Origin of the sequence: Pseudomonas sp. GM18 (genome assembly GCF_000282195.1) — a bacterium.
GTDB lineage: Bacteria > Pseudomonadota > Gammaproteobacteria > Pseudomonadales > Pseudomonadaceae > Aquipseudomonas.
In genome coordinates this window covers 1-55,738 of the sequence record NZ_AKJT01000007.1, presented here as the reverse complement: position 1 = coordinate 55,738, position 55,738 = coordinate 1, and the positions used below count along the sequence as shown (strand labels likewise).

Here is a 55,738-nt window from a genome sequence, read left to right as displayed (position 1 = left end):
ATACTCGGCGCCGCGCAACATGCCGATCAGCCCCCACACCCGATGGTCATGGATCGGCGTGCTTTGCCCCGGCCCCCAGACAAAACTGACGACACTGAAACGCTGTCGTGAGTCGGCATGCAGCAGGTATTGCTGATAGCGCTCCGGGTCTGGCCGGGCAAAGTCTTCGGGCAACCAGTCGTCATGGCTGACCAGTTGGGCGAGCAGCTTGCCGCCACGGTGCAGTAAATCGCCTTCGCGGGGGTTGCTGTCGATCAGTTCCGCCAAGGCACCTATGAATGCTCTGAGTCTTTCCGGATGTCGGGTCTGGGTCATGGCGATTCCATCGTCCGTGTTGAAAAGTGATGCCATGATTTAAGCATAATGATTTTGCTTAATATGCTATTTTTTAATGATTAGGTTATAGCTGAAAGGAATTTAGAACCCTTGTGCATAGCGTTAGACGTTATCGATAGGCGTGCCGGGCTATCCAGATATCACTAATGGAACTATGCTTTTCAGACATCTTATTGACTGTTCTCTATGTGCGGGCCAAATGAAAATTGATGATATCGACGCCTTTGTCGAAGTGATTCGTTGCCAGTCCATCAGCCATGCCGCCGAGTCGCTGCAGCTGACTCAACCCGCCATCACGCGGCGTGTGCAGAACTTCGAGCAGGCGTTGGGCGTGGAGTTGTTCGACCGCAACACCAAGCCGCTCAAGCCCACGCTGATTGGCACGCGGGTGTACGAGCAGTGCCGGTTGATCCTGCGGGAAATGGACGCCTTGCGCGAACTGGTCGCCACCGACGCGCCGCCCACCGGGCTGTTGCGCCTGGGCGTTCCGCAAACCATCGGCGATGTGGTGCTGCTCGATGCACTCAAGCACTTGCGAATCGAATACCCCGAATTGCGCGCCCAGGTGGCCACGGGGTGGGGCAGTCAATTGGTCGGCAAAATCGAACGCGGTGAACTCGACGCGGCGGCCGCGCTGTTCCCGGCCGGGAAGATTTTCCCCGATAACATTGTCGGCGAGTCGATCGGCAAGATGGAACTGGTGGTGGTGTGCGCCCAGGCGCAGTTGCCCAAGCGTCCGTGCAAACTCGCCGACGTTTACCAGAGCGGCTGGATTCTCAACCCCGATGGTTGCGGCTTCCGCGCCGGGCTGCAACGAACCCTGTCGGACCAGGGCCTGGCCCTGCGGGTGAACCTGGAAACCTTCGGTACCGAGTTGCAGTTGGGCCTGGTCGCCGATGGCCTGGGCCTAGGGCTGGTGCCGCGTCCGTTGCTGGAGCGCAGCACCCACCGCGATCAGTTGGCGGTGATGCCGCTCAAGGATTTCAAACCGGTGATGGACCTGTGGCTGATCTACCCACATTTTCTCGGCAACCTGCAAGGGCCGGTCGACGCCTTTGGAAAACTGGTCGCCGGATCGCTGCAGAAGATCAAGAGCGCGGCGTGAGAGGGGGTATTTATAATAAAAAAAAATAATAATTAGCTTAGATTAAAATGTGCTTTTTATTATTTTTTGCCTTCCCCTAGGCTTGCTGGAGATCCTTAAGGCCATCCAGGAAGTTTTGCCATGAGCAGCGTCAGCCCGCTATCCAGCGTCTCGAAAAATGTTCGCCAGCGCGTCAGCCCCGAAGAATGGGAAGTGCGTGTGAAGCTGGCCGCGGCCTATCGGCTGGCGGCTTTGTTCAAGTGGACCGATCACATCTACACGCACTTTTCCGCGCGGGTGCCGGGCCCCGACGAGCATTTCCTGATCAACGCCTTCGGCTTGTTGTTCGATGAAATCACCGCCTCTAATCTGGTCAAGGTCGACATCGACGGCACTATCGTCGACGACCCGACCGGGCTCGGTATCAACTACGCCGGTTATGTGATCCACAGTGCCATTCACGGCGCCCGCCCCGATCTGCAAGCCGTCCTGCACACCCACACCCGCGACGGCATCGCCGTGTCCGCCCAGCGCGACGGCCTGCTGCCGATCTCTCAGCATTCCATTGGTTTTTCCGGGCGGGTGGCTTATCACGGTTACGAAGGCATTGCGCTGGACCTGGACGAGCGCGAGCGGCTGGTGGCAGATTTGGGCGACAAGAGCGTGTTGATCCTGCGCAATCATGGGTTGTTGACGGCGGGCATCAGCGTCGAGCATGCGTTCCAGCAACTGCACGTACTGGAGCGCGCCTGCACTATTCAGATCGCGGCACAGGCGGGTAGCAATGCCGAACTGATCTTCCCGCCAGCCGAAGTGGTGGCCAAGGTCGAGAAGCAGGCCGAGGTGTTCAAGAGTGGTGACGGGCCGGGTGTTGCCCGCCACTGGAATGCGCTGATTCGGCAGTTGGAGCGTAGCGATACGGCTTATAAAGAGTGATACGAATCCGATTCAAAAGAGAGGGGCCTACCGCAAGGTAAGCCCCTTTTTTTGATTCGCAGAATCGCGGGTGGTCACGCCACTTTTTCCGCCGCTTGCCGTTCACGCTCGGCCACCAATTGGCGGGTCAGCGGGATCAGTCGCTTGCCGTAGTCGATGGCATCGTCGAGCGGGTCGAAGCCGCGAATCAGGAAGGTGGTGATGCCCAGGTCGTAATAGTCGAGCAGGGCTTCGGCGACCTGTTCCGCAGTGCCGACCAGCGACGTCGAGTTACCTTGCGCGCCGAGCAGGCCGGCGATGCCAGTCCACAAGCGCTTGTCCAGTCGCGAGCCCTGGGCCGCTGCCGCCAGCAGGCGCCGGGAGCCTTCGTTCGGTGGTTCGCGGCGTACAAAACCGTTCTGCTCGGCGAGGGCAGTCGCCTGTTGCAGGATGCGTTCGGCACGCTCCCAGGCTTGCGCTTCGGTGTCCGCCAGGATCGGTCGCAGCGACAGGCTGAAGCGAATGCTGCGTCCGTGTTTGGCGGCTTCGGCACGCACCTGGTTCACCACTTCGCGCACCTGTTCGTAGGTTTCACCCCACAGCGCATAAACATCCGCATGCTTGCCCGCCACCGCGATGGCCGCCGCCGATGAGCCGCCGAAGTACAGCGGAATGTGCGGTTGCTGCGGCGACTTCACCGCCGAATGCGCGCCCTCGACCTGGTAGTACGAGCCCTGATAATCGAAAGGCTTTTCGCTGGTCCACTCCTGGCGCAACACATCGAGGTATTCATCGGTGCGTGCGTAACGTTCGTCCTTGCCGATGTAACTGCCGTCGGCCCGCAGTTCGCGGTCGTCGCCGCCGGTGATGATGTGCACCGCGGTGCGTCCGCCATTGAGCACGTCGAGGGTGTTGAACTGCCGCGCGGCCAGGGTCGGTGCGGCGAAACCCGGTCGATGGGCGATCAGGAATTTCAGGTTCCTGGTCACGCTGGCGGCATGCGAGGCAATCAGCGTGCTGTCCGGGCTGTTGGAGTGGAAAGCCACGAGGGCGCGGTCGAAACCGGCCTCGTCATGGGCGCGGGCGACTTTCTCCACGTACTCGGGTTGCAGGGTGGGGCCGCTGCGGGGATGGATCTCCGAAGCATGGTGACCGCCTATGTAACCGATGAATTCAATACTCATGGTGAGTTCCTTGTCGTTGGGGTGGGTTGATCAGAAGTCATACGCCAGTTTGCTGTACCAGAAGCCACCGCCGGGATAGAACGGCGGGTTGCCGTAGAGGTTCAGGCCCACGGCCGAGGGCACGGCGTTTTTGTCCGGGCGCACGTCGAAAATATTGGTGCCACCCACGCTCAGGGTGATGTTGTCGAGCAGGGTGTAAGAGATATCCAGGTCGGTGATCCACTTCGCACCGAAGCTGCGGTCACCGCTCTCCAGTTGTTGCAGGGTCTTGACCTTGCCGTAGCGGGTGGTTTGCAGGTTGATCGCCAGGTCAGCGAGCCTCCAGTTGGCACCCAGTATCCATTTGGTTTTCGGCTGCGCATCGGTGAGGTCGCCCTGACGGGCACGGCCGATCCACGTCAGGCTGCCGCCAGGGTTACTGCCCAGTCCTTGCAGCGCGGCGGGTGCGTCCTTGAGGTCGGTGATCACTGTGTCGTTGTAGTTAAAGGCGGCGTTCCAGCGAACTTCGCCCCAGGCTCCGATATCCGTGAAGTGGTCGGCCACCACATCGACGCCGCGGGTACGGGTGTCGAAGGCATTGGCGTAATAGGAAGTCCAGGTCGAGGTGTCGATGCCGAGGGAGGTCAGCGTCGGCGCGAGTGCCGGGCCATAGAGGCTTTCGGTGCGGGCGATGCGGTCGGAGATTTCGATCCAGTAAGCGTCGACGGTCAGGCTGGTGCGAGGGGCCGGTTGCCAGGTCACGCCGAGACCGAAGTTGCGTGATTTTTCCGGGTCCAGGCTGCTCGCCCCCAAGGCCTTTGCCAGCGCCGAGTCGACCGGGGCGATGCGCGTCACGGCCGGAACAATGGTGCCATCGGGGGCGGCGCCTACGCGGTTGTCAGTGATGCTGTAGCCAATCTGCGTCAGGGACGGCGCTCGGAACCCGCTGCCGACGGTGCCGCGCACGGCCACGGTTTCGGTGAGTTCAAAGCGTGAATTGACCTTGGCGCTGACGGTATTACCCGAGTCGTCGTCGAAGTGTTCGGCCCGAGCGGCCACGTCAATGAACAAGCGCTCGATCGGGGTGATGCCCAAATCGATGTAGGCGGCATAGTTGTTGCGCTTGATGCTGGTTTCATCCTGCGGCGCGATGGTGGCGGCAGCCTGTGCGGCAATTGCTGCCAATTGCCCGGCCAGTGGATTGCGCTGGCCGTTGGGCAGTGTCGCCGGGAAGCGATAGCCGCCGACGGTGTAGGCCAGGGCATCACCGGCAAAGGTACTGAAACGTTCCCAGCGATGTTCCAGACCGGCCGACACTTGCAGGGGAAAACCGAAAACCCCGTCAAAGGCGCGGGTGATGTCCAGGTTGTTGACCCACTGATCGAAGCGGTAGGTGGCGAGGTCGTCGAAGGAGGTCGGCGAGACCGGTCCCAACGACGGGTTGATAGTCAGGTCGCTGTATTGATGGTTAGTGTTGCGCCCGTAAGTAGTGCTCAGGTCCCAATCCCAGCCCGCTGCGAGCCCCTTGCCACCGAACAGGAACTGGTAGTCCTTGTCGTCCAGGTTGTTCAGCGGGTAGTAGCCGTCGGGAAACAGTTCCGGGATGTTGGCGTTGCCATTGGGGTAGCGGAAGTAGTTGTTGATGATCGCCTTGCGCTCGCCGTAGGTGGCATAGGAGTAGAGTCTGGTTTGTTCATTCAGTGGCAGTTCGGCGTTATAGCCGAGGTTGAACGCCTTGATCTGCGGGTCGCCATTTTTCACCCCGACCTTGTTCCAGGTCGCTTCCCGAGGGTCGCCGGGAAAATAGGCAGTGTTGGTGGCTCGTTCGTTCCAGCTGGCGTCGCCGCGCTTGCGTGCATCACCAGACAGGTGCAAGAAGCCGCCGTCGCCCAGGGCAAACCCGGTATCGCCCTCGAACTTGGTGACCTCGCCTTCGCCGCTGTAAAGCTTGCCGTGGGTCAGGCCCAGATGGCCGCCTCGGGCACTGGACTTGAGGATCACATTGATCACCCCGGCTATCGCATCCGAACCATATTGCGCGGCGGCGCTGTCCTTGAGCACCTCGATGCGCTCCACGGCGCTGATCGGGATCATGTCGATATCGACCGAGTTGGCACCGCTGCTGTCGGTCGAGCCGTTGGCGGGCAGGGCGCTGTTATGCCGGCGCTTGCCGTTGACCAGCACCAGCGTATAGGCCGGCGCCAGGCTGCGATTGGACAGGGGGCGAATGGTCGAGTTGTAGCCGGCGATGTTGGTGCCGTAATTGAACGAGGGCAGCAGCTTGGAGATGGCTTCGGTCAGGTCGGCGCGACCGGTTTTCAGCAGTTGTTCGCCGGTGACAATGTCGATAGGCGCCGGGCTCTCGGCCACTGTTCGTTGCGTGCCGCGTACCCCGGTGGAGATGACCGTGACCTTTTCCAGGCGGGTATCCTTGTCTTCGCTGCGCTCGACTTCTTCGGCCTTCAAGGCCGAACTGCCGAAGACCATGCCGCAGGCGGCCAGGCTGACGATGAAGGGCGAGCGGTGACGGGCGGATTTGGCAGAGCCAGACAGGACAGGCAGTGTTGCGGACATGGATACGACTCTCGTTTCAGGCAATGGATAGGCGTGATTCAAGCCTCCACCTGGTATCGGGGTCGGTCTGTGGTGTCGAAAGTAGGCGCAGCGGGACAGGGCTGTGAAATGCCGTTTTGTTCTAAGTTAATTATTAAATTAATTAATCATGTGTAATTTCATTTATCAGAAATGCGCATTTTATCCCGAGGCAGGAGCACACCCTGCAAAAGACCCGGGCTGAGCCGATCTACTATGCAAATAATTTATCTGACTGATCGTATATCTGATTTTTAATCATATTAGGTTATTCCCAAAAAGAATTTCACTGCGGTTTTTTATGCGAATAGCATGAATCCGAAGCTGACGCATGGCGCCTCCGGCCATGTTCTTTATGAGGAAGGAAGCCTGATGACCGAAAAGACTTTCGATACGCCGAGCGCCAGTAGCTCGTTTTCCGTCGATAAGGCCGTTCGCCTCACCGGCGATAGCCAGGGCGCGGCAAGGTTGCTCCCCGACTGGCTGCGTCACTGGCGTACACCTGAGGCGTTGCTGCGATTGATCAGTCCGATTGCGCTGTTGCTGTTGTGGGAACTGGCGTCGCAGTGGGGGCTGATTCCGCAACGGGTGATCGCTGCGCCGTCGCAGATTGGCGGCACGCTCTGGGCCATGATCACTTCCGGGGAGCTGGGCAAGCATCTGTTGGTATCCCTGCAACGGGCGCTCGTGGGGTTGAGCATCGGCGTGAGCGTCGGTGTCGTTGCGGCGCTGATTACCGGCCTGTCGAAACGCGGCGAGGTGATCCTCGATTCGCCGATGCAGATGCTGCGCACCATTCCTTCGCTGGCCCTGGTGCCGCTGTTCATTCTCTGGTTCGGCATCGGCGAGTTCACCAAAATCGCCCTGATCGTGACCGGCACCACCTTTCCGGTATACCTGAACCTGTTCGCCGGGATTCGCAACATCGATCCCAAACTGATCGAGGCCGCCAACACCCTGGGTCTCAATCGTCGCGAGTTGATCTGGCATGTGATCCTGCCGGGCTCCTTGCCCTCATTCTTCGTCGGCCTGCGTTACTCCCTGGGGATTTCCTGGCTGGCCCTGGTGTTTGTCGAGCAAATCAACACCACCGCCGGCATCGGCTATCTGGCCAGTGATGCGCGGGACTTCATGCGCACCGATGTGATCGTCATCTGCCTGCTGATTTACAGCGTTCTCGGCCTGTTGATCGACGGACTTATTCGCACGCTGGAGCGTTTTGCCCTGGCCTGGCGCCCATCATTTGTGAGGAACTGATATGTCGAGCATCGATCTTTTGGACGCGTCTAAAACCGTACATTCAGCCGCGCCCGTACAACTGCGCAATGTGGTGCGCCAGTTTGGTCAACAGCGGGTCATCGACGGCCTGGACCTGGACATCGCACCCGGCGAATTCGTCGCGCTGCTGGGGGCCAGCGGTTCGGGCAAGACCACTTTGTTGCGCAGCCTGGCCGGACTCGACAGCATCGACAGCGGCCAGCTGCGGGTGCCCAAAGCGCGGGCGGCGGTGTTTCAGGAGCCCCGGCTGATGCCCTGGAAGCGCGCCTGGAAGAACGTGATTCTCGGCCTGCACACCCCCAATGCCAAGGCGCGTGCGGTGCAGGCGCTGACCGAAGTGGGCCTGGCCCATCGTCTGGAAGCCTACCCGGCGACGCTCTCCGGTGGCGAAGCGCAGCGGGTGGCGCTGGCTCGTGGCCTGGTGCGCGAGCCCAAGCTGTTGCTGCTCGATGAACCGTTCGCCGCGCTCGATGCCCTGACCCGGATTCGCATGCATCGGCTGATCATCGAGTTATGGCGCAAACACACGCCGGCGGTGCTGCTGGTGACCCACGACGTGGATGAAGCGATCCTGCTGGCCGATCGGGTCATCGTGCTGGCCAACGGCAAGATCGCCGAGCAATTGACGATCGACTTGCCACGAGCCCGGGACACCGGTCAGGAAGGCTTTCAGCAAATCCGCGCGCGTCTGCTCAGCCTGTTGGGGGTTGAAGCGAACGAGCCAGCGGTTCAAGCGGCCGGCGCTGTACCAGCAGTGTCGACTGGCAACGTCCGGCGTTTTGCTCATGGCTGATTTTTTGATAAGGGAATTTTTTGCCATGCCAGGACGCATCTGGAAATCCACGGCCGTGCTGTTGTCTGGCGCCGCGCTGTTGCTCGGCGGTTGCGGTGAGACCGTCGAGACAAAGTCCCCATCGGCGGCCCAGTCAGATTTGTCCGGCGTGACGCTGGTGCTGGGCGATCAAGCCAAGGGCTTGCGCACGGTGGTCGAGGCGGCGAATGCGCTGGAAGGTATCGACTACAAGGTGCAATGGGCGAACTTCCAGGGTGCCGCGCCGTTGTTCGAAGCGCTGCGCGCCGGTGCTGTCGATCTGGGGCCGGCCGGTGATACGCCGGTACTCGCGGCGGCGACTGGCGGCACGCCGTTGCGGATTGTCGCGGTACGGCGCAGTCAGTCGAGGGGGATCGCGATTCTGGTTCCGCCGGATTCAACGATTCGCAGCGTCGCGGATTTGAAAGGTCGCAACGTGGTGGTGTCGTCGGCCCGAGGCAGCATTTCCCAGTACTTGCTGATTCGCGCACTGGCCAATGCCGGGGTCGATGAGAAAGACGTCAACGTCGGCTTCGTCTTGCCGACCGACGCCTTGCCGGCGTTCAACGCCGGGAAAATCGAAGCCTGGGCTACGTTCGGTGTGTACCAGGCATTCGCCGAGCAGAAGGGCGCTCGGGTGCTGATCAGTGGCGAGGGCATCAACACCGGGCTGACGTTTATCACCGCCTCCGATGAAGTGCTGACCGACCCGCTCAAGCGCAAAGCGCTGAGCGATGTATTGCAGCGCTTCGCCAAGGCGTTCGAATGGGCGCAGCGCAATCCCGACGAGTACGCTCGGGTGTTCGCCAAGGTCAACGACATTCCCCTTGAAGTCTCGCAGACGCTGCGCAGCTGGGGTGATGAGTCGCTGTTGCCGGTTGAACCGCGGGATGTGCAGGCCTTGCAGCAAGTCGATGACTTGTTCGTGGAAAAGAAGATCTTTCCCCATCGCGTTGATGTGCAAAAGCTGACTGATGCTCAAGTGTTTTTCCGGGTGCCTTTGACATTGACGCAATCGGAACCGGCACGTTAGTACGGGTCCAGGCGCGTGTTTAATTTGAATGTTTACAGGAGTCAATGAATGGGCAATGTCCAGAACGCCGCCAGTGCCCTAGAGGTGTTCCGGCACCCACTGCCCGGCGGTGAACTGCTCGATCTTGGCCGGGTTTTCCGGGAACCCCTGGCGCTGTCGCGGCAGCTCAGCACGCCCAAACGTGTCTTGAGTCGTCGCGAAGCGGTCTTGCTGGGGGTGTTCGCGCTGGTGCTGCATGGCGCGGTGATTGTCTGGGTCAACCAGACACCGCCGCCGGCACTGCCAGTGGTGCCGCCGCAGATCCCGCCGATGACCATCGAGTTCTCGCAGCCGGCGCCACCGGTGGTGGTGCCTCCACCGCCCGAGCCGATTCCACAGCCAGTGGCCGAGCCGCCGCCTCCTGTGGAGGATGAACTGGCGATCAAGCCACCGCCTCCCAAACCGATTCCCAAGCCCAAACCTGTGGTTAAACCGGTGCCCAAACCCGTGGCCAAACCGGTGGAGCAGCCGCCTGCGCCACCCGCGCCGCCACAACCGGTCGCCTCGCCAGCCCCTGCGGCACCGCCGGCACCGAAACCGGTGACCCCGGCGTCGGCCAGCGCCGGTTACTTGAAGAACCCGGCACCGGAATACCCGTCGCTGGCGATGCGTCGCGGCTGGGAAGGCACGGTGTTGTTGCGGGTGCATGTTTTGGCCAGCGGCAAACCCGGCGAAATCCAGATCCAGAAAAGCAGTGGCCGCGATCAACTCGACGACGCGGCACTGGCCGCGGTCAAGCGCTGGAGTTTCGTCCCGGCCAAGCAGGGCGACGTCGCCCAGGACGGTTGGGTCAGCGTGCCCATCGACTTCAAAATCAAGTAGCCATACCTATTAAAAGCACACCTATCGAAAGACAACGCGGGCCACCTGACAAAAGGCGCATCGCTACAACCGATTTAATGCCTTGTTGGAGAGCCTGACCATGAACCTGATCGCATCCCCTTTCGAATCCATCGAACACGCCGTCATCTGGTTGTTGATCCTATTTTCCGTCGCCACCTGGGGCCTGGCCTTGCTCAAGGGCGTGCAGTTCACCCGTCTCAAGACCCAGGATCGCAAATTCCATAAACACTTCTGGGCCGCTTCCAGTCTCGATTCCGCCGCTGAATTAGCCCATGGTCAACCGGGCGCTGCGGCTCGCGTGGCACTGGCCGGTTACGCCGCGATCCAGGTGCCAGAGGGCGCACAAGCCGCCGACTTGAGCCAGGCGATCAACCATCAGGACCGTCTCGAACGTGCTTTGCGCCAGCAGATCGTGCGGGAACGGCGTTCGCTTGAAAGCGGCCTGGCGATCCTCGCCAGTATCGGCAGCACCTCGCCCTTCATCGGCCTGTTCGGCACGGTATGGGGCATCATGTCGGCCTTGAAAGGCATCAGTGCGGCGGGCTCGGCGAGCCTGGAAACCGTGGCCGGGCCGATCGGTGCCGCCTTGGTTGCCACCGGCGTCGGCATCGCTGTCGCGGTGCCGGCGGTGCTGGTCTACAACTACTACCTGCGTCGCCTGAAACTGACCGCCGCCGATCTCGACGACTTCGCCCACGACTTCTACAGCCTGGCGCAGAAAAACGCGTTCCGCGTGCTGCTGCACCCGGTGCTGAGCAAGTCCGGCGCGACCGTCGCCGGACAGCAAGTCAAGGAGGCGTCCTGAGATGGCCTTCTCCACACAAGACAGCGATGAAGTGCTCAGCGAGATCAACGTTACGCCACTGGTGGACGTGATGCTGGTGCTGCTGGTGGTGTTTATCGTCACCGCGCCACTGCTGACCAACGCGATCCCGATCAACCTGCCGAAGACCGAAGCGGTGGCGCCGGTGGAACAGAAAGATCCGCTGGTGGTGAGCATCGACGACAAGGGCAAGGTGTTCATCAACAAGGACGAGATCCAGGCGGATCTGCTCGAGTTCAACCTACAAGCGGCTAAAGCGAAAAATCCCGACGTGCGCGTGCAACTGCAGGCGGACAACGGGGTGAATTATGGCGAGGTCGCCCGGGCCATGGCGTCTATCGAGCGAGCGGGGATCAGCAAATTGTCGGTGATTACGGCGAAATAAGTTTCGGGTTTATTGCATTGGATGTGGGGCGGTGAATTATGGGGGGACGCCGCGTTTGGAGAGCAATCTCCGCTAGCTGTCAGTAAGCGGGCAGTGAATCCATCTTGCTTTTTTATCGTCGTGAGTTCGAAGCTCCAGAGGTGTCGATAGGGCCAAATCCTTTTGGCTGACCGCATTGTGCTTGGTGGGTGTGACCAAGGCATGACAGGGCGGATACGAAAGCGCGGGCAAAAGCCCGCGTAAGGCGGGCCTCTCCATGAGGATTGATTGGTTATCGGTTAAACCGCTCAACCAATGAATACTGCGTGGACGCGGTCTTGGTCAGTTCCTTATTCAGGTCTGCCGATTGGTGCGCCTGTTCCGAGGTTTGATCGGCCAAGTGGGCGATCGTGGTGATGTTTCGGCTGATTTCCTCGGCGACGGCAGTTTGCTCTTCAGTGGCCGCGGCAATTTGGGTGGTCATGTCGGTGATGTGGGAGACCGCTTCGCTGATGCCCACCAATGCCTTGTCTGCCTCAAGCACCCAGGTCACACCTTCTTGGGCCTGACGATGACCGCTCTCCATGGTCTGCACGGCATTGTTGGACGACGTCTGGAGCTTAGTGATCAGGTCATGGATCTGGGTGGTGGATTGCGAGGTGCGTTGGGCCAGTTGGCGAACCTCGTCGGCCACGACAGCGAAACCCCTGCCCATGTCGCCGGCGCGCGCTGCTTCGATGGCGGCATTCAGTGCCAGCAGATTGGTCTGATCAGCGATTCCTTTGATCACGTCAACGACTGTCCCTATTTCGTTGCTGTCCCTGGCCAGTTGTGCAACTGTCAGACTTGTCTCGCCGACAACGGCGGAGAGGCGCTCGATAGCCTCTCGGGTGTCTCGGGCCACATCGCGGCCGCGACTGGTCAGCAGGTTAGCTTGTTGGGTGGCATCAGCCGCACGCTGGACGTGGCTGGCGACTTCCTGGGTGGTCGCGGCCATCTGGTTGACCGCGGCAGATACCTGTTCGGTTTCGACGCGCTGGCGATCAAGGCCTTTTGAGCTATCAGTGGCAAGTACGTCGGATTGTCCCGCCAGCTCGTTGAGTTGCTCGGCGGTGTCTTGCAGGCGCGTCAGGCAAGTCTTAAGGCGCGAAGTCTGGCTGACGAAGGCGGTTTCCAGGCGGGCTTGTGGTCCGCGCGCATCGCTGTACATCTGAGCGATTAGTGAGTCGGAGGTAGAGGGCTCAGCCATCTGCAGCAGGCGCAAAATTCCTCGCATCTGCCAGCGTGAAGAGAGCAAGCCGATCGGTACGGCTATGCCTGCGGCCACGGCAATCGCCACGGGCGCGGTGAAGAACAAGCCGCCCATAGTACCCGCCAGTCCCATGGCAATGTACGGCACGCAATCTAGCAGGGCAGGTTGCCAAGCGTCTTGGCGGGGGATGGCCGGTTGTCCCTGGCTGATGCGCTTATACAGGGATTCAGCACGGCGAATCTGATCAGTCGTCGGTTTGACTCTGACCGATTCAAAGCCAACCACCTGGCTGCCTTCAAATATCGGTGTGACGTACGCGTTGACCCAGTAGTGATCGCCATTTCTAGAGCGGTTCTTGACGATACCCATCCACGGGCGGCCTTGCTTGAGAGCACCCCACATATGGGCAAATACGGCAGATGGGACGTCAGGATGGCGGACGATATTTTGGGGGGCGCCAATCAGATCGGCTCTATCAAAACCACTGATCTCTACGAAGGCGTCATTGCAGTACGTAATAACTCCTCGATCATTTGTCGTCGAGATGAGTTTCTGCTGAGGTGCGAGTGAAATCTCACGCTGCGTAACAGGCTGATTATTTCTCATTCCGATTGCTCCTTGGTTCCTTTAAGAGTCCATCGGCTAGTACTTGAAAAAAATTAGCGAATTTTTCTAAAAAAGTCTTTTATAACAATGAGTTGCATTGAAGTTTATAAACTATTTTGGATCCGATTTGCTCGTGTGGATATGGTCTTGATTTGATTGAAAAAACTCGTCTGTAGACTCAAAGAGGCAAGCCTTTCTTATCAACAAACAGTCAGCCTGCTATCGCAATTCTTCCACAAAATGAATGACTACCACTGCCACTAATGTAAAAAAGCCCAGCTCTGGTCTGGGCTTCTGCGCAAACGGACCTCTTCACATCTGCGGAGGCCAGTTATGCGATTCACCTTGGCATTCCTTGCACCAGGCATAGAGTGCGTCATACATAATCAGACCGTGCGCGAGCATTTCATGGTCATCGGTAAAACGCTGCGACAGTCCCAACGAGATTGCGTACAACCCCGCTGATTGCGGCGTCAGGTCCAGGCGCGAGGTATCTGCGCCGCGTACGATCTTGGCCAGCTGCTGCAAGGCGGGCTCACTGAGCTGGTACTTCTTCAGAAACGCGTCGAAGCTGCACAGCTCGCCCTCATGCGTCAGCTCGACGCCGGGAATATCGTAGGGCGCTGCGTCTGTCTCGGCTGCAATCCGCAGTACATCTCCGCTGGGCACGTATAAAAACTCGGGCTGGGGATCGATAAAACGAGTGATCAGCCAGGGACAGGCAATGCGGTCAATCTTGGGTCGTTCACGGGTAATCCACCTCATGGAACACCTCCTGCCTAGCTCTGTAGGCTGGGTGATGTGGCGGGCCCGGTGCCCGCCAAAGACTGTTACCTGACTGACTCGTGCTTTTACCGCAACAGATGCACGGCCAAGCCGACGAGGGCGCAGGCCATCAGCACCTGAATGACGCCCCGTTTGAAGCGGAACAAGGCAATCGCCGCTGCAATGGCGATGAGTGCAGAGGGCCAGTCGAGGTTACCGCTGAAGCCCTTTGGCCACAGCACGTGGTAGCCAAAGAAACACGCCAGATTGAGGATCACTCCAACCACCGCCGCTGTAATCGCGGTCAGTGGTGCCGTGAACTTGAGTTCGTTGTGGGTCGACTCCACCAGCGGGCCACCCGCGAGGATGAACAGGAACGAAGGCAGGAAGGTGAACCAGGTCACCAGAGAGGCGGCGACGGCCCCAGCCAGAAATACCTGATCGGCCCCGAACACTTGCGAGACGTAGGCGCCGACAAAACCGACGAAGGCTACCACCATGATCAGCGGTCCCGGGGTGGTTTCCCCCAGAGCCAGCCCGTCGATCATCTGTGTCGGGGTCAGCCAGCCATAGTGACCGACCGCGCCCTGGTAGACATAGGGGAGTACCGCGTAGGCCCCACCAAAGGTCAACAACGCCGCCTTGGTGAAGAACCAGGCCATCTGGGTCAGGGTGCCGTGCCAGCCAAAGAGGGTGGTCAGGATCCCCATCGGCATTGCCCATAGCGCGGCGCCGATGAGTGCCAGCAGCGTCAGTTTCGACCAGCTGAACCGGGCATGCTCGGGGGACGGGGTGTCATCATCGATCAAAGCCGGGCCGAAGGACTTTTTGGCGGCGCTATGGCCCCCGGCTCTGAACTTCTCCGGAGCCAGGCGTCCACCGACATAACCGATCAAGGCGGCACCCAGAACGATCAACGGGAACGGCACGTTGAACGCGAAGATGGCGGTAAATGACGCCGCCGCTATCGCCCACAGCCAATTGTTCTTCAATGCACGTGAGCCGATCCGGTGGGCCGCCTGCACCACAATGGCCGTCACGGCGGGCTTGATGCCATAGAAGAGACCCGCCACCACGGGGACTTCACCGAACGCGATGTAAAGCCAGGACAGTACGATCAGGATGAACAGTGAGGGGAGTACAAACAGCCCCCCGGCAATCACTCCTCCCCAGGTTCGATGCATCAGCCAACCGATGTAGGTCGCCAGCTGCTGAGCCTCTGGCCCAGGCAGCAACATGCAGTAGTTGAGGGCATGCAGGAATCTGCGCTCGGATATCCAGCGCCGCCGCTCTACCAATTCCTGGTGCATGATCGAGATCTGTCCCGCAGGCCCGCCGAAACTGATGAAGCCGAGTTTCAACCAGAACCAGAACGCCTCACGAAGACTGATCGCCTCCGGCCTCGACAGCTCTTTTTCAACCATTGGTGGCAAAACCTTACTCATTGGGGTGTTCCTCTTTCACAAACCCGGCGAGCAGGCCGTCGAAAATAGCGCTCGCAGCAGCCAGCAAATGGTCGTCGTGGGTAATGGTTTCGCGCAGTCCTGCCAGCACACGCTCAACACCGGCAGCCTCAACCGGCTGAATACCTCCAACATCGAGGTAATGCACCAACGCCGCGATACGGTTTAGGCCGGGCTCTTGAAGTTCAAAGCTGGCTTGCAAAGTTTCGAAAGTCACCCGGTTGCCCACGTGACTGAAAGTCGCCTCGTCGAAATCGAAGCCCAGCGCATCAGCGGGACATTCCTGCGGAGTGTCCAGCCAGAGGATCTGAGCGTTGGGGGCAATGAAACGGCGGATCAACCAGGCACAAGCCAAGCGATCAACCCAAGGGCGTTTGCGAGTTGCCCAAACACGACCCTGATAGTCAGCACGATTGAGTGCCGTTATTGGTTGGTTGCAGCTGTGTGGCTCATCCGCAGACAGCGCTCGGCTGACTGCGGTCTCAAGCTCCTGCAATGCTGCGTCAATCTGCTGCTTCGGCTTGCCTGGAAAGTAATCGATGCTGCTCAGTTGCTCGTAGCCTTTGCGCAGCTTGCGAATCTGCTTGGTGGTGGACAGCGCATTTTCGGTCGTGAGTTGTCCCCGGCACTCTTCGATGTCAGCGCGAAGCTTGTTGTAGTCCTCGCTGCGGTCGAACAACCCTATAAACCGTTCACCGTTTGGATCTACCACAGGCAAGACATAGGCGGTTCCATTGATGGCCAGAATGTCCCGCTCAACTGAGGCTAGCGCCTCACGACAGGCACTGGTATCCGGCAGCAGGTAGGCACCATCACGCAAAACCGCAGCCCCGGAAGCTTTTAGGGCACGCCAGGCGCGCATGCGCTCGGTGGCATTCGCTGTGGGTAAGCCAAGAATCAATGCGAGCCAATTTTCCATGTAGAGTTCGCTATTTATTTTGTAGTAAATATAACAATAGCGCTAATTCGGACGGTCGAAAAGCCCCGCTTGATAACGCAATTCTTGGGAGTTAGCTGGAGTCGGGGGGAAGCAGGGGCAGCAGTCGGTGGCGGGTCTCCCCGGAAAACCCGATTCGGTTTAGCCCTGTGTTTGACTGAAGAAACCAGCCGTTTGAGCAAACTCAACGAACTGCTTGTTGGCAACCGACAAGTATTCGTTCGCTCGCCAGCACAAGCTGAAACTCATGGTCTGCGCCGGTTTGAACGGAACACCCAAAATACCAGGCTCGCACTCTTGAACGGAACGCAGCAGTGTCGAAATGCCCATGCCATCCAGCGTTGCCTTGATGACCAGGGAGACGAAATTGCTTTGCAGCGCGATTCGGTAGCGGGTACCGGAAGCCTCGCAGAAGGCGTCGAACAGATGGCGTTGCAGGAATGTTTGATCAAACAGCACCATATGCTCATCCTGCAATTGTCGGGCTTCGATAAAGGCTTTGCCCGCAAGTGGATGGTTTTCGTTCATGCAGAGCACCATCTCGTCCGTCCCTAGCAGCACTGAGCCCCATCCACTTTCGACTCGGCGGGACTCCAGCAGCGCGACGTCGATTTCACGGTTTTCCAGGCGCTGGCTGATGTCATCCGCGCTGCCTTCGATCACCGTCATCTCGATGCCGGGATACTTCTTACCAAAGGCGTTGAGCACCTGCGGAATGTAATTGATCCCGAACATCGGCGGCACACCCAGCCGAATTTCACCGCTGTGCAACTGCGCCATATCCCGTAGTTCCTGACGCGCCATGTCCAGTTCCAGCAAGGCGACTTCCACGCGCGCAAGAAAGACTTGTCCTTCAGCCGTAACGGTGATTTGCCGTGCCGCGCGGTTGAAGAGCGTAACGCCCAGTTCTTCCTCCAGGCGAGTGACGGCCATACTCAACGCTGGCTGGGCGATATGCAGGCTTTGAGCGGCTTTGGTGAAGCTGCCTTGCCGCGCAACTTCTACGCAGCACTTCAGGGCTTTGAGATTCATGCCGGACATACTCGGATCGAAAACCAGAGAATAACAATTTGTGATGAGAATCATCACAACATAATATTTTTCGTGATGGTGATGGCTCGCTAGCATGCGCGCAATTACTTCACTGCCGCCTTCTTGAGAGCGTCATAACCCGCTGGCTATCGCTTTAACGCTGGCGGTGGCGCTTTTCGGCGAAGGATGTTCCAGGCTGATGATTTCATTTCTTTCCAGGATGGATGTTTGCCCAATGCTCAAGTTCAATGCTCATCTCGGTTTTCAATTCAACGAATTGCCTTTTCTGCAACGCATCGAAGCTGCCGCTGCCGCTGGATTTCGGGCGGTGGAGTTTCCGTCGCCCTATGAGTTCGACGCCAGTCTCCTGGCCGACCACTTGGCTCAATACGCGCTTCCTCTGATTCAGTTCGCCGCACCGGCGGGTGTCACCAAAGGCATTGCTGCCCTGCAAGGCAAGGAAGAAGAGTTTCGTGCTGGTTTGGTCCAGGCCGCCCGTTATGCAAAGGTGCTGGCTTGTTCGGATGTCCACATCATGTCTGGAATTACGACGCAGGGTGAGGCTGCACTCAGCTTCGGGAGCAACCTGGAATATGCAGTCAAATACTTCGAAGATCAGGGGTTGCGGCCCCTGATCGAAGTGATCAGTTCGAAGGAAATGCCGGGCTACTACATGTCTGACTTCAGTAAGGCGCAACAGGTGCTGGAGACCTTCCCGAGTATTGGGCTGATTCTCGATCTTTACCATGCCCAGCTTTTGACCGGAGACGCAGCAGGTGTTCTGGCTCGATTTTATAATCGAACCGTCCATGTGCAAATTGCGGACTGCCCGGGCCGTCACGAACCGGGAACGGGCAGCATCAACTTTGCTGCCTTGTTCGCGGCGCTGGAACAGTATGGTTACCCGGGATGGATCGGGTGTGAATACCGTCCTTGCGACACTACCGTTGCGAGCCTGGACTGGCTCAAGCAGCTCAGCGCTTAGCGCTTGGGGGGCTCGCGTTACGTTGATGCACTCCTCAGGTGGGGAAGTTCAAAAGGCGCTTGATGGCCGATAGTTGTCTGTCACGATTTATCGTGCAGGAATGGTTCGAACCTCTTTTCACCTTTACAAACGCATTCCCATCTCGAAGGCACGAGTTTCAAACCCGAACTCTGTGTACATGCGCGCGGCACGCGCATTGAACGGCCAGACAGACAACCTCAAGTCCTGGGCGTCATTTTCGATTGCCCAGTTTTTAACAAGTTGAATAAGCCTGCGTCCAATACCTTTTCCCCAAAATTGCTCGGCTACACATACCGATCCGATACGAACAACATTCAGCGGTTGCATCAGCGGCCCGGAGCTTGCCGACAGGCTGGCGGTAATGAACGCCGCAGCCTGGTGACCGACATTTGCGATAAATACAACATGACCCGGTTTCTCGAAAAGACCTGACCAATGAGGAAGGTCGCGCGAAAAGTCTTGGGTGGCAGCTGCGTAGATATCGGGACGGGCAGCGTGGTGCACCGTGTTAAGCAGTTGTCCCAACTCACACATGCTCAATGCGTCTTCTACCGTTGCGGTTCGGTAAGTAATGGCTTCGTCCATGATGAGAAACTCTCCATGATTTGCGCGTTATTTTGTTGTCTGCATTGAAAAAAGAGGCTTTTGCCTCTTTTTTCGTTCCTGTGCCCCGTCCTGAATAAGGTTCTCAGGAGGGCGTTGATTGCACAGGAGATTCTGCCGGGCTGCGCGCGAAGAGAGGGCCGGCTAGAGGGTCCTTATCGAGGTCCGTATCGCGCGTGCGCATTCGATCACTGCGGGGGCCAGTTTGCGCTCGGCTTCCTCCATGGTCCAGCGACTGGTCGGCACCACTACATGCACCGCGGCGACCGGCAGGCCTTGGCTGCCAATGATAGGGGAGGCGATCGTCATATCGCCGAGAAACAGTTCCTCTTTATTGATGGCGTACCCCTTGCGCCGCGTGGCCTCGATTTGTTCGAGGATGTCGTCTATCGCGGTCAGGGTGTACTGGGTGTGCTGTTTGCGCTCGCTGGCCTCCAGTGCCGCGAGGGGTTCGTTGTCTGGCAGAGCACTGAGATAAGCCCGCCCGGAGCCGGTGCAGTACATCGGTATGCGGCTGCCGATGGGCATGTGGATGGGGATGAATTTTGGTGCTACGAACCGTGCAACATAAACCATGTCCAGCCCATCGGGCTCGGTCAGGTTGGTCGTTTCCCCGGTGGCCTGCGCCAGCTCGGCAAGGAACGGGTTGGCCACGTCAACCAGCGTGTCCGCGGCCAGGTAGTTGTAGCCGATCTCCATGACCTTCGGGGTCAGCTGGAAGCGTTTGGTCTGCGGATGTTTGCGCACATAACCGAGCTCCTCCAGGGTGTGGATCATGCGTTGCGCGGAGCTTTTGTTGATCTCTGCCGCTTGCGCGATATCCGCCAGATTCATCGTGCGCCGGGATGCGTTGAAGGCCCGCAGCACCGCCAGGCCTTTTTCCAATGACTGATTGAACAGGGGATGAGTGTTATCGCTCATGGCAGATCCTTTTGTTTTGCTTCTTACATATCGATATTCGATATTAATAAATCTCTTTACGATTTTTGTAAAGCGTTTATAGTTGTTTTGAGCCCACTGCCATCCACTGGGGCAATCCATACCGGACTTAAGACAATAAAAACGTCCAATGGGAGATACGCCATGCTTACTCGTTTTCGTGCACTCGCGTTCGTTTGTGCCCTCACTACCGGCATTGCTTCAGCCAATGCGACCGCCGAGCCTGCCTACAAGGTCGGCGCAACCGCAACCGGTATTCCCTTCACCTTTCTCGACGTCAAAAGCCAGAGTATCCAGGGCATGATGGTCGATGCCGCTCAGGCGGTGGCCAAGGCGGGCGGCTTCGAGGTGGAGATCCAGCAGACCACCTTCGCTTCGCTGATTCCGTCACTGACCTCGCAGAAGATCGACATTATTTCCGCCGCGATGCTCAGGACTCCGGCGCGGGAAAAGGTGGTGCAGTATTCCGATCCGGTATTCAGTTATGGCGAAGGTCTGATCGTCAGGGTCGACGATCAAACGCCCTACACCCGGATGGAGGACTTTGCCGGCGAAGTGGTAGGCGCCCAGGTTGGCACCGTGTTCATCGATGAGTTGAACAAGCGTGGCGTCTTCAAGGAAGTGCGTGGTTATGACTCGATTCCTGACCTGATGCGTGACCTGGCGCTTGGCCGTATCAAGGCAGGCTTTGCCGATCGCCCGATCGTCGCCTACCAACTGGCTCAGGGCACGCAGAATAAAGTGCATCTGGTACAGAGCTATCAGCCAGTGGTGATGGGTGACGTTTGCCTGATCGTGCGCAAGGGTGACAGCGCAACACTTGCGCAGGTCAACAAAGGCATTGCTGCGATCAAGGCTGATGGTTCGCTCGAACACATCATCGAGAAGTGGAAACTCAACTGACGGTCTCGGCGCCCGTCCTTCGCGACGGGCCGTTCCACTCCTGGTTTCGTGGGTAGCCTTATGATTCTCCAGAATGCTTTGGACTTCCTCCCCATTCTGCTCAAGGGGGCGGTGGTCACTCTTCAAGTCACGGCGGGCTCGTTCGTGCTCAGCTCGCTGATCGGGCTGCTGTTCGCCCTGATGATGGTCTCGAAAATACGCACGATCGCCTTGTTCGCCATTAGCGTGGTGAACATCATTCGTGGTCTGCCGATTATCGTGCAGCTGTTTTATATCTATTTCGTCCTGCCCGAATTCGGCATCCAGCTGACGGCGATGCAGGCCGGTGTCATTGGCCTGGGGATCGCGTATTCGGCGTATCAGGCAGAGAACTTTCGGGCCGGTATCCAGGCCATTCAGCAAGGGCAGATCGAGGCCGCGGAATCCCTGGGTATGCGCGGTGCGATGGTGATGCGGCGGGTGGTGTTGCCCCAGGCATTCCGCATTGCGTTGCCGCCTTATGGCAATACGCTGGTCATGATGCTCAAGGACTCCTCGCTGGTATCGACCATCACCGTGGCCGAGATGACGCGCGCGGGTCAGCTGATCGCCTCCTCGACCTTCGAGAACATGACGGTCTACACCCTGGTGGCATTGCTCTACCTTGCGATGAGCCTGCCACTGTCCTTTGCGCTGCGTCGTCTGGAAGCACGCTTCAGCACCCGGAGAACGTCATGATCGAGATCAAGGGCATTCACAAGAGTTACGGCAGCGTGGCGGTCCTCGAAGGCATCGACTTGCATGTTCGAAACGGCGAGGTGGTCTGCCTGATCGGCCCCTCGGGGTCCGGGAAGTCGACGTTGCTGCGCTGCATCAACGGCCTGGAAAGTTACGATCAGGGCGACATCCTGGTCAGCAGTGAACGTGTTGATCGCCACAACAGGAGCATTCACGGCATTCGCAGCCGGGTGGCGATGGTCTTTCAGCGCTTCAATCTGTTCCCGCACCGCACAGCCCTGGAAAATGTCATGGAAGGGCCGATCTACGTAAAGAAGGAGAACCCCCAGACCGCTCGCAAGAACGCTGAGGCGCTGATGGAAAAGGTCGGTTTGTCCCATCGGATGAATGCCTACCCGGACGAACTGTCCGGTGGTCAGCAGCAACGTGTCGCCATTGCCAGAGCGTTGGCGATGAACCCTCAGGCGATTCTCTTCGACGAACCAACCTCGGCGCTCGACCCGGAGCTGGTCGGCGAAGTGTTGGCGGTGATGCGCAAACTCGCTGATGAGGGCATGACGATGATCGTGGTGACACACGAGATGGCTTTCGCTCGAGACGTAGCCGACAAGGTATGTTTTCTTCACAGCGGCAAGATCGTCGAGTCAGGCCCGGCCGGGGAGGTGCTCAGTACCCCGACGCATCCGCGCACACAGGACTTTCTCCGCCGACTGCTCAATCACAGCGGGGAGGTGCAGGCATGAATGCACCTTTCGCGCCTCAACTGCCAGCCTCTCTCTGGGCAGCGACGGCAACACCGGCGGTGGAAACGCCGGCACTGGCCGAAGACAAACAAGTGGACGTAGCCATCGTCGGTGCCGGCTACACCGGTCTGGTGACTGCTTTGCGATTGGCCGAAGCGGGTGTCAGCGTCTGTGTGCTGGATGCTGGCGAGCCCGGCTGGGGGGCCTCGGGGCGTAACGGCGGACAGGTGATTCCAGGGCTGAAGTTCGACCCGGAGCAACTGCATGCCAAGTTCGGTCCGGCCCGTGCCGAAGCGATGATCGGCGCTGCCGGTTCAGCCGCTGACGAAGTGTTTTCGTTGATTCGCCAGTACAGCATTGAGTGTGATGCGACCCGAAAAGGCTGGATTCAACCGGCCTGCTCAGCAACCGCGATGAAGGCCATCGAGCAACGTGCCGCGCAATGGCAAGGACGGGGAGTCAATGTGGAGCTGCTGGACCGGGCAGCCGTGAGTCAACGTATTGGTACCGAGAATTACCTGGGTGGCTGGGTCGACCCGCGGGCTGGCAGCTTGCACCCCTTGAGTTATGCCCGTGGCCTGGCGAGGGCTGCAATAGGGCTGGGTGCGATGATTCACGGTCACAGTCGTGTCACGGGGCTGCAGCGGCAACGATCAGGCTGGAATGTGTCCACTGCGCAAGGATTCAAGATCAATGCGCAGCGGGTGTTGTTGGCCACCGATGGTTATACCGACGACCTGTGGCCCGGTTTGCGCCAAACCGTCGTCGCGGCCAATAGCTTCATCATTGCCACCCGTCCGCTGCCGCAGGCGATACGCAAGACCATCCTGCCCGGTGGCGAGGTCTGTTCGGACTCACGACGCTTGCTGCTCTATTTCAAGCAAGATGCACAAGGCCGTTTGCTTCTGGGAGGGCGGGGGCCATTCTCGGAGCCTTCCCGACAGAGTGACTGGGGACACCTGGAACGTTCGCTGAATGCGCTGTTCCCGCAACTGCTGGATGTCCCTGTCGAGTATCGGTGGAGTGGTCGGGTTGCTCTGACTCAGAGCTTTCTTCCGCATGTTCATGAGCCCGCCGCCGGGTTGTCGATCTTGCTCGGCTACAACGGGCGCGGCATTGCGCTGTCGACGGTGTTAGGCCGGCATCTGGCAGCGAAACTGTCGGGGGAAACGGAGGACTTCCCGTTTCCGATCACGCCGCTGCGCAAAATTCCGTTTCATGCTTTGCAGCGGCTCTATCTTGCCGCTGGCATCACCTATTACCGGGTACTGGATGCCTTGTTTTGAGGCTCAGGCCGAAGCGTTGCGTCATTTGGCTGAGCGTTTTGATCGTTGATTTTTTGAGGGAGGGAGATTGGCTGCGACGTAGTCAGACGATAAAAAAAACAGGGAAATATCTGGATGCCTCTCCGGATATTTCCCTGTTGCTCAATGTTTGGAATTGCTTTCGATAAACTTCTCGTAATACATCTGGAACTGCTCGATCTTCTGATCGTTGAACCAGGTTTTAATCGCGTCGACCATGGGCGGAGGACCGCACAGATAGATGTCGAATGGGTTGGCGTCGAACGACTGACGGTCGAAGTGGTCAGGAATCCATCCGGTTTTACCTTGCCAATCCACGGAGGGTTTCGAAACCACAAGGTGATAGTCGAAGTCGGCGATGCGGTCGCGATAATCAGCCAGGCGTTGAGTTTCGCACAGGTCATTGTCCTGCGTGACGCCATAGAACAGCTGGATCGGGTGCCCGCAGCCACCTTTTTCTGCAATGTTATCAAGCATCCCGAGGAAGGCCGACAGGCCGGTGCCTCCAGCCACCAGTACCAGAGGCTTGGTCACCTGACGTAGATAAAAGCTCCCCAATGGGGCCTCGAGCTCGAGTGTTTGACCAGGGCGGCAATGCTCACGGATGAAGTTGCTCATCACGCCATCAGGCAGGAGCCTGATGAGAAACTGCAATTGGTTGGTGGGATTGGGGCGGTTGGCGAATGAGTAGGAGCGCCACTCACTGGTGCCCGGTACATGCAGTCGAGCGTATTGCCCCGGCAGAAAGTCCAGTTGCTGCTGGTGGGAACTAGCGTCCAGATGGAGGATCGCCGTGGTGGCCGAAACCTGTTCTACACCGGTGATCACCGTTTGCAGTAACCGGGTTGCGCCAGCGTTGCACAAGCTCGAATCGAAGTCGAAATAGAACGAGGCATCCGATTGCACGCGGGTCTGGCAAGAGAGCATTTTGCGTTGCGCCAGATCTTGCTCGGACAATGCCTCTTCATCGACGTAGTCTTGAGTGAATTGGCCTGATTCGCAGCGACCCTGGCAAGTGCCACAGACACCTTCGCGACAGTCCAGCGGGATGTTTACGCCATTGCGTAGCGCGGCGTCGAGCAGCAGTTCGTTTGGTTTGACCTCGAAGAACGAGGTCTTGCCATCTGCGAAGCTGAAAGCGACTTTATGGTTCATGACAGCGTGCCCCACAGTTCACAGGTGATAGAAATCAAGCACTGAGTTGATCGTGTCGTTGAGCAGCACGATGTGCTTGCGGGTGATCTTCCAGCTGTCTGCCACCGCTTTGAGATGGTAGGTCACATGGCCGTAGAACTGCTCGGACAACCCTTGCCGGGTGTAGAGCGTGACCCAGGCGGCCTTGACTTCAAGCAAGCCGTTATCGATCTCCTTGATTCGCACATTGCTGATTTGATGCAAGGTGCGCGGCATCGGGTTTGACGCTGCCGACTTGCCTGTGCGCAGACGAAATACCCGGTCTTCCAGACCGGAGCGGTTCGAGTAGTAAATCAGCGACATGCCGCGCTTGGGATCGGTGGTGTACACATGCTCCGACTCCCATTGCGGCAGGTGGAATTCGCTCTGTTCATCAAACAGGGCGATGTAGGCGTCCCAATCCTGCTGATCACACAGTTCAGCTTTGTGATAGAGAAATTGTTCGACGGAATGTTGTAGTGCGCTCATTTCACACCTCCTTCAACTTCAGGGCTTTTTGTTCCAGACCTTGCAGAAGGAAGCGCTGCCAGGATCCGTGCTGATTGATGTAGAGCCCCTCATGCGTGAACTCGGTGCCGGTCAGTACCGGGCTGATGCCCAGAACCTCGCTGTTCGCGGTGGGGCCTTCGACCCACTTTTCACTGCCGCGCGATACTTCGTTCCAGCGCTCGAGGCGGGCCTGGAATCCGCGCTGTGCTTCGCGAAATTCCACCAGGTCGTCGGGAGTGCCCATGCCTGAAACGTTGAAGAAGTCCTCGAACTGGCGAATCCGGTTTTCCCGATCCGCGTCGGACTCACCCTTGACGCCGATGCACTGGCTGGTGATCTCGGTCTTGTTCCAGGCCACCGGGCGTACGATGCGTAACTGCGAGCTGATCTGATCCATGAAGAACAGGCTTGGGTAGATGTTGAGGTTGCGTAGGCGGTGCATCATCCACTCGGCTTGTTGCTGGCCGTACTCCTTCACCAGACGCGGCATCACGCTGGCATAACCGGCGCGTACAGTCGGGTTGGGCATGTCACTGAACAAGAGGCTGTGGCCATTCTTGAACGAGAACCAGCCGTCGTCGGTTTCGGCATCGCCGGCGCCCAACTTGCTGTAGTCCAGCGTGTCGGAACCGCCGCCCTTGGCCGCATTGACTTGCTGGCGATGCTGCACCGTGGAGACGTAGTTGTAGTGCACGGTGCTGACGTGATAACCATCCAGGCCGTTTTCGTGCTGCAGTTTCCAGTTGCCGTCATAGCTATAGGTCGACTTGCCGGGCAGTACTTCCAGTTCGCCGGTCGGAGACTGCGCGACCATCATGTCGAAGAACACTTTGGCATCGCCGAGGTAGTCTTCCAGCGAGTCGCTGCCATTGACGTCCAGACTGATAAAGACGAAGCCCTTGTAGCTCTCGATCCGGGCCTTCTTCAGGCCGCGTGTTGCCTTGTCGAAACCTTCCGGGTATTCCCCCGGGGCCTTGACCTTGACCAGGCGGCCATCACTTTTGTAACACCAGGCGTGGAACGGACAGGTGAAGGTAGATTGATTACCTTTGCTGACGCGAGTCAGGGTCGCGCCCCGGTGCTGGCAAGCGTTGATCAGCGCGTGGAGCTGATTGCTCCCGTCGCGGGTGATGATCATCGGCTGACGACCCGCACGCATCGTCAGGAAATCATTGGGATTGGCGATTTCACTCTCGTGGCAGGCGTAGATCCAGTTCTTCTCGAAGATCAGTTCCATCTCCAGGTCGAACAGCTCCGGCTCTGTGAACATGTCACGGGCGACGCGGTAAATACCTTCGGCCGGCCGAAAATCCAGGCAACCCTGAATGTAATCTTGCCACTGCGCAATGCTTCTAGTGCTGTTCATCAGGTACACCCTTTTTGTAGTTTTAGGCACAACCCGATTGAAAGCCTTTCCGTGCGGTGCATCTATCCGGATTCGAGGCGATATCTATCCGTTTCTGAGGGGGCGGGGCTCGCTTTTCGTGAGGCCTGTCAGGCGAGGGTGTTTTATGCGTTTTTCATTTCATATCCCTGGCCTGCACCCACAGCACTGCGTCTTGCGACAAGGGTTTGCCCTTATGGGTTTTCGTTGTACCGATGTCGAGCGCTGCGATGCCCCACCAGCCGGCCCGGGGCAGGCCGATGGTCACGATGCCCGCGGAGTCGGTGTACGTGCTCAGGGCTTTGAATGAGGCTTGAGGTGCCGTTACATATTCTTGCTGGCCAAAGGCGTTTTTCTCGATGTCGACGCCATGGTTGAGGTATTCGATTTCGACCTCGGCGAACGGAACGGGCTTGCCGTCGGCCAGCACCACGGCGCGGAACACTCCGCCCGTCCAGTTTGCATAAGGCTTGCTGAATGGCTGGATCTCAACCGGCAACCCCTGCGGCTCGGCCCAGTTGCCGGGCACTCCGCCTACGTTCACGATCAGCTTGGTGAACTGTTGGATGTAGACGCCTTCCTCGGTTTCCAGGTAGGGCTCGGGTTCGAGTACGAAGATATGGTCACCCAGTGAGCGCACCACCTCGCGTGGAATCGACGCACGATAGGCGGTCGCTTGGTTATCGCGACTCTGCCACTGGACAGGGCGCAAGTATTGGCGCAGATCGATTTTTTCCCCGCCGTGCGAACCGATGTGGCTGAAGGCGCGGGGTTCATCCATGGCCATGGTGGGGCCGCCGGAGAAGGGATGTGTGAACACTAGCGCGAACTCCAGTTTATCCGCGCGCGGCAGCGCCGTTTCCTCAAGGTAGAGCATCTGGAAATGGGCCTGTGCTGCGCCGGTCAAACAGCCGAATGTAGCAGCGGCAAGGGTTTGGAGCAGTCGTCGTTGGATCGGCATGGTCGATTTCACCTTGAAATGTCGGAGGACTGAATCGTGGCGTCATGGTTGTCTCCGCCGAGGAACACCACGGAGTAGTTTCCGGCGGGGGGCTGGAACGTGAAGGTGTTGTCCTGGCCGAGACTTCCTTCGAGCAACAGCTTGTTGCTTGTGTCCTGGACATGGATTTTTCTGCCAGCGGCGGAGCTGCCGTCGGTGTAACCCGCCTCGCACTTCACCAGGTCATCGTGCTCGATGTAGCAGTCGAGGACGGGGGCATGGGCGAAGGCTGCCTGGCAGAACAAAAGGGCGCCTGCCATCAGTATCCGAGGTGCTGAACCCAGGGGTTTCATAAGGTCTTCGGTCTCCACGGTCAGTTGATCATTGGAGAGGCGATTTGTGATCGCCGCTCGTATTGGCGCCAGTCGGCGCGAAGGCCGCCAGCAAGGCATCCAGGTTCGAACTCAGGAGTGCGTCGTACCCGCCGGCCGCGTCGGTGAGCATTCCCGGGTTGCCCGCATCCAGTATCAACAACCGTGCGCCGCCGTCCTGAATGGCCTTGGCGATCCTGGCGTCCGGTGCCCACTTGTGGACCACCACGCGGATGTCACGCTCGCGCAGGTATCGGGTCAGTGCGGCGCGGTCGGCGTCGCTCCAGTCGATGTCCTGCCGGACGAACCAGCCGTCGACAAAAATGCCGAACTCGCCGAACAGGTAGATGAACTCATTGGCCAGCGACAGCACGCGCAGATCCGGCACTTCCAGCAGCCGGGCACCGTAGTCGGCCTTGATCCGGCGCAATCTGCCTTCGAGTGTGGCGAGGTTGCGCTCTATCCGAGGCGCATCGGAGGGGGACAGGCGTGCCAGGTCGGCCGCGATCAGCGCCGACATGCGCATGGCGTTGACGGGGCCGAGCCAGGCGTACGGCGACGGGCCTCCATCGACGTCGCGCGCGGCGGCCCAGGGAACGTCGTTCGATGGCACGCGGGTCACGGCCACGCCGGGCTTGATGGTGTCCCATGAACGCGAGGCGTCGATCTCGACGATCCGCAGATTGTGGCGACGTGCCGCCGCATACAGCGGATCCGCGCGCCAGAGACTGCCCAGGGTGACCACGGCGGCGGCCTGCTGGAACACGCTGGCCTCCAGGCGCGACAGCGCGTTGGCCTGGCTTTCCATGGGTGTCGCAGCGTCTGGCGGAAGACGGACGGCCTCGACGGTCGTACCTTCGCTGAGTGCCGAGGTGAGTGCATACACCGCCGGCAGTGCGACAAGCACCTGCTGCCTGCCGGCATCCGCAAAGGCAGAAAGCGGGCTGCCCAGCAGCAGTGCCAGCAGTGCTAGCCAGGGTCGAGGTGACATGCAAAGCCATTTCATACGCTGGCACCTCTGAACCGGGACGCGGTAGCGCGGATGACGGTGGTGGCGATGAACACCAGGGCGGCGACGATCACGATTGCGCCGCCCGTCGGCACGGGTATGTGGAATTGCATGGGGGCCAGGATGCCGACCACGCAGGAAAAGGTTGCAATCAGGATGGCGCGCGCGACCAGCCCCGGGAGTGAACGGCTGATGTTGCGTGCGGCCGCTGCCGGTATGAGTAGAAGCGCTTCGACGAGCACTGCGCCGATGATCTTCAGGCAGGCTACCGTTACCAGGGTAACCAGTACGACAAACAGGTACTCGACGCTTCGCACTCGTACGCCGCGAGCATGCGCCAGGCTCGGATTGAGGCTGGCCAACAGCATGCCGTTGTACAGTGGCAGGCCGAGGAGAGCACACGTTGCCGTTACGACCAGCAGCACGTTCATGTCGGTGTAGTCGACCGCCAGGATGGAACCGAACAGCACGCTTTCCATCACGTGCGTGTTGATCTTCGCCGACACGAACAGCAACAGCGAAGCCCCGACCGCCAGCGAGATGGACAAGAACACGCCGATCAGCGTGTCATTGGCCAGCGTGGTGCGGTGCTGCGTGTACTTCAGCGTCAGTGCGAACAGCAGGCAGAAACCGAACATTGAGAAGTAGGGGGAGGTGTAGGACTCACCGATCAGCACGCCAATGGCAACGCCGGTCATCGCCGCATTGCCGACGGACTGGCTGAAGAACGCCATGCGCTTGATCATCACCATCGAGCCCAGCACACCCAGCAGCGGTCCGATGAGTACTGCGCAGAGCAACGCATTGATCACGAACTCGTACTCGAACGGTTGCGGCAGGAGGCCACTCGCGGCGAGCGCCTGGAGGTGGTTGCGAATCAATTCGTACAGGGCGCTCATTGGGTACATTCCAACGGGTGGGCGACCTTGTCGGGGGGGCCATGAAACAGCACTCGCCGGTTGATAACGGTCATGGATTGCGCGATGCGCCTGACCTGTTCCAGGGCCTGGGCATTGGCCGCCCTGGCGGATCGGCTTGAGCCCAGGAAGGCCGGCCGGCGTTGGCTGAGAAGGGCCATGACATCGTTGACCGTCATCGGCACATTGCGGTCGAAGTCCGGAAATTGCGGGACATACCCCATCGGTGTCGTGACCTTGCCCTCGAACCGGACCGATCCCGAATGCGGCATCTGGCCCAGCAGCGAGCGCACAAGTGAGGTCTTGCCGCCGCCGTTCGGGCCTACCAGGCAGTGCAGTGCACCGGCTTCCACCCGGAAGCTCACCTCGTCGAGCACTTGCGTACCTCCCAGTTGCAGGGAGACGTTATCGAACACTATGGCGGGGCCGCGCATCGCTGGTTCCTCCTTCATCGCTTTCATCGCTGGGTAAACTCAACGGCTTCGGCCAAGGTCTCGAGGTTTTCGCGCATTGCCACCTCGAATTCGTCCGGGCTGTAGGTATTGCCAGTGATGTGAGACAGCGCGAATACCTTCACGCCGGTGGCAGCCTCGATAGGCTTGGCCAGGTCGATGGAGAAGTTCTTCTCGGCGAACAGCACACGTACATTGGCCTTCTTGATCGCGTCGATGGTGTTGGCCAACTGGCGCGCAGTCGGCGCGACGCCGTGACGCGGCTCAATGACGGCACTCACGAACAGGCCGAACTCCTGCATCAGGTAGTCGTAGCCGGCATGCGTTGTCGCGCACCGGAACGAAGACAGATCCAGCTCGGCGAAGCGGGTCATGAAGCGGGCCCGTAGTTCCCGGATCCGCGCGGCATAGGCCAGGGCGTTTTGTCGATACGCCGCAGCGTTGTCCGGGTCCAGCTCACCCAACCGGCGAGTGATTTCGAAGACCTGTTGTATCGCCGCCGTGGTGGAGACGAAGGTATGCGGATTGACCACCTTGGCGCCGCCCTGGTCGCCGCCGATGGGAATGAGGGCAACCGAGGCATTGGCCTGGATAATCGGCAGGGTCGCCCCGCGGCCGGCGGCCTTGATGATCTGGAAGGCCCATTCATCGTGTCCGATGCCGTTGACGACCAGAACATCGATATTCATCGCGCGGCTGATGTCATCGGGCTGCGGCTGGTAGTTGTGCGGATTCGCCTGCGCCGGGATGAGCGCAACGACCTCCGCCCGATCTCCAACGATATTTGCCACGAAGCTGTAGTAGGGGTGCAGTGTGACGCCGATTTTGAGCTTCTTGCCCGAAGAGGGAGCCGGGCTGGCGAGTGCGATGGCGGGTATCAGCAGCAATAGCGCGATGCATCGGCGCCACAGTGCGCGGTGTTTCGTAGAAACGGTCATGGCTGAGTTCCTTTTACGCGTTCGACTTCGCTGGCACCGTTGTAAGGGATGACCTGGCGCCAGCCATCGCCGACCAGCGATTCGGGCTTGACGATGCCAGGGTAGGGCGCGTTCGGGTCGCGGTGGACCCAGATCGTCGCCTGGTTGGCCCACATGACACCGGCATGCGCGTGACCGATGACGAGCAGGTAGGCGCTCTGGCCCGGCGCGCGGCCGGCGGAGCCGTAATAGACCGTAGCGCCCTGGCCCTGGGTGGCTTGCGACACCTTGTTGGCGGTCTGGTCCGGCGGGGTGACAGGCGCGTCGACGTGCTGGTCGCCGGAAGCGGCATGGGGCTGGTGGGTGCCGGGCAGAATCAATTGCCAGTGCACCTCGCCATTGGTCTTCCAGAAGGCGTCACGGTAGAAGGGCGGCAGCAAAATCTTCTGGGCATGCTCCAGCGTGATCCAGCCGCCGGTATCGTTGTTGAACCAGATGATTTCTTCGCCGGCAGGCAGCAGCGCGCTGTGAATGGCCTGATCGACCGCACCCAGGCCATCGAAGGAACGCACCTGCCAGCTCAAGGGTGTCGGTGGGCCGGCTTTCTGCGGTCGCAGCATCATATAACCCGCCACGCTGGCAATGACTGCCAGGGCCGCAAGCAGCAGTGCCAGCGATTCCCATCGGCCAGAGACCGGGCGCACAACCTTGATTGCGCTGTTTGCGTGATGCCAACGTGGCGATAGGCGAGCCATCAGAGAAACGCGATCCAGCGGCCGAGGAATACCACGCCCGCCCACAATGCCAACGAACTGAACCCCGCGACACGCGCCTGGCCGGGAGGCGGTAGCGTCGTGTCCCATTCGGCAATGCGGCGAAAGACGCCCAGGTGGAATATCCCCATGTTGAGCCCCGCCAGCATTAACAGGCCCATCTTGCACAAGAACGCGGTGTTCTCGGCATAGGTCGTGGCATTGGCGGCGAACATGAGCAGGCCGGTGATCACGCAAACCACGAAAGCGACCCAGGTGAACGGCAGCAAATCTTGTATCAGCCGTAGCGCGCTGCGGCGATGGGAGGCAACGCCAAGCAGCCGCAGATCCACGACGGCGATGGTCCCGAACACCAGGGCGATGCCGATCACATGCACCGACTCAAGGGCTGGAAAGGCCGAGCCCGACTCTCGGATGAAGGTGGCGACAGAGGTGTCCTGGAGGGCTTGCAGTGTTGGTTGAATGTCCATGGCGAATACCTCAGAGCTTTCGTTGAAAACGCTTAGATCGCGTAGGCGATCCAGCGACCACAGATGATGACGACGCACCACAAGCCGATCGACAGCCAGGCTAGCGCCTTGACAAGAGGGGGCTTGCCATCACGTTGTGCATCGTCGGCAGGGCGCAGAAGGGGGCGCCGTAAAAGCAAGGTCAGGGTGAACGCACTCACGACCAGGGCCATCTTCAGCCAGAAGGTCGAGTTGACGAGTACGCGATCAGGCTCGGCGATGATCATGATCAACCCCGTGAAGAGCAGGACGAGGAGCGCATTGCGCATCCACGGGTAGTACCGGCGAACGACGCCACGCAAGGGCTCGTCCGTGGCGAGCACACCCGCCAGCCGAAGATCGGAGATCACCGCCGAGCCGAAGAGCACGGTGATGGCCATGATATGAATGCTCTGGACGCTGGGTATGATCCAGAGTATGTCCCTGAAGGTTGTGCTCAACGGTGACGCATAGATCCAGGCAATGACGAGTGATGATGACATCTGCTGTTCTTCCACATTGGGTTAGAAGTCTTGAGGTGCTGCGATCGAACGCAGGCCCGCGGCATCTTCTGGCAGTAGGTACCCTTCCTTGATCGAAAGGGCTTTGGCGTCTTCGAATCTCTGTTCGTAGTTGCTGAAGCTCCCGTAGCGCTGGCCAAGCACGTCCTTGGAGTAAGGCACCTTGGTGTCGTAGATCAGGCCGCAACCGGTCTCCTGATCAGTGAGGTAGGTCGCACTGGGCACCTGGATCCACGGCGGGCGTACGCCCCCTTGCAGGTTGCCGGTAGCGGGGTCGCGCGCGGCGGCTTTGCCCTCGCGGGCGACCCGCGGGGCCTTCGGCATGGGTTTGCCCTCGCGTACCCATTGGTCCATGCGATCCAGGAGCGCCGAGACGACCAGCTCCGCCGGTTCGTCGTACAGCGTCCGGCACCGTGGGTCGTCGCCCTTGCCGATGTCGGCAGCGAGCTGTTCGGTATGCTCCGTACCGAGGTCGGCCAGCCGCAGGTGCGGCATGCCGGTCACTTCGTAGTAGCGAATCTGCGGGCTGTCGGTGTCTGGCGGCAGGTTGATGCCTTCGATCACGTCGTGCATCAGTTCGGACTGGCTGTAGACGGTCACGAACGGCACGCCGTCGGGCGTCTGGCGCGGCAGCCGGATGACGTCGCCGCCCACTTCTCCGTAGGCCATGCGGCCGGTCATGTAGGCATCGATCAGCGGCCTTGCGTCGGGCATGCGCCATTGCTGGTGCCGGCCCTGGTCGAGGTAGTCCATCCAGACTTGCGCGGTCACGGCCCAGCTATTGACGTAGACGCGTTGGACGTCGAGACCTGCCAACGGGCTTTGCGCTGCATTGGTTTTAAGCAGCAACGCCAGTTGCGCCGCGATGCCCTGGGATTGTGGCGCGAACGGATCGGGAGCTTCACCACGTGTGAAGTGTTCCGGGTCGTAATAGGTGCCCAGCGGCGCGTAGCGTGCAAAGTCGAAGCGGCGCATGAACTCGAAGTTCACGATCCGTCCGTACTGAGCGATCTGCTCGGCCTGGGCAGCCGGGGTGTCTGAGATGAACTTGGGATCGACTGGCGGCTTGTTCACATTCAGCGTGTACCCGACGTACGCGTAGCCGCGACGCAGCAAGTAGTCGCGGGTCAGGATCCACCCCGCGCCGCGCTCGCCGAACCAGCTGAACGGCTCGATCACGACCGTGCCATTGAAGCGCGCGGGGTCTGCGGGTTTACGCACCAGAATGCGGGTGGTGTAAGGCGCCTCGAAGAGGTTTTTGCCCGAGGCGGTGATGGCCGGGGCGACGCCTTGCAGGTAAAACTCCTCCTCGACGTAGCCGTACTTGTCCAGGTCGCTGTATTCGGTGCCCGGGCGTTTCGCCGAAGAAAGCGGAGGCTTGCCGGAGGGCGGCACCGCGATGGCCGTGGGCATGCGCGGCACCTCTGCGAACGTGTTTGACGTGAGGATCAGCAACAGCAGGGCGCTTTGCAGCGTCGGCCGCAGGATGCTGATTGTTGTCAGTCGTTCCATCCGGTCACCTCCTGGTGATTATTGATGGGGGCTTCACTCGCGGCTGAGGGATGCCTTGCCCTCGCTGTCGATCACGATCTGGTTGTTCTCGCAGACGTACTCTTGAATGGCGTAGTTGGATCGCTTGTAGTCGAACGTGAAGCGATATGGGGTGTTGAGCACCTGCGGATCCTCGATCACGACCTGGTTCTCCAAGTGATCCGGCCCCCGTAGCCTGATGCGTTCGGTGATCTTCATATCCTTGCCGTGCGGAACGTCGTAGAAGCTCACGTCCGTTCGTACGCGTTGTGTCTCCACGACGAGCGTGTCGCCTTCCCAGTGACCGCGCGAATGGCCTTGATATTTAGGGTCCAGCTTCTCTTTCGCAGGCATCGCTTCGTTCAAGAGAATTCGGCGTACCTGCTGGAGATACTCGCCGAGGACGATCACTTGCTTGTCGTCGTGAATGATCTGGATCGGGAAGAGCGCCGCCATCAATGTTGGCATTCCCTCGGGCAGGCATCTGGAGCTCGTTGTGGCCAACGGTGTTCCGGCCTCGTTCGCCACGGCTTGTCTCTTCTTCAGCGCGGCGTATTCGTCGGCATAGGGCGCCTTCAGGTCCATCGGTCCGCCGGGGTGCACCGGATCGTCCGGGTTCTCACCGAACCAGTCGTCCGGGGTTCTTTCCCAGGTGCCGCTGATGTCGGGGCGTGTGCCCACGCTGTGTTTGTCGTTTTGGGGTTTCGAAGGTGTCGCGTTGCACATCCCGGCGACGAGGACGACGCCCAGGAAGATCACTGCCGTGTTCAAGATTCGTGTCGGTTTCATTGAAACGTCTCCACGCTGCTGGTCTGTTCAGTTCGGTCGTCATGAAGGCGGGGAGGGACGTCTCTCATCCGCCGCCCGAAAGCACGACGTCACCGATCTTGATTTCCACGAGCAGCCCGCCCGGCTCACCGTTTTTCAGCGGCTTGAAGGACACTTCGGCGCTCTCGCCGGCCTTGATCGAGTCAGCGCTCCAGCCAGTGCGCTGCAACGCGTTGACACTGCCCGTCTCGATCTTGAATCGCTGGGCCGGCGGGCCGGGTGTATCGAGGTAAATCGTGATGTGAGGATTGGTCCAGGCAAAGCGCTCGACGACACCCTTGATCGTGATCGTCTGGGTCTGGTCGAAAAGCGCGAACGAATGGTGGGCACTGGCAACAGGCGGCAGGGCACTGCAGGCGATGAGCGTCAGAAGACAAAGCCCCTGACGTAACAGCGGGGAGGGTGACAAAGGGGTCATGACGGGTGCCTCGGTTCTTATGATTCTTATGGGCCCAGCATAGGGGTGTTGCGTTCAGAGGCCGTAGCCCAAAACGGCAACCATTGAAGGCGCTGAGGGTGTTTTGCAGCAGGGGAGGTATCGCGCGAAGGGGGATGGGGCGGTCAGCCCCTTGCAAGTGCTGATTTGGGTTACCGCTCGGGCAACCCAAGCCGGAACACTCGCGGCTCGCCTCATAAATATAAAAACAGGAGAGACGTCATGCGCACCGCCAATTACGCCCCATTACTTTCACTGGTTGCACTCTGCACGTTTGAGCCGCAGGCACACGCCTACCAGCTCTATAACGAAGACGAGGGTGGAACTGTCCTGAACGCCGACCTTTGGGCGGGGTTCGGCTGGTTCGGCAGCGAGAAGAACTACATCGGCGACCCGCAGAGGGAGCCCGGCAGGATGCGGTGGCAAGAAGGCTTCGCCAAGTACGGTCTCAACGGCACGACGGATAAGATCAATGCCGGTTCGATCTATGGCGGGCTCAGCTGGATCAGCACGGGGTCATGGGGCGATGGGGACGCGGGTGGGCTCACTGCCGGGGATGAAAGAAGAACGGCCGTGGAAGACGCCTACCTGGGCTGGAAGTCCGGCGATCTGATTCCTGCACTGGGCAAGGACGGCGTTGATTTCTCTTTTGGCCGCCAGCTCGTTACGGTGGATGGCTTCCTGATCACTGATGACGGGTTCGCCCCCGGGAAGGCCTTTAACCCAATCGAGGGCGTCACGGATGGCCGGTTCAATCGTGGTGGCGCCTTTTACCTTGGCCCGCGGCTGGCGTTCGGGAATACGGCAGTCTTGAAACTGGGTGGTACGCAGGGCCTTCACGGTAGCCTGATATGGCTCAAATCCGATAACCCCGGGCAGTCGAAGACTGAAGTGGCTGCCGCCACCCTCGACTACACGACGCCCGTCGGCTCAATCGGTTCGACGTACGTGCATGGCCTCGATGTTGAAGAGCGATTTGCCTTTGGTGATCGGCTTGAGCGCAAGGGCATGAACATCTACAGCATTCGTGGGCAGGGCAATGCCGGGATCGAGAATGCCGACTTTGCATTCGAGGTGGCACGTCAGGAAAAACGTTCAGGGTCACAACGGGCGATGTTCTTCGACGCGGGCTACACCTTCGCCGACACCCCATGGCAACCGACGGTGAGCTATCGATACTCGCGCTATTCCGAAGGTTATGACTTTCTGTTCCAGGGAGGTTTTCGCAAGCGATACCAGGGTGAAATCGCCGCGAACTACGCAGGTTCAGTGACCTCGAACATGGCGATCAACGACGTGCTCCTCTCCGTCAATCCGACCGAGAAATTGACCCTTAACGCAATGGCCTTCAACTATCACCAGCTCTCCCGTCGGCATGAGCGGGACTTCACCGCACGCGAGGTCGACCTCTTTCTGGACTGGATGGTGACGGATAACGTCACACTCTCGCCGCTGGTCGGCTTCTACAAGCCGGAGAAGTGGCTCGGGGACGGTGGCCTGCAGAGCGGGAGCGCATCAACGAACACTTACTTCCAGTTCATCGTGTGGGTGACTTTCTGAGTCGCCGCTCGCGCCATAACGACAAAGGTTTGTTGCCGGTATCTTGATCAGATGCGCCACCGGCGGTGGCGCATTCCCGATGGGACGTCGCCAGGCAACAGGCGATCGAGGAGGGGCCAGGCTAAGTGGCTTTTTTACCGACGAAGCCCATCTCGATTGGGGTCTTTATGTAAAACACAGAGATTTCCTCAACCTCCAGCCTCTTGAGCAACCTTTCGGATTCGTCCTCGGTGATAGCCATGCGAATCTCCGTAGGCTGATCCGCGAGTTCAAAAAAATGCGAAGAGTGCAGCCGACCGGTGTGTCCAAAACCCTCGATACCTGTAGAGAGAGTCGCACCACGCAGCCCCATCTCCTTGGCCACATCGACAATCCATTCGCCAAGCATTTTTCCCTGATAACGACGGTTCTGTTGAGTAAAAAAAATCACGAGAAAACCTTTCATTTTCATCTCCTCATCGCATGCCAATGATTTGATAGGACAAAAGCCCGGCAGCAGTCATCACCAACGAGCCTACGACGTGCAATGAAATTGAGCCGAGCGCCCAGAGCAGTCTGCCTTCCTGGATCAGGGCAACCGTTTCGGCCGAAAACGTAGAAAAGGTGGTAAGCCCGCCACAGAAACCCGTGATGATCAGCAGGCGCCACTCGGGACTCAGGGTGGGGGATGCGGCCAAAAACGCGATAGCCAGGCCAATGATGTAGCCCCCGACCATGTTCGCGACCACAGTGCCCGGGGGAATCGTGGGGAACAGGGCGTTTAGCTTCATGCCCAGGAGCCAGCGCAACCAGGCACCAAGTGACGCGCCAACGGCGATAACTACGAGTGATTTCAGCATGGCGGGCTCACCTCGTCAGACCTGGGCCGAACAGGTAGCAGGTAAGCACAACAGAGCTGAAGACTTCAAGAACCACGTACGCAAGTGACTGGGCCCCCTCTGGTCAGAGCCAGGAAGGCGTGGACGTCTTGCGTCCACGCCTCATCAAGTCACAGCATGCGGCGCAGGACGTCGTTTTGAGGGTCCCGGTCGTAAAACCGGTGTTTCAGGGCGCCCGCGACATGCAACACGATCAGGCCGAGCAGGGTGTAGGCGAGCACTTTGTGCAGCCATTGGAAGACGACGAACCAATTGTCATTTTTCGGCAGGAGCTCCGGCAGGTTGACCCCAAAAAAGAACACCCCGTCGCTCATCGTGTAGGTGCTCGACATTGAGTACCCCATCAACGGCACGATCACGACAAGCGCATACATGACACGCTGCGTAAGCCTTGACAGGAACCTTTCATACCTCGCCAGCGTTTCCAGCGGCTGCGGAAGCCCGGGGGTCCGAAAACGCAGGGCGACCTGAGTCAGGACCACCAGAAACACCAACACCCCAAAGGATTTGTGCCACGGGTAATAGAGCTCGTACTTGCTCGCCACTTCGTCATTCAGACCGGTCATATGCCAGCCTGCCCAGAGGAGGCCTGCAATGAGCGCGGCGCGCACCCAGTGCAAAATTCGCAGGGACATCGGGTACCGATCGATTGTCTCTTGATTTATCGGGTTCATTGCGGTCTCTCCATTGATCATCAAAGGCATCAAGGCCGCACTTTTAAACTGTCACCCTCTACGGCACAAGGCTTCGAGGGTGGTTCAGTCAGTGCAGGGATTGTTTTCAGGCAGGCAGCAGCACGGTGATGACCTTCTCCTCGGTGTAGGCCAACGCGCCGCTAATCCCTCCTTCACGTCCAATGCCGCTGGTCTTGACTCCGCCCCAGGGCAGGTTGGCGTCCAGCGGGCTCCAGCAGTTGATGCCCACGGCACCGGCCTTCACCGCAGCGGCTACGCGGTGCGCCCGCACCAGGTCGGTCGTCCAGACCGTGGCCGCCAGACCGTAGGTGGAATCGTTGGCCAGTGCGACAGCTTCCTCTTCGCTGTCGAAGGTGATCACCGTACCGACGGGGCCGAAGATTTCGTCTCGGGCGATCGCCATGTCGTTGCGGGCGTTGGCGAAGATAGTCGGCCGGACAAACCAGCCCTGCCCAGGGTTCGATACACCGCCGGCCAGTAGCGAGGCGCCTTGGTCGATGCCCAGTTGAATGTAACGGTTAACGCGATCGAATTGCGCTTTCTTGGCCACCGGCCCCATCTGTACGCCGGGCTGCCGAGGGTCGCCCACCTTGACTGCTCGAGCGGCATCGGCAAGCGCCGCGGCGAAGCGATCTGCGATGCTGCGTTGTACCAGGATGCGCGAGCCGGCTGCACAGACCTGGCCCTGGTTGGCGAACAGGCCGAGTGCACAGCCGCGCAGCGCGTCCTCGAAAGAGGCATCGTCGAAGACAATTTGTGGGCTCTTGCCGCCCAGCTCCAGTGCCACGCGCTTGAACAGCACACCGGCGGTGCGCTGGATCTCGCGTCCGGCCTCGGGGCTGCCGGTGAAGCTGATCTTGGCGACGTGCGGGTGTTCGCACAAGGCGCGACCCACTTCCTCGCCGTAGCCGGTGACCACGTTGATCACGCCGTCAGGGAAGCCCGCTTCCTGAGCCAGCGCCGCCAGGTGCAGGGCAGACTGCGGCGTCTCTTCCGAAGGCTTGATGACCACGGTGCAGCCTGCTGCCAGCAAAGCGGCGAGCTTCCAGACCGTGATCATCAGCGGTGAGTTCCAGGGAACGATGGCTCCGACCACGCCCACCGGTTCCCGTACCGTGTACGAGAGGGTCTTGGAGCCGAAGTAGCCACCGGTGGGAATGGTGCGACCTTCGAGATGGTTGGCCCAGCCGGCAGCGGCGCGCAGATTGGCGATCGCGTTAGGCAAGTCCATCCGACGCGGTTCGATGGGTGAGCGACCGATGGCGTTGGCGTCCAGATCGGCCAGCAATTCGGTGTCGCGTTCAACCAGGTCTGCAAGTTTCGATAGCAATCGACCGCGCTGGGCCCCGTCGAGCTGGCTCCAGGCGCCACCCTCAAGTTGGCGATGCGCGGCCCCCACGGCGCGGTCCACGTCCTCCGCCGTGCCGCGTGCGGAGCTACCGTAAACCTGTTCTGTCACGGGGTTGACGAGGTTTATGCGACGGCCGTCGGAGGCTTCGAAGGACGCGCCTTCGATGAAGTGATTCAAGTGCTCAGTCATTTTTGGATCCATGAGTGATGTGGAGTGGTCAGGTCATGCCTTGAGGGAAGCCAGGGCATCGCCGAAGATGTCCAGTGCCTTGAAGAACAGGGCGCGCGAGATCGTCAGCGAGGGCATGACACGCATCACGTTGCTGTAGCGACCGCAGGGAATCATCAGCACGCCGTGGTTCAACAGGTAGCCCATGAGCTGGCCGATTTTTTCGGGCGCCAGGGGAGCCTTGCTGACCGGGTCTTCGATCAGCTCGATACCGATCATCAGGCCGCGACCGCGTACTTCACCAACGAACGGGCTGTCGAAACCACGGATATGTTCCTGCGCGTCCAGCCCCAGCGTGTGAGCGCGGTTGAGCAGATCGAGCTCCGGGTCTTGCAGGATGCTGATGTTGGTCAGCGCCACTGCTGCGGACAACGAGTTGGCGGCGAAGGTATTGGGCATTGATCCGTCAGGAATCGCGGCCGCCAGGTCCGAGCGCATGATCAGGCCGGCCATCGGCAGGTCGCTGCCGATGCCTTTGCCGAAAGTGAGCATGTCTGGCTTCACGCCCGAGTGCTCGACCGCCCACATCTTGCCGGTGCGCCCTGCGCCGGACTGCACTTCATCGACGATCAGCAGCGTACCGCTGCGGTCGCATGCCTTGCGCAACAGTTGCAGGAACTCTGGCGAGGGGGGCACGTAGCCGCCTTCGCCCTGCACTGGTTCCACGATCACGGCGGCCACGTCATCGGCGGCGGTGTAGGGAGTGTTTAGCAGGTAGTCCACGTACTCGCCGGCGATCTGCTCGGCGCTTTTGTGAGTGGTGTCGAAGGGAAAACGGTAGGCATAAGGGTAGGGGGCGTGAATGACACCCCCCATCTGCGCACCGTAGCCCTTGCGGTAGGCCGTGCCTGTCGTCAGGGAACCCGAGGCGTTCCATACGCCGTGGTAGCCACCGTGGAAGGCGATGATCTGGTGCCGCCCGGTGATGCGTTTGGCGAACTTGATGGCGGCCTCCAGCGCATCGCTGCCGCTTTGCGTGAAGAAGGTGATGCAGTCGCCACGCAAGCCGTCGGGCGCGATCTCGGAGAGCTTGGCTGCCAGTTCGGTACGCCGGGTGCTGTTGACTTCCAGGGCATGCATCAGCACTTCGGACTGTTCGCGGATGGCCTGCACCACTTTCGGATGGCAGCGGCCTACGCTGCTGACGCCCACGCCAGCGGACAGATCGATGTAGGTGTTGCCATCCGGGTCCTTGAAGGTCGCGCCGAAGGCGCGGTCCATGGCCACAGGCATGCGTCCGCCGCCGCGCGCCATCGACTCGGTCCGCGCCGACAACGCCAGGGCCTCGCTGGTCCTGGGGCCGGGAAGTGTGCTGGATGTAATTCGCGGAGCATCCGCGAAGTGGAGGGATTCTAGTTTGGCTTCACTCATGACGACCTCTGGATGTCGGTTTCTGTGTGCCGATCATCCTCGTTGCGGGTTCCTGGCCGGTATCCCGAATCGGCACATGAGTGGACCACCCCGAACACAAATTCCGGCGAATTGACAATTGCCCAAGGAATTTGCAGGATTTCCACTATGTGCAAATAGCGCATAGGATGGCGGTCTAAAAACAAGAATATTGGCAGAGGCTTCCGTACATCATGAAGAATCAGAGTATTAGCCATTTTCGAGACATCCATGTCCATGCTGCCACCGTCCAGGAGTGGAGCCAGGACTACAGCCAGTTAACCGCCGGTTCGACCGAGAGTTCGCTGATGCAGTTGACGACTGCGCGTTGCCACGTATTTCGCGAGCAGATCAACCAGCGTGTCGTGCAGCACGGCGTGGCACCCCGAGGCAAGATGTGCTTTGCCGTGCCGATCACCGTCCCGGGTTCGATTCGGATGCAGGGGCGGGAGGTGGATGACAGCAGCCTGTTCTTTCTTCACGGTGGCGAGGAGTTCATGTTCCATATGCCGACGGGCATGGAGCTGCTGTCCATTACCTTCGAACGTGAATTGTTCGAGCAGGCGTTGGCGCAAACAGCGTCGGCGAAGGAGGTCAGCCTGTTGCTGCGTCAGCCGGTGATCAGGGTTTCAACGCCGCGATTTGCAGAAGCTCGTCGCCGATTGCTGGCGATGTTCTCCCGGGCCCTGGTGAACGAAGAACTCGACAGCGCGCGCGAGCTTGAGCTGGAGCAGGCCATGCTCGGCGAGTTGCTGCAACTCATGACCGACCCGGCCTGCGACAAGCACCAGCGCACCCCAAGCTCCACGCGCAGCTTCATTGTCGAGAAATGCCACCGCCTGGCGACCGCAGAGATGATGAACGTGCCCAGCGTCGACGAGTTGTGCCAGCGACTCCACGTGAGTCGGCGTACCGTGCAGAACAGCTTCCGCTCGGTTGCCGAGACGACGCCGCTGAACTACTTGCGCTCCGTCAGGCTCAACGGTGTGCGCCGAACCTTGATGTCCACTCGTGCGTCGCATCTCTCGATCGGCGATGCTGCTGCCCAGTGGGGCTTCTATCACCTCAGCCATTTTGCGGCGGAATACCAGGAGCTGTTTGCAGAGTTGCCGTCCCATACCGCCCGCGCTGCCATCACCGATTGCGCTCGTGCCTGAACAGTAGCCCGCAGCACTCAGCGGCGGGGTGACCGTCGACTCCACAAGGATGTAGAAAAAGATGAATAGCCTTCGCCGCCTGCTCATGGTCTTCGACCTGTTCCGTCCGGAACAGCCGGTGATCGATATAGACATCGTTTGCCAGGAGCTCGGCTACACGCCCGCCACCGCCTATCGTTATCTGCGCGAACTCGGTGACGCGGGCTTTTTGAAGCGATTGCCGCGCGGTTACGCGCTCGGCCCGCGAATCGTCACGCTGGAGCATCAGATGGCGAACTACGATCCGTTGTTGGCATGCAGCCGGGACCTGGCCGACAAACTGGTCGCCGACACCGGCCTGGATGCACTGGTCAGCGAGTGGCATGGCGACTCAGTGGTCAACGTGTTGATCCATCGTGGCTCCGATGCCGGACCGGTCGGTGGTGACAAGGGGCGGCCGATCGATCTTTTTCACAGCGCGACCTCCCGGGTCGTATTGGCTTATCTGCTGCCGCGCCAGATCCGACGAATTTACGACGCTCACGCTAACCCATCCCAATTGCTGCATCTGGGGCTGGAGTGGAAGCCGTTCACCAAGAACCTGCTCGCCATTCGCAAGCAGGGCTACTGTATCAGCGAAAACGAGCTGCACCCGGGACGCAGTGGCGTCGCGGCGCCGATCTTCGACGAAAAGCAGCGAGTCCTCGGGAGCATGACCCTGGTTGGGCGCAGTGAGCGGTTCCGTGCGTTTCAGCAGAGCTACCTGTGTGACCTGGTGACCGGCGCGGCATCGGAACTGACGGCGCGTATCGCCTTGCAGTGAGGTGAGGGGGCGGTTGGCTGCACACCCGCAAAAAACCGTAACCTCGCCCATCGGCTCACACCCGGAAATGGCCCACCAGTTGTTGCTGGTGGTTCGCCATGGCATGCAGCGAGTGACTGGCCTGTGAGGCGTCCTGCATGCGGGTGGTCAGTGTTTCGCTGACACTTCGAATATCGCTGACCCGATGGCTGATGTCGTCAACGACTGCACTTTGCTCAAGGGCTGCGCTGGCGATTTGCTGGTTCAGTTGTTCGATCACGTCCACGGCGCTGGCGATACGCTCCAGGGCCGTGCGGGTCTGTTCCACTTGAGCCACGCTGTGACTGGCTTGTTCGCGGCTCAGGTGGGTGCTGTGCACCACGTCCTGGCTCAGGTGTTGCAGCGCTTCGATCACCGTGCGAATTTGCTCGACCGAGCTTTGGGTGTTGCTCGCCAGGTGCCTGACCTCGTCGGCCACCACGGCGAAACCGCGCCCCTGTTCGCCGGCCCTGGCCGCTTCAATGGCGGCATTCAAGGCCAGCAGGTTGGTCTGTTGTGCAATGGCGCAGATGACATCCAGCACTTGGCCAATCTGTTGGCTGTTGTCAGCCAGCGTGTGCACTTGCTTGAGGGTTGTCTCAAGGCGCTGGTCCAGGAGGTCGATGCTGCACACAGCGCTGGCGAATATTTCATGGCCCGACCGGCTCGCGCTTTCGGCGACCGCCGCTGCCTCGGCCGCCAGGTGAGAGTGACGCGCCACTTCCTGGGCGCTGGCGCTCATCTCATGCAGCGCAGTGGCGGCCAGTTCGACCTCCCGGTACTGCCTTTGCATGCCTGCGCTGACTTCCTGGGCAACCAGTGATGATCGATCGGCGGTGTTGCGTGTATCCAGGGAGGCCGACTGAATGTCACGAATGATGGGCTGCAATTTATCGAGAAAGCGATTGAACCCGTTAGCCAATTGACCCAGTTCATCGTGACGGCCACCCGGCAGACGCTGGGTCAGGTCGCCGTTGCCCTCGACAATGGCATTCAGCAGGCCGGCAACTTTGAGCAGTGGGCGCGTTATTCCATAGGCGGCGAGCCAGATCAGCAGCAGGCCCAGGCCGCTTGCCAGCAACCCGAGACACAGATTGAGCCAGTTGGCCTGGCGGCTCTTGTCGTCCAATTGCGTTTGCATTGCTCGAGCAGGGGCCTGTACCAAGGCTTCCGGAACCTTTATCTGGAGTTGCCACGGTGGATTGGCGGCCACGGTTTGCAGTGTTTGCCGTACGTCAATGCTGACCTGCGAGACGGTACCGCTATGGCCGGCCACCCGGCCTGCTGCCGACAGGAGGGTCACTTCGCCTTGGCCCCCATAGAGGTCTTCCCTGAATTGGGTCGCGAGCATCTGCAAGGTTTCGAGGCTGATGTCCATGCCCACGACCCCGATGGTTTTACCCTTGTCGATCAGCGGCACGGAAATACTGCTCATCAGGGTTTTACGGCCTTCCACCTCGACCGCATAGGGTTCTACTACACAGGTGCGTAACTGTGCCTGGGGGCAGAGGTACCAGGCATTCTCCGGTTCGCTGTCGGCTGGGGCGGTGTTGGCGTAGATCTGGGGTTCGCTGAGCACTTCCTGAACCAGCTGTCCCGGCTGGCTCTGCGACCAATACAGGGCAAAACGTCCCTTTTCATTACTGGCCAAGTCGCGCTGTCCTGTGAAGTCGGCATCGCTGCCGGCGAGTGCATCCGGTAGCAACACCACATACAGGCCGAGTACCTTGTCTCGGTTCAACAGGGCCTGGCGCGTAATGCCGATCAGGTCGTGGCGCAGTTGTTCCGCCGTCAAGCGACCGTTGAGCGTTTGTGCGCGCAATAGAAGGACCTGCTGGGCGAACCCCTGGCCATAGAGCGCTGTTTCGTTAAAAAATCGTTCGATTCGTTGGCTGTGGGCAGCGGTCTGGGCTTGCAGGCTTTGCAGGGCAGACTCTCCGAGCAATTGGCTGCTCTGCTGTTTCAACAGCGTGGCACCTTGCTGGTTCTGATACATCGAGGCGCCGATCAACGCGCCCATGACCGTCAGCAGGCACAGCCCGCTCAAGAGTGTGATGCGCGACTGGAGGGTAAGACGAGTGAAGAGCATGGCTTGGATTTCCTGCGCCGAAGTGGATAGATACGGCGATCCCTCCAACGTCAGGGTATGGCGGCCCGCCTCTGGGTCAAGACCTCGCGAGGCTATGTTGCGGGCATGAAAAGCCAGGCGGTTATCCCGAATCGGCACAACCCTGCAGGTTGCCTTGACCTGTTTTGGGGCGGGGTCTGCGATGTTACCGATTTGGGATAGCGAGGCGTTCACGGGGAGGCATAGGATCAAATCCAGCGTGCGACAAGAACAATAAGCTATTCGGTGACAGTGAGCGGTTGACTGCACCGATCCCACAGCGACTGCCTCATACAATAAGGTCAAGAACATGAGCGTATCTATCCCGATCAACAGCTCGACGGAGTTGAAGCGTGGCGCCCTGGGTGTCGGCTTCATTATCTTCTTCGTGGTTTCGGCGGCGAGCCCGTTAAGTGTCATTGCCGGTGGCTTTCCCATTGGCATCATGGTGGGCAATGGCGCGGGCACACCGGCGTTGTTGCTCCTGGCTTTGCTGGTGTTGCTGGCGTTTTCAGTGGGCTATACCACCATGTCCCGGCATGTCACCAACGCCGGTGGTTTCTATGCCTTCACCTCCCGAGGCCTGGGTGGTATGGCAGGAGGAGCGGCGGGGGTGCTGGCGATGTTTGCCTATAACATCCTTCAGGTCGGCCTCTATGGCATGTTCGGGGGCGTGGTCAGCGGCACCATGGCCACCGTCTTCGGCCTGGAGTTACCCTGGTGGTCTTACTCGTTGATGGCGATGGCCAGCATCGCGATTCTGGGTTATCGCAAGATTGATCTCTCGGCCCGGTTGCTCTCGATTGTGGTGATTGCCGAGTATCTGGCCATTCTGACCCTGGATTTCGCCATTCTTAAGACCGGGGGTGACAGTGGCATCAATCTCGACTCGTTTGATCGCAGTCATGTGTTCAGCGGCACACCGTCAATCGGCTTGCTGTTCTGCTTCGCGGCGTTTATCGGTTTCGAGGCCACGACCATTTACGGCGAAGAGGCCAAGAACCCGCAACGCACCATCCCGATTGCCACCTACTGCTCGGTATTGCTGATCGGTGGTTTCTACGCGCTGTCGGTCTGGTCGATGGTGGTGGGCGTAGGGGCGGACAAAATCGTGACCACGCTTCAGGCTTTGCAGGACCCGACGACGTTTATCTATGGCATGTCCGACCACTTTGTCGGCCCGTATCTGACTCAGATTATCCGGGTGCTGTTCATGGTCAGTATCTATGCCGGGCTGCTGGCCTTTCATAACGCAGCGGCACGCTACTTCTACGCGATCGGGCGTGACGGCCTGTTGCCGCACCGGCTGGGCACTACCCATCGCGTCCACCAGAGTCCACATATGGGCTCGGCGTTGCAAAGCCTGATCTCTGCCGTGGTCGTGCTGATTTTTGCCGCCATGGATGCCGATCCGATCCTGCAGCTGTTTGCCTGGCTGTCCAACCTGGCCACGCTTTGCGTGATTTTACTGATGGCGATCACTTCGGCAGCGGTATTCGTCTTCTTCCGGCGCCACCCCGAACTCAAGCTGGGGATCTGGCGTGGGCGGATTTTCCCCGGTTTCTCTTGCCTTGCCCTAATGGCGGTCCTGGTACTCGCCGTGGTGCATTTCGATGTACTGACGGGCGCCAGCGTGGCCTTGTCATACAGCCTCTGCGCCATTATTCCCGCGGCCCTGCTGGCCGGCGTGTTCCTGGCGGCTCGACTTCGCAAGACGTCGCCGGAACGGTACCTGGCATTGGGTAGCCACAAACTTTAAAGCCCCGCGCAGCACAGTTCAACCAATACGAAAATACCGATCCGTTCCTATATCGGGCGGCTTGTCGGTGCGCGAAAAGAAAGCGTGACACTGAGTGAGGAGCTGAATCATGTACGAGAAATATAAGACAGCGCAGAAGAAATTCTGGCACCCGATGAGTTCTTCCGCACCGGCGCATCGGTCCAAGACCTTGATCATCGCCCGCGGTGAGGGCAACTACATCACCGACATCGAGGGGCATCGCATGCTCGACGGCGTAGGCGGCTTATGGAACGTCAACGTTGGACACAACCGTTCTTCGGTTAAAGCAGCCATCGCCGCGCAGTTGGATGAGCTGGCGTATTACCAGACGTTCGACGGCATCGCTCACCCCCGAGTGTTCGACCTGGCCGAGCGCCTGACGTCCATGTTTGCCCAAGAGAACATGACGCGGGTGCTGTTCAGTTCCGGTGGCTCCGATGCGGTGGAGACCGCGTTGAAAATGGCGCGCCAATACTGGATCGCCAGTGGCGAACCCGGACGCATCCGCTTCCTGTCGCTGCGCAACGGCTACCACGGCGTGCACATGGGCGGCACTTCGGTGGGCGGCAATGGTGTTTACCATTACAACCACGGGCAACTGCTTGCGGGCTGCCATTTACTCGACACGCCTTGGCTGTATCGCAACCCCTGGGATTGCCGTGACCCCGAGGAGCTGACGAACCACTGTATTCGCCAGCTTGAAGATCAGATCGCGTTGCTGGGGGCGCAGACCATTGCGGCGATGATCGCCGAACCTGTGCAAGGCGCGGGTGGTGTGATCGTGCCGCCGGCGAACTATTGGAAACGTCTGCGAGAAGTCTGCGATCGCCACGGTATTCTGCTGATCGCCGATGAGGTGGTCACTGGCTTTGGCCGTTCAGGTTGCATGCTCGGCAGTCGAGGCTGGGGCGTCGCCCCGGACATTCTGTGCCTGGCCAAAGGCATCACCGCCGGCTACATCCCCATGGGGGCTACAGTCTTCAACCAGCGCATTGTCGATGCGATCGAAAACGGTCCGGGTTTCAGCAGTGTGATCATGCACGGCTACACCTACAGCGGGCACCCGACCGCCTGTGCGGCGGCCCTGGCCGTACTGGATATCGTCGAAGCCGAGGATCTGCCGGGGAATGCGGGGAGGGTGGGAGCGCAGTTGCTGGAGCAGTTGCAACCACTGGCTGAGCGCTATGACGTGGTGGGTGAAGTGCGCGGCAAGGGGTTGATGATTGCGCTGGACCTGGTGGCGGACAAGACCACCCGCGAGCCGCTCGATCCGGCCTCCGGCCGTGCCTCACGCATCGCTGATGAAGCGCGCCGCATCGGGGTGCTGGTGCGTCCGATCGCTAATAAGATCGTTCTTTCGCCGCCCTTAACCCTCACGTCCGATGAAGCCGGTATGATCGCGTCCGCCCTGGATACGGCCCTAGCCAACTGTCGCTAGTCGGCGCACAAGAAACCGACGCAGCGAGGTTGCGTCGGTTTTATGTCCACCCATCAAACGCGCACCATAAGGAGCTTCAACCATGCGCTATCTATCGCGAACTCAATGTTCAAGGAGCAGTTTTGTCAGTGCATTGGCGCTTTCGGCCATCGGCCAGGCTCAGGCGTACGAGCTGTACGCCGATGAGAGCCGCCACGTCAACGCCGATATCCTGGCTGTGTTCGGTCAGTTCAACAGTCGCAAGAATTATGACGGCACGCCGGGGGGATCTACCTGGCGGGAAGGCTTTATCAAGTACGGATTAAGTGGCGACCAGGCGTTGGCTGGTAATGGCACCGCTTACGGTGCGTTCAGCCTGGTCAGTTCCGCTACCTGGGGGGATGGTGACCCTGCCGGCAACACCCTCGGTACCGAACGCACTACCAAGATCGAGGATGCTTACCTGGGCTGGCGCTCCGGTGATCTGTTCCCGGTGCTGGGCAAGGATGGGGTCGATGTCTCCGGCGGGCGCCAGGTGGTCAAGCTGGGGCGCGGGTTCCTGATCAACGATGATGGGCCGAACATGGGCAAAGGGCCCGTCGATGGTCATTTGAACCGTGGCGGTGCTTATTATCTGGCCGCGCGGCACGCTTTCGATCAAACCGCCGTCGTGCGTCTGGGCGGGCAGGATGGGGTGCACGGCAGCCTGGCGTGGCTCAAGTCTGACAACCGTGCTCAAGCCGAAACCGAATTGGCCGCAGGCACCCTGGACTACACCGCCAAGGCGGGCACGTTGGGATTGACCTGGGTGCATGGCCTTGACGTGAACGATCAATGGGCAAGCGATTTTCAGCGGCAGCGCAAGGGCATGAACGTCTACAGCGTTCGCGGTGAAGGCGACGCCGGAATCGAGAATGCCAGCCTGGCCTTTGAATACGCCTGGCAGGACAAGGATGCCGGCCCTCAGAAAGCCTGGTATGCCGAGGCCGGCTACACGTTCGCCGACGTCGCCTGGGCGCCGAAACTGACGTACCGCTACACCCGTTACTCGCAGCGCTGGGACTCACTGTTTACCGGTTTGAGTACGGGATACGGTACGTGGTTTCAGGGTGAAGTCGCTGGCAATTACGCTGGACCGTTCAACAGCAATACGGCTATCCAGCATGTCGGTCTGAAAGCCACGCCGATGGAAAACCTGACCCTGGGTGCGCTGTATTTTGATTACGACACCCTGCGCAAAAGCAACGCGCTGAACCTGGATGGGCGTGAGCTGGATCTGTATGCCGAGTGGGCCGTCAACCCGCACCTGATCATTACCCCGCTGATGGGGTTCTACAAGCCAAAACAGGATGCAACGACCGGAGGCAATCAGGTAGCGGGTAACGGCACCAACGTGTACAGCCAATTGACACTGGCTGTTCCGTTCTGACGACACAGTCGCTGTCTGTTACTCGGCTGCGGCGACCTGATTTTGCATGTTTTCGGCAATGCGTCGGGTCGTCTCCATCACCATGTCGATGACCGTTTCCTGACGCAGCAGTTTGAAGCTTTGGCTGCTGCCGACGGCCGACAGGCTGCCGACCACCTCATCGATTTCGCGATTGATGATGGGCGCGGCGATACCGGTGAGCCCCAGGTTGAGTTCGTCCTGCGTCAGGCAATAGCCGTCCTTGCGGATCTTCTTCGTTGCCTTGGAAAAACTGGCCCAGTCGTAAGGGTTGTCGGGCGTATTGGCCAGGTGCTCTTCAAACAAGCGTTGCAGGCGCCGGCCCTTTTGGAAGGCGATCAGCACCTTGGACTGTGCACCGCGAAAAAACGGCAACGGTTGGCCGCGTCCAAAAGCGAAGCGGTAGGTGTCAGTGGGTTCGGCGATGTAGGTGTTGATGATGTGGCCGTCATAAAAAACGCTGGCGAACACGGCGAGGCCGGTCTCCTCGGACAGTTCGTGCATCAACTCACGACCCGCCACAAGAATGGGATCGTACTGACGCATCATCCAGTCCAGTTCGATGATGCGCGGCCCCAGGCCGTAATGGCCGGCATCCACTCGGGTCAGTAAACCGGCGTCACACAGATCCTTGACGTAGCGGTACACGGTTGCCCGCGACAACCCCATGCGTTCGGCGATGGTGTCGGGGGCGATTTTCAGCGTTTGGGGCCCGAAGAGGTCCAGGACGCTCAGCATTTTGCTCAGACTGCTCATTTTTCTCCTAGGAAGGGGATCGCATGTAGGGGGCGAATGCATGTAGGGGGCAAATAGGTACGCACTATAGGTAGGCGAGCCGGTCATGGAAAGACCGCATTGCAGTACTTGAGAAATATAACCGCAGTCGCGGTTTTTTTAGGTGTTAAAATTGCAAAAATCTCATAATATGATTTTAACGATAAAAAATAGGTTGTTTTGTCATCTCTTGTGTGTGATAAATCTCAAACACGACAAGCGTTCGAGCAAGAGGGCCGGATATGAATGGTGCACAACTGATAGTGAAGGCCGCGGCGGCAAGTGGTATCGAATACTGCTTCGCCAACCCCGGGACGACAGAAATTCCGTTGGTGGCGGCCTTGGCTGACGCACCAGCCCTGAAGCCGGTGTTGTCCTTGTTCGAGGGGGTCTGCACCGGCGCGGCGGACGGCTACGGTCGAGTGGCCGGCAAGCCGGCGATGACCCTGACTCACCTGGGGCCTGGTTTCGCCAACGGCATCGCTAACTTGCACAACGCCCGCCGCGCGAATACGCCCATCGTCAATGTGATTGGCGACCACGCCTCATGGCACGTCAATTACGATCCGCCGCTGGCCAGTGACATCCAGGCCTTGGCCGGGACCGTCTCTGGCTGGGTGCGCACCTCGCGCACCGCGTCAGGGACAGGGGAAGACTTGCAGGAAGCCGTGCGGGCTGCCTGGCAGGCCAAAGGGCAGATCGCCAGCCTGATTTTGCCCATGGATCTGCAAGCCAATGCCGTGGCTCACAAGGGTGAGTTCGCAGCGGTGCAGGCGCCGGTTCGGCGTTTCGCCGGTGACCGGATCGAGGCGGTGGCGCAGGCACTGCGTGATGGGCAGCGGCTGGTGTTTATCGTGGGCGATCAAGGACTGTCCGTTGCCGGTCTGGAAGCGGCGGGGCGCCTGGCCCGACTGCCAGGTGTGCGCTTGTTTGCCGAGACCTTTCCTCGGCTCAGCTACCGCGGCGGCGGTTTGCCGGATCTGGATCGCCTGCCGTATTTCCCGGAAGTGGCCATTGAAATCCTCGACCAATATGACGCAGTCGTTTGCGCCGGGGTGCCAGAGCCCATCAGCTATTTCGGTTACGAGGGCATCCCGTCGCGCCTGGCAGAGCGTGAGCGTTTGCTGTCGCTGGCGGAGGTGGGAGACGACGTCGCCGGAGCACTGACGGCCCTGGCCGATGCCCTCGATGCGCCCGCTTATGTGCCAACGCCAATCGGCGTTGCACTGCCACCCGGCCATGCCGAACTGACGCCTCAGTCCGTGGGGCAAGTATTGGCGGCTTCACTGCCGGACGACAGCATTGTCTCGGTGGAGGGTGGCACCTGCGGTTATCCGTTTTTCACGGCCTCCGCCAATGCCGCACGGCATCGTGTACTGACCAACACCGGTGGCGCGATCGGCCAGGGTATTCCGGTGGGGTTCGGCGCCGCCCTGGCGGAGCGCGGCAACCGCGTTTTCTGCCTGCAATCCGACGGCAGCGCGCAGTACACCATCCAGACCCTGTGGAGCATTGCCCGCGAGCAATTGCCCGTGGTGATCCTGATTGCAGCCAACCATCGCTACGCGATCCTGCAGAACGAGTTGCGCCGCTTTGGCGTGACCGAGTTCGGCCCTGAAGCCTTGAGCCTGACGGAGCTGGATCGCCCACGTATTGACTGGAAGGCGCTGGCCAAAGGGTACGGCGTACCCGCCAGTACGGTGCACACCAATGCCGAACTGCAACGAGCCTTGGCCAATGCCAAAGCCGAAAGCGGTCCATGCCTGATTGAAATGGCGCTGTGAAGGAGGGGGCTATGAGTCAGATCCAATTATTACCCGCGGTCCAGGCCTTGTTGTCCCAGCCCGGTCGTCTGTTCCTGGGCGGCACTTGGCAGGACGCGGCCAGCGGTCGCCGTTTTGCGGTGGAGAACCCCGCCACTGAAAGCACATTGACCGAGGTGGCCGAAGGCGACGCGCGTGACGTGGATGCTGCCGTCGATGCCGCTCGCACAGCGTTCAACGGCGAATGGGCCCGGCAGTCGCCGGCCCAGCGCGGACTGCTGTTGTTTCGTCTGGCTGAATTGCTTGATCAGCACCGCGAGGAACTGGCGCAACTGATCACCCTGGAGAACGGCAAGCCAATCGCTACCGCTCGTGGTGAGGCGGCGAGTGCGGCGAATATCGTGCGCTACTTCGCGGGTTGGCCGACCAAGATCGAAGGCAGCACGCTGCCTGTATCGCCGGCCAGTGGCGCACCGATGCTCAACTACACCCTGCGCGAGCCGGTAGGGGTCTGTGCGTTGATCGTGCCGTGGAATTTTCCGCTGACGATGTGCGTGTGGAAGCTGGGCCCTGTGCTGGCGACGGGCTGTGTCGCGGTACTCAAGCCTGCCGAGCAAACGCCGTTGGTGGCGATTCGGTTGGTGCAACTGATCGAGGCCGCCGGCTTCCCTCCTGGTGTCGTCAACCTGGTCACTGGCCTTGGGGCCGCAACCGGCGCGCCACTGGCCCAGCATCCAGGCGTGGACAAGATCGCCTTCACCGGTTCCACCCAGGTGGGTCGGCTGATCGCTCAAGGCGCCACCAGCAATATGAAAAAGGTATCGCTGGAGTTGGGGGGCAAGTCGCCCAACATCATCTTGCCGGACGCCGACATCGTGCGGGCCGCCAAGGGCGCTGCCGATGGCATTTTCTATAACCAGGGCCAGGTCTGCACGGCGGGATCGCGTCTGTATGTGCACGCCAGTGTGCTCGATCAGGTCCTCGAAGAGCTCCAGCGTCACGCGACTGCTCACGTCCTGGGCCCCGGCCTGGACCCGGCCAGCAGCATGGGGCCACTGGTGTCGGCGCGGCAATTGAGTACGGTCAGCGGCTACCTGCAGCGGGGCCTGGAGGAGGGCGCGGAACTGATCTGTGGTGGCGGCAGGCCTGCCCACCTGGAGCGCGGGCACTTTATTCAGCCCAGCGTGTTTCTTGATCGCGCCGAGCGCGCCTGTATTGCCCGGGAAGAAATTTTCGGCCCGGTCCTGACGGTCATGAGCTGGTCCGACATCGATGAACTGGTGCTGCGCGCCAACGACTCGCCCTACGGCCTGGCCGCCGGCCTCTGGACACGTGACCTGCGTTCAGCCCACCGGGTGGCGGCGCAGCTCAAGGCCGGGTCGGTGTGGATCAATTGTTGGAACGTCGTCGACCCGGCTTCGCCGTTCGGTGGCTACAAGCAATCCGGCTGGGGCCGGGAAATGGGAAAAAATGTGATCGACGCCTACACCGAGACCAAGAGCGTGTTTGTCGATCTCGCCTGAGCTGAATAATCACAAGAGGAACTGCTATGGATCTGGAATTGCAAGGCCGCGTGGCGATCGTCACCGGCGGTGGCATGGGCATCGGCAAGGAAGTCGCACGTTTTCTGTCCCAGGAAGGCTGCAAAGTGGTGATCTGCGCACGTCGCATGGAGTTTCTCCAGCAAGCGGCCGAAGAAATCACCGCGCAGACGGGTAACGAAGTACTGCCACTGTTCTGTGACACCAACCAGATGTCCGCCGTATCGGACATGGTGCAAGCCGCGCACAAACACTTCGGCCGCATCGACATTCTGGTCAACGGTGCAGCGGCGCCTTCCGGGGTGGTGCGCAACGACATCGAGCACGCCGGCGATGACGAACTACTGTCCGACCTCAACACCAAGGTGATCGGTTACTTCCGTTGCGCCAAGGCCGTGACCCCGCACATGAAAGCCGGTGGCTTCGGTCGCATCATCAATATCGGCGGCTTGACCGGGCGTGGCAGCAAAGTGCTGTCGGGCATGCGCAACCTGGCCATTGCCCATATGACCAAAACCCTTTCCGACCAATTGGGCCCGGCCGGCATCACCGTCAACCTGATTCACCCCGGCGTGGTGGATACCCCGCATATCCAAGAGCTGTACGAGCGTGAAGGGGTCAAGCAGGGCAAGACCGCGGAACAGGTCGAGCAAGGCTACATCGACGCGACACCGATTCGCCGCACCTTGGCACCTATCGAAATGGGCTGGCTGATTGGTTTTCTGGCGTCTCCCAAGGCTGGGGCAGTGACTGGGGAGTCCATCGGTATCGATGGCGGCCTGACCCGTGGCATCTTCATTTGAGGAGCAACAGCAATGAGTAACGGAACCCTTTTGGTCGCCACCGTCGGTCAGGCTGTGATCCGCAGCGCCGACGACGGCCGTACCTGGCATCGCCTTGGCCTGGGGCAGGACCTGGAATTCGATGCGATCACCCGATCCTTGAGCTTCCACCCTGGTGTGCCGGAGGTGATTTATGCCGGCACTGACATTGGCTTGTGTGTCAGCCATGACACCGGTGGCCACTGGCGG

The 55,738-nt window shown here is 59.8% G+C and carries 54 protein-coding genes and 3 pseudogenes (1 of these 57 cut by a window edge); 23 read left to right on the top strand and 34 right to left on the bottom strand.

Features of this window, described 5'->3' with window-relative positions; all coding sequences use genetic code 11:
- Positions 1-315 carry the 5' portion of a cysteine dioxygenase gene (locus tag PMI21_RS25425; RefSeq protein WP_007933887.1) on the bottom strand. The gene continues 294 nt to the left of window position 1, outside the view, so the window shows 315 of its 609 coding nt (coding positions 1-315); it begins with the start codon at positions 313-315; the stop codon falls past the left edge of the window.
- 220 nt (positions 316-535) lie between these two features.
- Here PMI21_RS25425 and PMI21_RS25430 point away from each other — a divergent pair, with 220 nt between their 5' ends.
- Positions 536-1,441, top strand: coding sequence for a LysR family transcriptional regulator (locus tag PMI21_RS25430; RefSeq protein ID WP_007933886.1), 906 nt, complete (start codon positions 536-538; stop codon positions 1,439-1,441).
- Positions 1,442-1,561: 120 nt separating this feature from the next.
- A complete protein-coding gene (locus PMI21_RS25435; RefSeq protein ID WP_007933884.1) occupies positions 1,562-2,356 on the top strand; it encodes a class II aldolase/adducin family protein in 795 nt (264 codons plus the stop codon).
- A gap of 74 nt (positions 2,357-2,430) precedes the next feature.
- On the opposite strand, the gene PMI21_RS25440 is transcribed toward PMI21_RS25435, so the two are convergent.
- Complete coding sequence (locus tag PMI21_RS25440) at positions 2,431-3,519, bottom strand: LLM class flavin-dependent oxidoreductase (protein WP_007933882.1); 1,089 nt, start codon at positions 3,517-3,519, stop codon at positions 2,431-2,433.
- A gap of 30 nt (positions 3,520-3,549) precedes the next feature.
- Positions 3,550-5,985, bottom strand: a complete 2,436-nt coding sequence (locus PMI21_RS25445; RefSeq protein ID WP_162130324.1) for a TonB-dependent receptor plug domain-containing protein — start codon at positions 5,983-5,985, stop codon at positions 3,550-3,552.
- A gap of 477 nt (positions 5,986-6,462) precedes the next feature.
- On the opposite strand from PMI21_RS25445, the gene PMI21_RS25450 reads away from it, so the two are divergent.
- The 6 genes from PMI21_RS25450 to PMI21_RS25475 all read left to right on the top strand — a co-directional run bounded on the left by PMI21_RS25450 (position 6,463) and on the right by PMI21_RS25475 (position 11,302).
- Entirely contained in the window at positions 6,463-7,347 is an 885-nt protein-coding gene (locus PMI21_RS25450) for an ABC transporter permease (RefSeq protein WP_007933878.1), read from the top strand.
- A gap of 1 nt (position 7,348) precedes the next feature.
- Positions 7,349-8,161 carry an ABC transporter ATP-binding protein gene (locus tag PMI21_RS25455; protein WP_007933876.1) on the top strand — a complete coding sequence of 271 codons (813 nt, stop codon included), beginning with the start codon at positions 7,349-7,351 and terminating at the stop codon, positions 8,159-8,161.
- A gap of 25 nt (positions 8,162-8,186) precedes the next feature.
- Positions 8,187-9,212, top strand: a complete 1,026-nt coding sequence (locus PMI21_RS25460) for an ABC transporter substrate-binding protein (protein ID WP_007933874.1) — start codon at positions 8,187-8,189, stop codon at positions 9,210-9,212.
- A 48-nt stretch (positions 9,213-9,260) separates the two neighbouring features.
- Entirely contained in the window at positions 9,261-10,073 is an 813-nt protein-coding gene (locus tag PMI21_RS25465; RefSeq protein ID WP_007933873.1) for an energy transducer TonB, read from the top strand.
- A gap of 100 nt (positions 10,074-10,173) precedes the next feature.
- A complete protein-coding gene (locus tag PMI21_RS25470) occupies positions 10,174-10,899 on the top strand; it encodes a MotA/TolQ/ExbB proton channel family protein (protein WP_007933872.1) in 726 nt (241 codons plus the stop codon).
- 1 nt (position 10,900) lies between these two features.
- On the top strand, positions 10,901-11,302 hold the full coding sequence (locus tag PMI21_RS25475) for an ExbD/TolR family protein (protein WP_007933871.1): 402 nt from the start codon (positions 10,901-10,903) through the stop codon (positions 11,300-11,302).
- A gap of 271 nt (positions 11,303-11,573) precedes the next feature.
- Here the strand turns inward: PMI21_RS25475 and PMI21_RS25480 are convergent, their stop codons facing one another.
- From PMI21_RS25480 to PMI21_RS25500, 6 genes and pseudogenes are all read right to left on the bottom strand, one after another.
- Complete coding sequence (locus PMI21_RS25480; RefSeq protein ID WP_443200755.1) at positions 11,574-12,665, bottom strand: methyl-accepting chemotaxis protein; 1,092 nt, start codon at positions 12,663-12,665, stop codon at positions 11,574-11,576.
- Positions 12,666-12,863: 198 nt separating this feature from the next.
- Positions 12,864-13,139 (bottom strand): annotated as a pseudogene (locus tag PMI21_RS30120) (PAS domain-containing protein); the annotation flags it as partial.
- 312 nt (positions 13,140-13,451) lie between these two features.
- Entirely contained in the window at positions 13,452-13,904 is a 453-nt protein-coding gene (locus PMI21_RS25485) for a chromate resistance protein ChrB domain-containing protein (RefSeq protein ID WP_007933867.1), read from the bottom strand.
- Positions 13,905-13,990: 86 nt separating this feature from the next.
- Positions 13,991-15,349 carry a chromate efflux transporter gene (gene chrA / locus PMI21_RS25490; protein WP_007933865.1) on the bottom strand — a complete coding sequence of 453 codons (1,359 nt, stop codon included), beginning with the start codon at positions 15,347-15,349 and terminating at the stop codon, positions 13,991-13,993.
- Positions 15,342-16,286 (bottom strand): chromate resistance protein ChrB domain-containing protein, encoded by a 945-nt coding sequence (locus PMI21_RS25495; RefSeq protein ID WP_007933863.1) that lies wholly within the window; start codon positions 16,284-16,286, stop codon positions 15,342-15,344. Before PMI21_RS25495 ends, chrA begins: the two co-directional genes overlap by 8 nt.
- 159 nt (positions 16,287-16,445) lie before the next feature.
- Entirely contained in the window at positions 16,446-17,336 is an 891-nt protein-coding gene (locus PMI21_RS25500; RefSeq protein ID WP_007933862.1) for a LysR family transcriptional regulator, read from the bottom strand.
- 235 nt (positions 17,337-17,571) lie between these two features.
- Between PMI21_RS25500 and PMI21_RS25505 the strand changes: the two genes are divergently transcribed.
- Positions 17,572-18,321, top strand: coding sequence for a hydroxypyruvate isomerase family protein (locus tag PMI21_RS25505; RefSeq protein ID WP_007933861.1), 750 nt, complete (start codon positions 17,572-17,574; stop codon positions 18,319-18,321).
- A 123-nt stretch (positions 18,322-18,444) separates the two neighbouring features.
- Here PMI21_RS25505 and PMI21_RS25510 read toward each other — a convergent pair whose 3' ends face one another.
- Complete coding sequence (locus PMI21_RS25510) at positions 18,445-18,927, bottom strand: GNAT family N-acetyltransferase (RefSeq protein WP_007933860.1); 483 nt, start codon at positions 18,925-18,927, stop codon at positions 18,445-18,447.
- A gap of 162 nt (positions 18,928-19,089) precedes the next feature.
- Entirely contained in the window at positions 19,090-19,866 is a 777-nt protein-coding gene (locus PMI21_RS25515) for an IclR family transcriptional regulator (protein WP_007933859.1), read from the bottom strand.
- A gap of 162 nt (positions 19,867-20,028) precedes the next feature.
- On the opposite strand from PMI21_RS25515, the gene PMI21_RS25520 reads away from it, so the two are divergent.
- The 4 genes from PMI21_RS25520 to PMI21_RS25535 are packed head-to-tail and all read left to right on the top strand — an operon-like array spanning position 20,029 to position 23,533.
- Positions 20,029-20,787 carry an ABC transporter substrate-binding protein gene (locus PMI21_RS25520; protein ID WP_007933858.1) on the top strand — a complete coding sequence of 253 codons (759 nt, stop codon included), beginning with the start codon at positions 20,029-20,031 and terminating at the stop codon, positions 20,785-20,787.
- 60 nt (positions 20,788-20,847) lie between these two features.
- Entirely contained in the window at positions 20,848-21,504 is a 657-nt protein-coding gene (locus tag PMI21_RS25525) for an amino acid ABC transporter permease (protein WP_007933857.1), read from the top strand.
- The gene (locus PMI21_RS25530) at positions 21,501-22,247 is read left to right on the top strand and encodes an amino acid ABC transporter ATP-binding protein (RefSeq protein ID WP_007933856.1); all 747 of its coding nucleotides are present in this window, start codon (positions 21,501-21,503) and stop codon (positions 22,245-22,247) included. The genes PMI21_RS25525 and PMI21_RS25530 overlap by 4 nt, the downstream gene beginning before the upstream one ends.
- Positions 22,244-23,533 carry an NAD(P)/FAD-dependent oxidoreductase gene (locus tag PMI21_RS25535; protein WP_007933855.1) on the top strand — a complete coding sequence of 430 codons (1,290 nt, stop codon included), beginning with the start codon at positions 22,244-22,246 and terminating at the stop codon, positions 23,531-23,533. Before PMI21_RS25530 ends, PMI21_RS25535 begins: the two co-directional genes overlap by 4 nt.
- 141 nt (positions 23,534-23,674) lie before the next feature.
- On the opposite strand, the gene antC is transcribed toward PMI21_RS25535, so the two are convergent.
- The 15 genes from antC to PMI21_RS25610 form a co-directional block, all read right to left on the bottom strand.
- Entirely contained in the window at positions 23,675-24,706 is a 1,032-nt protein-coding gene (gene antC, locus PMI21_RS25540; protein ID WP_007933854.1) for an anthranilate 1,2-dioxygenase electron transfer component AntC, read from the bottom strand.
- 18 nt (positions 24,707-24,724) lie between these two features.
- Complete coding sequence (antB, locus tag PMI21_RS25545) at positions 24,725-25,213, bottom strand: anthranilate 1,2-dioxygenase small subunit (RefSeq protein WP_007933853.1); 489 nt, start codon at positions 25,211-25,213, stop codon at positions 24,725-24,727.
- A gap of 1 nt (position 25,214) precedes the next feature.
- Positions 25,215-26,600: an anthranilate 1,2-dioxygenase large subunit gene (gene antA / locus PMI21_RS25550; RefSeq protein WP_007933852.1), complete on the bottom strand. Its 1,386-nt coding sequence runs from the start codon at positions 26,598-26,600 to the stop codon at positions 25,215-25,217.
- Between the two features lie 154 nt (positions 26,601-26,754).
- Complete coding sequence (locus PMI21_RS25555) at positions 26,755-27,579, bottom strand: DUF4198 domain-containing protein (RefSeq protein WP_007933851.1); 825 nt, start codon at positions 27,577-27,579, stop codon at positions 26,755-26,757.
- Positions 27,580-27,587: 8 nt separating this feature from the next.
- Positions 27,588-27,878, bottom strand: coding sequence for a hypothetical protein (locus tag PMI21_RS25560; RefSeq protein ID WP_007933850.1), 291 nt, complete (start codon positions 27,876-27,878; stop codon positions 27,588-27,590).
- Positions 27,879-27,939: 61 nt separating this feature from the next.
- Positions 27,940-28,935 carry a metal ABC transporter substrate-binding protein gene (locus PMI21_RS25565; RefSeq protein WP_007933847.1) on the bottom strand — a complete coding sequence of 332 codons (996 nt, stop codon included), beginning with the start codon at positions 28,933-28,935 and terminating at the stop codon, positions 27,940-27,942.
- Positions 28,932-29,837, bottom strand: a complete 906-nt coding sequence (locus tag PMI21_RS25570) for a metal ABC transporter permease (protein ID WP_007933845.1) — start codon at positions 29,835-29,837, stop codon at positions 28,932-28,934. The genes PMI21_RS25565 and PMI21_RS25570 overlap by 4 nt, the downstream gene beginning before the upstream one ends.
- Positions 29,834-30,316: an ATP-binding cassette domain-containing protein gene (locus tag PMI21_RS25575; RefSeq protein WP_033063788.1), complete on the bottom strand. Its 483-nt coding sequence runs from the start codon at positions 30,314-30,316 to the stop codon at positions 29,834-29,836. Before PMI21_RS25575 ends, PMI21_RS25570 begins: the two co-directional genes overlap by 4 nt.
- A complete protein-coding gene (locus tag PMI21_RS25580) occupies positions 30,313-31,245 on the bottom strand; it encodes a metal ABC transporter solute-binding protein, Zn/Mn family (protein ID WP_007933839.1) in 933 nt (310 codons plus the stop codon). Before PMI21_RS25580 ends, PMI21_RS25575 begins: the two co-directional genes overlap by 4 nt.
- The gene (locus PMI21_RS25585; protein WP_007933832.1) at positions 31,242-31,979 is read right to left on the bottom strand and encodes a DUF6162 family protein; all 738 of its coding nucleotides are present in this window, start codon (positions 31,977-31,979) and stop codon (positions 31,242-31,244) included. Before PMI21_RS25585 ends, PMI21_RS25580 begins: the two co-directional genes overlap by 4 nt.
- Positions 31,979-32,467, bottom strand: a complete 489-nt coding sequence (locus PMI21_RS25590; RefSeq protein WP_007933831.1) for a DUF6644 family protein — start codon at positions 32,465-32,467, stop codon at positions 31,979-31,981. Before PMI21_RS25590 ends, PMI21_RS25585 begins: the two co-directional genes overlap by 1 nt.
- A 32-nt stretch (positions 32,468-32,499) precedes the next feature.
- Positions 32,500-32,988, bottom strand: a complete 489-nt coding sequence (locus PMI21_RS25595; RefSeq protein ID WP_007933829.1) for a DUF6644 family protein — start codon at positions 32,986-32,988, stop codon at positions 32,500-32,502.
- 21 nt (positions 32,989-33,009) lie between these two features.
- On the bottom strand, positions 33,010-34,518 hold the full coding sequence (locus tag PMI21_RS25600) for an alpha/beta hydrolase domain-containing protein (RefSeq protein ID WP_007933828.1): 1,509 nt from the start codon (positions 34,516-34,518) through the stop codon (positions 33,010-33,012).
- A 33-nt stretch (positions 34,519-34,551) separates the two neighbouring features.
- Positions 34,552-35,325, bottom strand: coding sequence for a hypothetical protein (locus PMI21_RS25605; protein ID WP_007933827.1), 774 nt, complete (start codon positions 35,323-35,325; stop codon positions 34,552-34,554).
- Between the two features lie 64 nt (positions 35,326-35,389).
- Entirely contained in the window at positions 35,390-35,782 is a 393-nt protein-coding gene (locus PMI21_RS25610; protein WP_007933826.1) for a DUF6152 family protein, read from the bottom strand.
- Positions 35,783-36,022: 240 nt separating this feature from the next.
- On the opposite strand from PMI21_RS25610, the gene PMI21_RS25615 reads away from it, so the two are divergent.
- A complete protein-coding gene (locus PMI21_RS25615) occupies positions 36,023-37,360 on the top strand; it encodes a hypothetical protein (protein ID WP_007933825.1) in 1,338 nt (445 codons plus the stop codon).
- Between the two features lie 121 nt (positions 37,361-37,481).
- On the opposite strand, the gene PMI21_RS25620 is transcribed toward PMI21_RS25615, so the two are convergent.
- The 5 genes from PMI21_RS25620 to PMI21_RS25640 all read right to left on the bottom strand — a co-directional run bounded on the left by PMI21_RS25620 (position 37,482) and on the right by PMI21_RS25640 (position 41,883).
- Complete coding sequence (locus PMI21_RS25620; protein WP_007933824.1) at positions 37,482-37,805, bottom strand: DUF190 domain-containing protein; 324 nt, start codon at positions 37,803-37,805, stop codon at positions 37,482-37,484.
- A gap of 10 nt (positions 37,806-37,815) precedes the next feature.
- Positions 37,816-38,199 carry a fluoride efflux transporter CrcB gene (crcB, locus tag PMI21_RS25625; RefSeq protein WP_007933823.1) on the bottom strand — a complete coding sequence of 128 codons (384 nt, stop codon included), beginning with the start codon at positions 38,197-38,199 and terminating at the stop codon, positions 37,816-37,818.
- 149 nt (positions 38,200-38,348) lie between these two features.
- A complete protein-coding gene (locus PMI21_RS25630; RefSeq protein ID WP_007933816.1) occupies positions 38,349-38,912 on the bottom strand; it encodes a cytochrome b in 564 nt (187 codons plus the stop codon).
- Between the two features lie 106 nt (positions 38,913-39,018).
- A complete protein-coding gene (locus PMI21_RS25635) occupies positions 39,019-40,473 on the bottom strand; it encodes an aldehyde dehydrogenase family protein (protein ID WP_007933815.1) in 1,455 nt (484 codons plus the stop codon).
- Positions 40,474-40,506: 33 nt separating this feature from the next.
- On the bottom strand, positions 40,507-41,883 hold the full coding sequence (locus PMI21_RS25640; RefSeq protein WP_007933814.1) for an aspartate aminotransferase family protein: 1,377 nt from the start codon (positions 41,881-41,883) through the stop codon (positions 40,507-40,509).
- 212 nt (positions 41,884-42,095) lie between these two features.
- Between PMI21_RS25640 and PMI21_RS25645 the strand changes: the two genes are divergently transcribed.
- Positions 42,096-43,058: a helix-turn-helix domain-containing protein gene (locus tag PMI21_RS25645; protein WP_007933813.1), complete on the top strand. Its 963-nt coding sequence runs from the start codon at positions 42,096-42,098 to the stop codon at positions 43,056-43,058.
- Between the two features lie 61 nt (positions 43,059-43,119).
- A complete protein-coding gene (locus PMI21_RS25650) occupies positions 43,120-43,860 on the top strand; it encodes an IclR family transcriptional regulator (protein WP_007933812.1) in 741 nt (246 codons plus the stop codon).
- 55 nt (positions 43,861-43,915) lie between these two features.
- Here PMI21_RS25650 and PMI21_RS30115 read toward each other — a convergent pair whose 3' ends face one another.
- Together PMI21_RS30115 and PMI21_RS30110 are read right to left on the bottom strand one after the other, a co-directional pair.
- Positions 43,916-44,671: a methyl-accepting chemotaxis protein gene (locus tag PMI21_RS30115; RefSeq protein WP_443200754.1), complete on the bottom strand. Its 756-nt coding sequence runs from the start codon at positions 44,669-44,671 to the stop codon at positions 43,916-43,918.
- A gap of 102 nt (positions 44,672-44,773) precedes the next feature.
- A pseudogene (locus tag PMI21_RS30110) lies at positions 44,774-45,874 on the bottom strand (PDC sensor domain-containing protein); the annotation flags it as partial.
- A 421-nt stretch (positions 45,875-46,295) separates the two neighbouring features.
- Between PMI21_RS30110 and PMI21_RS25660 the strand changes: the two are divergent.
- The 3 genes from PMI21_RS25660 (at position 46,296) to PMI21_RS25670 (ending at position 50,611) form a co-directional block, all read left to right on the top strand.
- On the top strand, positions 46,296-47,744 hold the full coding sequence (locus PMI21_RS25660; RefSeq protein WP_007933809.1) for an APC family permease: 1,449 nt from the start codon (positions 46,296-46,298) through the stop codon (positions 47,742-47,744).
- 109 nt (positions 47,745-47,853) lie between these two features.
- Positions 47,854-49,203, top strand: a complete 1,350-nt coding sequence (locus PMI21_RS25665; RefSeq protein WP_007933807.1) for an aminotransferase class III-fold pyridoxal phosphate-dependent enzyme — start codon at positions 47,854-47,856, stop codon at positions 49,201-49,203.
- An 82-nt stretch (positions 49,204-49,285) separates the two neighbouring features.
- Entirely contained in the window at positions 49,286-50,611 is a 1,326-nt protein-coding gene (locus PMI21_RS25670) for a hypothetical protein (protein WP_007933805.1), read from the top strand.
- Between the two features lie 18 nt (positions 50,612-50,629).
- Here PMI21_RS25670 and PMI21_RS25675 read toward each other — a convergent pair whose 3' ends face one another.
- Positions 50,630-51,385 (bottom strand): IclR family transcriptional regulator, encoded by a 756-nt coding sequence (locus PMI21_RS25675; RefSeq protein WP_007933804.1) that lies wholly within the window; start codon positions 51,383-51,385, stop codon positions 50,630-50,632.
- Between the two features lie 260 nt (positions 51,386-51,645).
- Between PMI21_RS25675 and PMI21_RS25680 the strand changes: the two genes are divergently transcribed.
- From PMI21_RS25680 to PMI21_RS25695, 4 genes and pseudogenes are all read left to right on the top strand, one after another.
- Positions 51,646-53,187, top strand: a complete 1,542-nt coding sequence (locus PMI21_RS25680) for an acetolactate synthase large subunit (RefSeq protein ID WP_007933803.1) — start codon at positions 51,646-51,648, stop codon at positions 53,185-53,187.
- 11 nt (positions 53,188-53,198) lie between these two features.
- The gene (locus PMI21_RS25685; protein WP_007933802.1) at positions 53,199-54,689 is read left to right on the top strand and encodes an aldehyde dehydrogenase family protein; all 1,491 of its coding nucleotides are present in this window, start codon (positions 53,199-53,201) and stop codon (positions 54,687-54,689) included.
- A gap of 26 nt (positions 54,690-54,715) precedes the next feature.
- Positions 54,716-55,510, top strand: a complete 795-nt coding sequence (locus PMI21_RS25690; RefSeq protein WP_007933800.1) for an SDR family NAD(P)-dependent oxidoreductase — start codon at positions 54,716-54,718, stop codon at positions 55,508-55,510.
- Between the two features lie 12 nt (positions 55,511-55,522).
- Positions 55,523-55,738 (top strand): annotated as a pseudogene (locus PMI21_RS25695) (glycosyl hydrolase); the annotation flags it as partial.

Bases quoted from the DNA above. Each gene is read 5' to 3' on its own strand.
- PMI21_RS25430 (WP_007933886.1), top strand. From the start codon at position 536: ATGAAAATTGATGATATCGACGCCTTTGTCGAAGTGATTCGTTGCCAG.
- PMI21_RS25435 (WP_007933884.1), top strand. From the start codon at position 1,562: ATGAGCAGCGTCAGCCCGCTATCCAGCGTCTCGAAAAATGTTCGCCAG.
- PMI21_RS25440 (WP_007933882.1), bottom strand. From the start codon at position 3,519: ATGAGTATTGAATTCATCGGTTACATAGGCGGTCACCATGCTTCGGAG.
- PMI21_RS25445 (WP_162130324.1), bottom strand. From the start codon at position 5,985: ATGGTCTTCGGCAGTTCGGCCTTGAAGGCCGAAGAAGTCGAGCGCAGC.
- PMI21_RS25450 (WP_007933878.1), top strand. From the start codon at position 6,463: ATGACCGAAAAGACTTTCGATACGCCGAGCGCCAGTAGCTCGTTTTCC.
- PMI21_RS25455 (WP_007933876.1), top strand. From the start codon at position 7,349: ATGTCGAGCATCGATCTTTTGGACGCGTCTAAAACCGTACATTCAGCC.
- PMI21_RS25460 (WP_007933874.1), top strand. From the start codon at position 8,187: ATGCCAGGACGCATCTGGAAATCCACGGCCGTGCTGTTGTCTGGCGCC.
- PMI21_RS25465 (WP_007933873.1), top strand. From the start codon at position 9,261: ATGGGCAATGTCCAGAACGCCGCCAGTGCCCTAGAGGTGTTCCGGCAC.
- PMI21_RS25470 (WP_007933872.1), top strand. From the start codon at position 10,174: ATGAACCTGATCGCATCCCCTTTCGAATCCATCGAACACGCCGTCATC.
- PMI21_RS25475 (WP_007933871.1), top strand. From the start codon at position 10,901: ATGGCCTTCTCCACACAAGACAGCGATGAAGTGCTCAGCGAGATCAAC.
- PMI21_RS25480 (WP_443200755.1), bottom strand. From the start codon at position 12,665: ATGGGACTGGCGGGTACTATGGGCGGCTTGTTCTTCACCGCGCCCGTG.
- PMI21_RS25485 (WP_007933867.1), bottom strand. From the start codon at position 13,904: ATGAGGTGGATTACCCGTGAACGACCCAAGATTGACCGCATTGCCTGT.
- chrA (WP_007933865.1), bottom strand. From the start codon at position 15,349: ATGAGTAAGGTTTTGCCACCAATGGTTGAAAAAGAGCTGTCGAGGCCG.
- PMI21_RS25495 (WP_007933863.1), bottom strand. From the start codon at position 16,286: ATGGAAAATTGGCTCGCATTGATTCTTGGCTTACCCACAGCGAATGCC.
- PMI21_RS25500 (WP_007933862.1), bottom strand. From the start codon at position 17,336: ATGAATCTCAAAGCCCTGAAGTGCTGCGTAGAAGTTGCGCGGCAAGGC.
- PMI21_RS25505 (WP_007933861.1), top strand. From the start codon at position 17,572: ATGCTCAAGTTCAATGCTCATCTCGGTTTTCAATTCAACGAATTGCCT.
- PMI21_RS25510 (WP_007933860.1), bottom strand. From the start codon at position 18,927: ATGGACGAAGCCATTACTTACCGAACCGCAACGGTAGAAGACGCATTG.
- PMI21_RS25515 (WP_007933859.1), bottom strand. From the start codon at position 19,866: ATGAGCGATAACACTCATCCCCTGTTCAATCAGTCATTGGAAAAAGGC.
- PMI21_RS25520 (WP_007933858.1), top strand. From the start codon at position 20,029: ATGCTTACTCGTTTTCGTGCACTCGCGTTCGTTTGTGCCCTCACTACC.
- PMI21_RS25525 (WP_007933857.1), top strand. From the start codon at position 20,848: ATGATTCTCCAGAATGCTTTGGACTTCCTCCCCATTCTGCTCAAGGGG.
- PMI21_RS25530 (WP_007933856.1), top strand. From the start codon at position 21,501: ATGATCGAGATCAAGGGCATTCACAAGAGTTACGGCAGCGTGGCGGTC.
- PMI21_RS25535 (WP_007933855.1), top strand. From the start codon at position 22,244: ATGAATGCACCTTTCGCGCCTCAACTGCCAGCCTCTCTCTGGGCAGCG.
- antC (WP_007933854.1), bottom strand. From the start codon at position 24,706: ATGAACCATAAAGTCGCTTTCAGCTTCGCAGATGGCAAGACCTCGTTC.
- antB (WP_007933853.1), bottom strand. From the start codon at position 25,213: ATGAGCGCACTACAACATTCCGTCGAACAATTTCTCTATCACAAAGCT.
- antA (WP_007933852.1), bottom strand. From the start codon at position 26,600: ATGAACAGCACTAGAAGCATTGCGCAGTGGCAAGATTACATTCAGGGT.
- PMI21_RS25555 (WP_007933851.1), bottom strand. From the start codon at position 27,579: ATGCCGATCCAACGACGACTGCTCCAAACCCTTGCCGCTGCTACATTC.
- PMI21_RS25560 (WP_007933850.1), bottom strand. From the start codon at position 27,878: ATGGCAGGCGCCCTTTTGTTCTGCCAGGCAGCCTTCGCCCATGCCCCC.
- PMI21_RS25565 (WP_007933847.1), bottom strand. From the start codon at position 28,935: ATGAAATGGCTTTGCATGTCACCTCGACCCTGGCTAGCACTGCTGGCA.
- PMI21_RS25570 (WP_007933845.1), bottom strand. From the start codon at position 29,837: ATGAGCGCCCTGTACGAATTGATTCGCAACCACCTCCAGGCGCTCGCC.
- PMI21_RS25575 (WP_033063788.1), bottom strand. From the start codon at position 30,316: ATGAAAGCGATGAAGGAGGAACCAGCGATGCGCGGCCCCGCCATAGTG.
- PMI21_RS25580 (WP_007933839.1), bottom strand. From the start codon at position 31,245: ATGACCGTTTCTACGAAACACCGCGCACTGTGGCGCCGATGCATCGCG.
- PMI21_RS25585 (WP_007933832.1), bottom strand. From the start codon at position 31,979: ATGGCTCGCCTATCGCCACGTTGGCATCACGCAAACAGCGCAATCAAG.
- PMI21_RS25590 (WP_007933831.1), bottom strand. From the start codon at position 32,467: ATGGACATTCAACCAACACTGCAAGCCCTCCAGGACACCTCTGTCGCC.
- PMI21_RS25595 (WP_007933829.1), bottom strand. From the start codon at position 32,988: ATGTCATCATCACTCGTCATTGCCTGGATCTATGCGTCACCGTTGAGC.
- PMI21_RS25600 (WP_007933828.1), bottom strand. From the start codon at position 34,518: ATGGAACGACTGACAACAATCAGCATCCTGCGGCCGACGCTGCAAAGC.
- PMI21_RS25605 (WP_007933827.1), bottom strand. From the start codon at position 35,325: ATGAAACCGACACGAATCTTGAACACGGCAGTGATCTTCCTGGGCGTC.
- PMI21_RS25610 (WP_007933826.1), bottom strand. From the start codon at position 35,782: ATGACCCCTTTGTCACCCTCCCCGCTGTTACGTCAGGGGCTTTGTCTT.
- PMI21_RS25615 (WP_007933825.1), top strand. From the start codon at position 36,023: ATGCGCACCGCCAATTACGCCCCATTACTTTCACTGGTTGCACTCTGC.
- PMI21_RS25620 (WP_007933824.1), bottom strand. From the start codon at position 37,805: ATGAAAGGTTTTCTCGTGATTTTTTTTACTCAACAGAACCGTCGTTAT.
- crcB (WP_007933823.1), bottom strand. From the start codon at position 38,199: ATGCTGAAATCACTCGTAGTTATCGCCGTTGGCGCGTCACTTGGTGCC.
- PMI21_RS25630 (WP_007933816.1), bottom strand. From the start codon at position 38,912: ATGAACCCGATAAATCAAGAGACAATCGATCGGTACCCGATGTCCCTG.
- PMI21_RS25635 (WP_007933815.1), bottom strand. From the start codon at position 40,473: ATGACTGAGCACTTGAATCACTTCATCGAAGGCGCGTCCTTCGAAGCC.
- PMI21_RS25640 (WP_007933814.1), bottom strand. From the start codon at position 41,883: ATGAGTGAAGCCAAACTAGAATCCCTCCACTTCGCGGATGCTCCGCGA.
- PMI21_RS25645 (WP_007933813.1), top strand. From the start codon at position 42,096: ATGAAGAATCAGAGTATTAGCCATTTTCGAGACATCCATGTCCATGCT.
- PMI21_RS25650 (WP_007933812.1), top strand. From the start codon at position 43,120: ATGAATAGCCTTCGCCGCCTGCTCATGGTCTTCGACCTGTTCCGTCCG.
- PMI21_RS30115 (WP_443200754.1), bottom strand. From the start codon at position 44,671: ATGCAAAGGCAGTACCGGGAGGTCGAACTGGCCGCCACTGCGCTGCAT.
- PMI21_RS25660 (WP_007933809.1), top strand. From the start codon at position 46,296: ATGAGCGTATCTATCCCGATCAACAGCTCGACGGAGTTGAAGCGTGGC.
- PMI21_RS25665 (WP_007933807.1), top strand. From the start codon at position 47,854: ATGTACGAGAAATATAAGACAGCGCAGAAGAAATTCTGGCACCCGATG.
- PMI21_RS25670 (WP_007933805.1), top strand. From the start codon at position 49,286: ATGCGCTATCTATCGCGAACTCAATGTTCAAGGAGCAGTTTTGTCAGT.
- PMI21_RS25675 (WP_007933804.1), bottom strand. From the start codon at position 51,385: ATGAGCAGTCTGAGCAAAATGCTGAGCGTCCTGGACCTCTTCGGGCCC.
- PMI21_RS25680 (WP_007933803.1), top strand. From the start codon at position 51,646: ATGAATGGTGCACAACTGATAGTGAAGGCCGCGGCGGCAAGTGGTATC.
- PMI21_RS25685 (WP_007933802.1), top strand. From the start codon at position 53,199: ATGAGTCAGATCCAATTATTACCCGCGGTCCAGGCCTTGTTGTCCCAG.
- PMI21_RS25690 (WP_007933800.1), top strand. From the start codon at position 54,716: ATGGATCTGGAATTGCAAGGCCGCGTGGCGATCGTCACCGGCGGTGGC.